The sequence below is a fragment of the Streptomyces sp. NPDC005393 genome, assembly GCF_040606675.1.
Taxonomy (GTDB): Bacteria; Actinomycetota; Actinomycetes; order Streptomycetales; family Streptomycetaceae; genus Streptomyces.
Window position 1 is genome coordinate 170,868 of the sequence record NZ_JBEXFG010000005.1, and the last position, 57,671, is coordinate 228,538.

The window sequence follows — 57,671 nt, forward strand, 5'->3', positions numbered from 1 at the left end:
GATCATGGGGAGGGTGACGCGCCGGAAGGCGGTGAAGCGCGAGGCCCCGAGGGTCGTGGCGGCCTCCTCGTAGCGCGGATCGGCGGCCCTTAGCGTCCCCTCGACACTGATCACCAGGAACGGCATCGCCACGAACGCCTCGGCCACCACCACCCCCGCCGTGGTGAACGGCAGCGTGATGCCGAAGGCGGAGTCCAGCCAGCGGCCGACGATTCCGTTACGGCCCAGCGCGAGCAGCAGCGCCACACCGCCCACCACGGGCGGCAGCACCAGCGGCAGGGTCACCAGGGCGCGCAGCAACCGGCGGCCGGGGAAGCGGGCGCGGGCCAGCAGCCAGGCCAGCGGCACGCCCAGCACCAGGGCGACGGCGGTGGCGGCGGTCGCGCTGATCAGCGAAAGCCGTAGCGCCTGCCACACCGCGACGCCGGTCAGCTGGTCCGGCAGGCTCCGCCACGGCGCCCGGACCAGCAGCGCCACCAGCGGCAGCACCAGGAAGACAAACCCGCCGAGGGCGGGCAGCAGCAGCGGCAGCGGGACCCCGGCGCGGGTCCGGCGGGTGCGGCGGGTGCGGCGGGTCCAGCGGGTGGGCCGGACCCGCGGCCCCGGCCCGCCGCCCCGTACCTCGGCGGCGCCGGTGGTTCCTGAGGACGTCACGGCTTGAGGAAGCCCGCCCGGCCGAGCGCCTTCTGGCCCCGCGCGGACTTCACCAGGTCGATGAAGGCCGTGGCCGCCTTGGCGTTCGGCGCTTTCTTCAGCAGGGCGATCGGGTAGTCGTTGATGGCCTTCCTCGACTCCGGGAACTCCACCCCGGCCACCTTGCCGCCCGCGGCCCTCACATCCGTCGTGTAGACCACGGAGGCGTCGGCCTCCTTCAACTCGACCTTGGTCAGCGCGCCCTTGACGTCCTGTTCGTAGCTGACCGGGGTGAGCTTCAGACGCTCCGCGTCCAGCGCCTTCCGCGCGGCGGCGCCGCACGGCACCTCCTTGGCGCACAGCGCGACCTTCAGCCCGGGCTCGGTGAGGTCCTTGAGGGTCGCGATCCTCTTGGGGTTGCCCGGGAGGGTCGCGATCTCCAGCTGGTTGCGGACGAAGGTGGCCGGGGTGCCCTCGGCGTCCTGGTGGTCGGTGACCGTCTTCATCGTCTTCGGGCTCGCGGCGGCGAAGACATCGGCGGGCGCGCCGGAGGTGATGCTGGCCGCGAGGGCGTCGCTGCCACCGAAGTTGAACATCACCTGGGTGCCGGGGTGCTCCTTCTCGAAGGTCTTGCCCAGCGAGGTGAAGCTCTCCTTCAGCGAGGCGGCGGCGAACACCGTCACCGTGCCCGAGAGCTTCCGCGAGGAAGAACCGGAATCCGAATCGGCCTTCTTGTCGGAGTCGTTGGAGGAGCAGGCGCTGAGCGCCAGCGCCGCCACGGCGAGACCGCCCACGACACGCAGGGTCCGGCGGGATCGGGATACGGAACGGATGGTCACAGGGCCTCTCCCTCTCTGCCACGCACGACGGCGCACGGCGTCGCGCGCGTTCACGGCTTTTCCACGACCACGTTGGTCGACTTGATCACGGCAACCGCGGGGACGCCCGGCTCCAGCTTCAGATCCTCCGCCGACTCCCGGCTGATCATGGACACCACCCGGAACGGCCCCGCCTGGATCTCCACCTGCGCGGACACATCGCCCAGGATCACCTCCGTGACGATGCCCTTGAAGCGGTTACGGGCCGAGGAGCCCGGGTTCTCCCGCTCCGCGCCATGGCTGACCTCACGGGCGAACGCGGCGAGCGCCGGGCCCGGGATGATCCGGCGCCCCTGCTCGTCCCGCTCCGCGGTCAGCCGACCGCTGTCGACCCAGCGCCGCAGGGTGTCGGCGCTGACGCCCATCAGGGCCGCGGCCTCACCGATCCGGTACATGTGCATCCGCCCATGATGAGGCGGCCGGGCGCGCATATGCAAGGCCCAGGCCATCACCTGGGTTGCACAAGTCCAACGGTGGGGGCACGAAAGCTCGCATCTGCATGTGAGCGAGGTCAGTACACATCGCGGGCGTACCGCTTCTCGGCGGCCAGCCGCTTGACGTACGCGTCGGCCGCGTCCTCGGCCAGCCCGCCGTGGGCGACCGCGATCCGGCGCAGTTCCCGGTCGACGTCCTTGGCCATCCGGCCCGCGTCGCCGCAGACGTAGAAGTGGGCGCCGTCCTGGAGCCAGGACCACAGCCGGGCGCCGTGCTCCCGCATCCGGTCCTGCACATAGACCTTGGCGCGCTGGTCGCGGGAGAAGGCGGTGTCCAGCCGGGTCAGGGTGGAGTCCCGGCGCAGCGCGGTCAGTTCGCGCTCGTAGTAGAAGTCGGTGGCACGGCGCTGCTCGCCGAAGAAGAGCCAGTTGGGCCCGGTGGCGCCGCGCGCCCGGCGCTCCTCCAGGAAGCCGAGGAAGGGAGCGATGCCCGTGCCGGGGCCGACCATCACCATCGGCGCCGCCGGATCGGCGGGCGGGCGGAAATGGGGGGAGCGCTGGACGAAGACGGGGACGGCGTGGTCCGGTGCCGTGTCGGCGAGATGGGTGGAGGCCACGCCCTTGCGCGCGACTCCGCGCCGGTTCTCGAACCGCACCACGGACACCGTGAGACGGACTTCGCCGGGGTGCGCGAGGGGGCTGGACGATATGGAGTAGAGACGGGGCTGGAGCCGTTTGAGGACGCCGGCCCACTCCCGCGCGGAGGCGCGGACGGGGTATTCACCGATGATGTCCACCGCCTGACGGCCCCAGGCCCACTGCGCCAGGCCGTCCTTGTTGTCGGGGCGCAGCAGCCGTTTGAGGTCGCGGTCATGGGTGCGGTCCGCGACGAAGCGCAGCAGATCGGGGGTGATCCTGGCGATCTCCAGACGGCGGTGGAGGGCTTGGGCGAGCGGCAGCGGGCCCGACCCCGGTATCTCCACCTCCTGGGCCGGGTCGAGTCCGGTGACGGCCAGCCATTCGGCGACCAGCCCGGGACAGTTCTCCGGACAGACGCCGAGCGCGTCCCCGGCTTCGTACGCCAGGGCGCCGTCCGCCGTGTCGAACGCGAACTGCCGCACCTCCTTCGTGGCCCCGGAGCGGCTCAGCAGCCGGTTTCCGGTCAGCCGGGCGGTGAAGGGCTCGGCTTTGGTGGGCCGGGCGGAACCGGGCGCCGCGCCGGCCGGCCTCTCGGCGGCGGGGGTGGCGGGGATCGTCTCGACGGGGGCGGCGGGCGTCGTCCCGGTGGCGGGGGCAGGGCCCGGGTGTGCCGTCTCCATGGCGGTGACGACCCCGTCGAGCCACTGCCGGGCGGGCTCGTGGTAGTCCGGTTCGCAGTCCGTACGGGGTGCCAGCCGCACCGCGCCCAGCTCGCCGAGGCGTTCGTCCAGTCGGCGGCCGTGGCCGCAGAAGTCGTCGTACGCGGAGTCGCCGAGGGCCAGGACGGCATAGCGGGTGCCGTCCAGACGCGGCGCGTCGGGTGCGGCCAGGGACTCCCAGAAGCCCGAGCCGTTGTCGGGGGCGTCGCCGTCGCCGAAGGTGCTGGTGATGACGAGCAGATCGGCGGGGCGTGGAAGGGCGGCGGGGGTGCAGTCGTCCATCCCCAGCAGCCGGGCGCTGCGGCCGGTATCGGCCAGCCGGCGGGCGGCGGCGCCGGCGAGGTCCTCGGCGTTGCCGGTCTGCGAGGCCCACAGCACGACCACCTCGCGGACGGCGGGCCCCGCTTCGGGAACGGCCACGGCCGGGGAAGTGTCCGGCGCGGTGGCGCGCGAGAACCTCCCCGCCAGCACGCCGTTGACCCACAGCGCGTGGTCCGGGGTGAAGGGCGCGTGCCGGGGCAGCACCGGTACGGCCGTGGCCGAGCCGCCCGGTGCCGTACCCGCACCGTCGAGCCCGGCCAGAAAGCCCCGCAGATACCGGCGTTCGTGCTCGGCGAGCGCGGGCGGCGCCACGTCGGCCACCCCGAACACGTCCGCGAGCGCCGGGGTGCCCGAAGCCGGGTGCTCCCCGGCGGGCGGCCGGGGCGCCGCCGCGACCCTGGCCAGCGACACCGCGCACACCTTGAACTCCGGCTGGAAGGACACCGGGTCGACCGCGTCGTTCGTGACCGCGTTGACGCTGAGGTACTCCCCGAACAGATCGTTCCAGTGGAACGGTGCGAAGCAGTTTCCCGGCCGCACCCGGTCCGTCACCACCGCCGGAAGGACCGCCCGGCCGCGCCGCGAGGCGACCTCCACCGCGTCGCCCTCGCCGATCCCCAGCGCCGCGGCGTCCTGTGGGTGAAGCTCCACGAACGGCCCGGGGTTGAGCTTGTTGAGCCCCGCGACCTTGCCGGTCTTGGTGAGGGTGTGCCACTGGTGCTGCAGCCGCCCGGTGTTCAGGACATACGGGAAGTCGTCGTCCGGCAGTTCGGCGGGGGGCAGATGCGGGCGCGCGTGGAACACGGCCCGGCCGCCGGCCGTGGGGAACGCCAGCCGGGGCCGGGTGCCGTCCGGCCGTACGACCGGGGCCTGGCTCACTCCGTCGTTGAGATAGCGGACCGGGTTGCGGTCCGGGCCGTCGGCGGTGGCCGCGGGCCACTGCACGGGCGTCGCACGGAGCCGCTCATAGGTCACGCCCCGCAGGTCGTAGCCGGTCTTCGGATTCCAGGCGCGCTTGATCTCCTCGAAGATCTCCTCCGCGCTCTCATAGCCGAACGCGTCCTGGAAGCCCATCTCGCAGGCGATCCGCGCGATGATCCGCCAGTCCGGCAGCGCCTCGCCGGGCGGGTCCGCCACCTGTTGGGCGAGGGTGAGAGTCCGCTCGGAGTTGATCATCACGCCGTCCGCCTCGGCCCACATCGCGGCGGGCAGCACCACATCCGCGTAGGCGTTGGTCTCGGTCTCGGCGAAGGCGTCCTGGGCGACGACGAACTCGGCCGCCTCAAGCCCCTCGATCACCGTCCGGCGGTTGGCGACCGAGGCGACGGGGTTGGTGCAGATGATCCAGCACGCCTTGATGTCGCCGTCCGCCATCCGCTGGAACATCTCGACCGTGCCCTGCCCGCCCCCGTCGTGGCGCAGCGTCCCCGGCGCCACGCCCCACAGCTCCTCCGTGAACGCGCGGTCCTCCGCGTCCAGCACCGACCGCTGCCCGGGGAGGCCCGGCCCCATGTAGCCCATCTCCCGCCCCCCCATCGCGTTGGGCTGGCCGGTCAGCGAGAAGGGGCCGCTGCCGGGGCGGCAGATCGCGCCGGTCGCCAGATGCAGATTGACCAGGGCGTTGGTGTTCCAGGTGCCGTGCGTGGACTGGTTGAGCCCCATCGTCCAGCAGCTCATCCACTCCCCGGCCGCCCCGATCCACCGCGCCGCCTCCCGGATGTCCGCCTCCGGAATGCCGGTGATCTCCGCGACCCGCGCGGGCGGATAGTCGGCGAGGAAGCCGGGCATGTCCACCCAGCCCTCGGTGTGCTCGTCGATGAACCCCTGGTCGATGTGGCCGCCCTCGACCAGCAGATACAGCAGCCCGTTGAGCAGCGCCAGATCCGTGCCCGGCCGGATCTGGAGGAAGAGCCCGGCCTTGTCGGCGGTCGCGGTACGCCGCGGATCGACCACGATCAGCTTCGCGCCCGCCCTCACTCGGTCCATGAGCCGGAGGAACAGGATCGGATGGCAGTCGGCCATGTTGGAGCCGATGACGAGGAAGACATCGGCGTGGTCGAAGTCCTGGTACGAACCGGGCGGGCCGTCCGCGCCCAGCGACAACTTGTAGCCACTGCCCGCGCTCGCCATGCACAGGCGTGAGTTGGACTCGATCCATGGGGTGCCGATGAACCCCTTGGCCAGCTTGTTCGCCAGATACTGCGCCTCCAGCGTCATCTGCCCGGACACATAGAAGGCCAGCGCGTCCGGCCCGTGCTCGTCCAGGATCGCCCGGAGCCGGCGCGCGGTCGCCGTGATCGCCCCGTCCACCCCGGCGCCCTCGGGCTCGGCCCCCCGGTCCGTCCGCAGCAGCGCCCCGCCCAGCCGCCCGGGGGCGGCGAGCATCTCGGCACTGGTCGCCCCCTTGGTGCACAGCCGCCCCGCATTGGCGGGGTGCGCCGGGTCCCCGGACGCCTTGATCACCGTACGGCGCCCGGTGGCGCCGTCCTGCCCGACGTCGAGCACGATCCCGCACCCGACCCCGCAGTACGAGCACACCGTACGTATCGACCGTGCCGACCGTGCCGATGCCGTCACGGAGCCCCCTTTTGTGATCACGGTGGGCGCGTCCCACTCCCGGCACCGTAGGAAGAGCGGGTTGCGCGCAGGTCACATTCGCGGATCACGAGGGGTTACGTCCACCACACAGCCGCCCGACGGACTGTGTGAGGGGCGGAAGGGCCGGTCGGCGGCGCCCTGTCGCGACGCCGCCGACCAGCCGGATCGCGCTCCGCGGGCTACGCCCGTCGAGCCGGGTGGCGCTCCAGATGGGCGACGACACCGGCGTGGAAGCGATCCACCGCCTCGTCGACACTGCGGATGAAGCCGGACTCGGCATTGCCGCGGGTGCTGCCCATGCCCTTGAACAGGGACAGCCGGAAGCCGGTGATCTGCGCGCCGTCCTTGGGGAGGAGGTCGCCCGGTTCGGGGCGCAGCCGCTCCAGCGTGCCGCGCGGGCCGCCGCTCGCGCCCTCGACGAGGGTTTCGACATGGAGGTCGGCCGGGGCCTCGGCGAGCTGTCGGACCAGGCGCTTGGCCCACGTGAGGGGGTAGCCCTGGTCGGGGGCGGGAATCTCGATGGCGGTGCGCAGCTTTCCGGTGCGCAGGTCGGCGACGATCGCCAGGATCCCGGTGGTGCCTTCGATGCGCAGCTCGGCGTAGAGGCGTCCGTCCTGGCACAGCTGGTCGGCGAGGGCCGCACGGCGGGAGCTCTGGTCGGTGCCGCGCGTGGCGCGCTGGACGGGCAGAACCTTCTGACCGAGTTCGCCGCCCAGCCGCAGACAGACCTGGCGGATGAGCCGCTCCCAGCTTTCGACCACGTGGACGGCGCGCTGGTCGCCCTGGCACAGGGTCTCGTCGTCGATGCCGTTGCGCACCGGCACCCAGGCCGGACCCATGTTCTGGAAGCCGTGACAGCCGGAGTTCTCGTGCTGCAGGTACTGCAGCAGTTCCTGGAGGAGCCAAGCGTGGGCGGTGTTGCCGACGCCTTCGTGACGGATCAGCATCTGGGCGTGGTGGGTCACCTCGGCCCAGGACAGATGCCACAGCCCGACCTTGTGCTTGCGCCGTCCGTCGATCCTGACGTCCACCAGCGGGCTGCCTTCCAGCGCCACGTCGTTGGACAGCGTGATCACGGCCTCGTAGCCGCGCCGGGCGGCGATGTCCATGTAGTCCTGGACCTGCTCGGCCTTGAGCGGATTGCCGTTGGTCTTCGTCTCCACCAGGGCGGTCCAGAGCTTTCCGGCCCGTTCGACACGGATGACGCCGTCGGGGCGCTTGGGGGCGTTGCCGCCGTGCGGCAGCGAGACCTCGGTGAAGGTCTCCATGCGGCCGGCCGGTGCGCCGAAGGCGGCGGTGAGCCGGCGCCCGAACTCCGGCACCTGCGAGATCACCGACAGCAGTACGGACGTGGCCCGCATCTCGCGTTCCCGGTCGCTCTTGAGCGAGGAGACCGGGAAGAGCCGGGCCCGCCGCCAGGAGTCGTTCTCGGCCAGCGACTTCTTGGCGACCTTGGGCAGCGTGACCTTCTTCTTGGCTGTACGGGGACGCCTGGACGGGGCCGGCGCCGCGTCCGGCGCCGGCGCCTCGTGCGCCGTCCGCGCGGGGACGCTGGGCGGCCCCTCGGGCGTCGGCACCCGCTCCACCGCCGCCTCGGCCTCCGGATCCGGCTCCTCCTCGGCCGCGTCGTCGATGTCGATGCCGAAGTCCGTGGCCAGACCGGCCAGACCGGACTCGTACCCCTGCCCGACGGCCCGGAACTTCCACTCCTCGCCGCGGCGGTAGAGCTCGCCGAAGATGAACGCGCTCTCCACACTCGCGTCGTCGATGGAGAAGCCCAGCAGCACCTCTCCGGCCTGGTCGGCGAGCGTCATCCGCAGGTCGCTCAGGTCGCCGAACCGGGCGCCGCCGTACCGGCTGGCCGCCACGACGATGCGCTCGACGTCCGGCGGGGTCGAGGTCAGATCGAGGCTGATGCGGTCCTCGTCCCCGTCGGCGGCCGGCGTCTTGCCCAGCAGCTGCACGCTTCCGTCAGCGGCGGCCGGGTGGTTGTAGAAGCAGAAGTCGGCGTCGCTGCGCACCTTGCCGTCGGCGTTCAGCAGCAGCACGGAGACGTCCGCGTCCCCGTCCCCGGTCGCGGTGCTCCAGCTCAGACTCAGGATCACGGACCCGGCGTCCTCGCTCAGGGCCGCCAGGCCGACGTTGCCGCCCTTGACCATCTCCCGCATGGTTGGTCCCCCCAATACGGCCACCCCGAGCCCCGCCCGGGCAGCCGTCCGCATGGTGATATGTGATGACTACACATTTCATGTGAGTGGAGTGAACCTTAGCGCCAGAACCTGGCGTTTCGCGGCGCGATGCGGCGATTGGGACCACCGGCCCGCCGCGAGGAACACCCGCCCCCACAGGGTCACCCCTCGCCCGGGCGCGAACCAACCCCCCGATGGCCGGAAATATTCATTGCCCAAGGCTACTGGTGGTCGATGCAACCACCTCGGCGTACGGTGGGAAATGACCCATTCCGCCGCGGGACGACAGCGAGAAGCGCACCCACGAAGGGCCAGAGCCGAGAGCCCCGGCGTGCCGGGGCGAGCCGACCGGAGGGAGCGATACCGCCCATGTGCGGCATCACCGGATGGATCTCGTACGACAAGGACCTGACCGCCGAGCGCGAGGTGCTCGACGCGATGAACCGGACCATGAGCTGCCGTGGGCCGGACGCGGACGGGCTGTGGCTGGACACGCACGCCGCGCTGGGGCACCGGCGGCTGGCCGTCATCGACATCGAGGGCGGCACGCAGCCGATGTCGGTCGAGCGCGACGGGCGCACGGTGCTGGTGACGACCTACAGCGGGGAGATATACAACTACCGGGAGCTGCGCGAGGAGTTGGGACGACGCGGTCACGCGTTCCGGACCAGCAGCGACACCGAGGTCGCGCTGCACGCCTGTCTGGAGTGGGGCGAGGGCTTCACCGAGCGGCTGAACGGGATGTACGCGTTCGCCCTGTGGGACCCCCGGGAGCAGCAGTTGCTGCTGGTCCGGGACCGGATGGGAATCAAGCCGCTCTACTACTACCCGACCCCGGACGGGGTGCTGTTCGGCTCGGAGCCCAAGGCGATCCTCGCCCACCCCTCCATCCGGCCGGCGGTGGACGCGGAGGGGCTCGCCGAGCTGCTGGCGATGGTGAAGACGCCGGGGCACGCGGTCTACAAGGGGATGCGCGAGGTGCGGCCCGGCCATGTCGTACGGGTGCGCCGCGAGGGGCTGACCGAGCGGCGCTACTGGGCGCTGGAGGCGCGGGAGCACACCGACGACCGGCAGACCACGGTGCGCCGGGTGCGGGAGCTGCTGGACGACATCGTGGACCGGCAGCTGATCGCGGACGTACCGCTGTGCACCCTGCTGTCCGGCGGCCTGGACTCCTCGGTGATCACCGCGCTGGCCGCGCGGCGGCTGGCCGCGTCGGGGCGCGGGCCGGTGCGGTCCTTCTCGGTGGACTTCGCCGGACAGACCGAGCACTTCACGGCGGACGCGCTGCGCGGGACCCCCGACGGCCCGTACGCCCATGCGCTCGCCGAGCACGCGGGCTCGGACCACCAGGACATCGTGCTCGACACCGCCGCCCTGACGGACCCCGACCACCGCGACGCCGTGCTGCGGGCGCGCGATCTGCCGTTCGGGCTCGGGGAGGGCGACACCTCGCTCTATCTGCTCTTCCAGGAGATCCGCAGGCGCTCCACGGTCGCGCTGTCCGGCGAGTCGGCCGACGAGGTCTTCGGCGGCTACCGCTGGTTCCATGACCAGGACGCCGTCCGGGCCGACACCTTCCCCTGGCTCACCGCCTTCCGCCACAGCGGTTTCACCGGTACCGACGCGGGCGGGCTCGAGGCGCTGATCAGCCGCGATCTGCTCGCCAAGGTGGACCTCGACGGCTACCGGGACGCCCGCTACCGCCAGGCGCTGGCCGAAGTGCCGCATATCGAGGGCGAGTCCGCGACGGAGCGGCGGATGCGGGAGATCAGCTATCTGCATCTGACCCGCTTCGTGCAGTTCCTGCTGGACCGCAAGGACCGCGCGAGCATGGCGGTCGGCCTTGAGGTGCGGGTGCCGTTCTGCGACCACCGGCTGGTGGAGTACGTGTTCAACACCCCCTGGTCGCTGAAGACCTTCGACGGCCGGGAGAAGTCCCTGCTGCGCGCCGCCACGCTGGATGTGCTGCCCGAGTCCGTGGCCCAGCGCGTCAAGAGCCCGTACCCCAGCACCCAGGACCCGCGCTACGCGGACGCCCTGCGCGACCGGATGCGGCGGCTGCTGGCCGACCCCGGCTCCCCGGCCCGGCCGCTGCTGGAGAAGGAGGCGGCCGAGCGGGCGGCGCGGGGCCAGGGCCATGAGTCCCGGCAGAGCATGGAGCTGGCGCTGGGCATCGACGCGTGGCTGCGGCGGTACGGAACGGAGCTGTTGATCTGATGCAACGGAAGTCTCCGGAAATTCACGGGAGTTCACAGCCCCTGACGGTGTGGCCCGGGCCTTTGCGGCCCGGGCCTTTGTCTTGCCGTTACCGGGAGTTCAACATCTGTTCACTCGAATTCCAGCGCCCGAATGGCCCCTGAGATGCGCCACAATCCCTCTCCACAACTCCTCATTCGTCTCTTGTCAGCCAGGTCACAGGCGTGAAAGGCTCGGCGCGCCCCGAAAGGGCAATCCCCAACTCCGAGGCAGAGCTGTGCTTTTGGCTGCCCACCCCGCGGCCCCATGTGAGAGGGTTGCCCCCGGTGGGGGCGCCGCGGTTCGTGAGTGAGGAATTGCCCCCATGTCCGACCACTCATCTCCCCGGGACGGCTCCCGCGTGCCACCCGGTCACGCCGACGCATCCGGCGAGAGAGCCGACGCCACCGCCTCGGCGACGGCCCTGCTGAATGCCCACTGGGACGCGGTCGCCGACTACGCGGATCTGTGCGCCGCCACCCCCGAGGACGGAATGCGGCTCGCCACCGAGGCGTTCCGCCGGGGCATCCGGGAGACCCGCAACCGGCGGACGCGAGGCTGGGGCCAGCGCCTGCCATGGCTTCCGCTGCTCCTGACCTCCGTACGGATGACCGCGGCCGACTGGCAGGCACACCGCAACGGCGACCGGCTCGACCCGGAGTTCCGTGTCTGGCTGTCCTCGGACCGCTCCGCCCGCTACGCCGCCCCGCCCCGCGACCAGCCGCTCGCCCTGCGCGGGCTGCGGGATCTGCCGGAGGCGGACGGGGAGCTGCTGTGGTCCGTCGAGGTGGAGTCGCGGTCCGCGGAGGCGGTGGCCCGGCAGCTCGGCTACGACACCGCGTACGCCACCGAGGAGATCACCCGGGTCCGCGCGGCCTTCCGGCAGCGCTGCCAGCGCAACCATGTCGACACCCTCACCGACGAGGAGTGCCGCAGCTACGCCAAGCTGCTGGACGCGGCCACCCGCACACCTGACGCCCCCTCACCCGCCGACCTCTGGCAGCACCTCGCCCGCTGTACGCACTGCAGAGAGGCCGCCGCCTGCCTCTATCTGCACGGCGGCGGACTGCCCGGCGCGCTCGCGGGCGGCGTCCTCGGCTGGGGCGGACATCCGTATCTGGAACGGCGCCGCCAAGCCGCCACCCAGGGCCCCGGCGCCGGCCGCGCCGTGGCGCCCGCGCGCGCCGTGCGCGCCCCGTTATGGGAGCGGCTGCGGGACAGAGTCCTGGACCGCGCCGGGGCGCCGTGGCTCAGCCGCGCCGGCCGGGTGAGAGGCGCCGACGGTACGAGACGTCCGCGGGGCATCGGGGCCACCGGTGGCACGGGCGCCACGGGGCGGGCCGCCGGCCGCGGCAGAGCCGGCCGCCGCACGTCACGCAGGGCCCGGACGGCCGTCATCCTGGCGGTCCTCGCCGTCGTCGCCCTGGCCGCGCTGGTCGCGCTGACCAGAACCGCCGCGGTCTCCGACAACAGAAGCGAGGGTCCCACCGGGCACCCGGGCACCGGCATCTCGCCGGGGAGCCCGGCCCCCGCCACCTCCTCGCCGGGCGGCCCGGCCCCCTCCGGGAGCAAGAGTGGCCCGGCCAAGAAGCCCGGCGCCTCGCGCTCCGGCTCGTCCTCCCCGCGGCCCTCCCCCTCGAAGGGCGGCTCCGACCCCGGATCCACCTCCGGCCACGGCTCCCGGCCCGGCCACGGCGCCGAGGATCCCTCCCCCCGGCCGCCCTCCGCCTCGGCCGACTGCACGGCCCGCTTCACGCTGGTCGACGAGTGGTCCGACGGCTTCCAGGCCGAGGTGTACCTCACCTCCCGCGAGGCGCTCGACAACTGGCGGGTCACCTGGACCTTCCACGACTCCCAGCACGTGACGCAGATGTGGGACGGCGCATTCACCCAGCACGGATCCCAGGTGACGGCCACGGCGCGCGACTACAACCAGAAGGTCGATGCGGGCGCCACCTTCTCCATGGGCTTCGTCGGCAGCCGGCACGACCGCAACTCCGCGCCCGGCGGATTCACCCTGAACGGCCGCCCCTGCTCCGGCTGACCGGCCGCCACCGGCCGGGGGGAACGGCCCGCACCCGCCAGACCCACCCGGATGGCCGTATCAGACCTCCGGCCCGGGGAGAACCTGTGGCGGAATGCGGAATAAGGCCTCTCCTGGCCCCATGGTGAGGTGAGCGATGAGCGACGGCCCGGCATGAGCAGCGTTCTGAGCGGCATCGTGTCCCTGCCCGCCGACGTGCCCGAGAAGCAGGCGGCGCGGGTAGTGGTGGAGGTGTGCAATGTGTCCCGCCCGGATACGCCCTCGTCCGTGGTGGGGGCGCAGGTCCTCATCGACGTGCCGCTGAGCCCGGGAGGCCATGTCCCGTTCAGCGTCACGGTCCCCGGCGATCTCGTCCCCACCGATGACTACGGACTGCGGGTCCATGTGGATGTGAGCGGCTCCGGCTTCCTGGAGCGCGGCGATCTGGTCAGCGCCCACGCCCACCCCGTACCGACCGGATCCACCGCCGGGCTGATCGCCCCGGTCAGCACCGTGTGAGGCGGCGGTACGACCGGGGCCGATCCCTTTATTGGTCGCCTGTGGCGTCGGACTCGGCCACCTTGGCCGCCGACTCGGCGTCGTCCAGCACCTTGTTCAACCTGCTGAGATCGGACGATGACGGTGCCGACGCGGCGCCGGACGGCTTCGCGGAGCCGCCCGCGCCGTCCGTGCCGTCCGTGCCGCCCGAGCCGCTCTCGCCGCCGCCGCAGCCGGTGGCCAGCGCGGCGCAGAGCACGGCCGCGGCAGCAAGCGCGATACGGCGCCTCATGCGGCGGATCCCTCACCGCGCGCGGTGCACCACTTCTGGACCTTCGTCAGGTCCTTCTGCCGCTGCTCCAGCGTGGGGATGAGGGACTTACGGAAGGTCAGCTTGTCGCCCAGGAACGTGGCGACCTCGGTGTGGCCCGCCTTCTTCGCCTTCTCGACCCGCTTGGTGAGCCGCGCGACGGACCCCCGGACGGTCGCCGGGCCCTTGAGCCGCTTCAGCGCCCGGTGGATCCGCTTGTCGATCTTCGGGGCCCGCTTGCACAGCGCCTTGGCGCCGTCCCCCGCCCCCTTCCCGTGGGTGGCGGCCGGGGCCGAGGCCGGAGCACTGCCGTCCGCCGCGGCGAGGCCCACCGGTCCGAGCAGGGCAGCGGTGGCCGCGAGCGCCACGACGACGGTCTTTCCGCGGTGCATGGTGTGTCTTCCTTCCGTCAGGGCCGCCAGGGCCCGGAGGGCCGGGCCGTGCCTGTCGGAAAGGACGCTAGGAGCGCTCTTTGTGGAAATCCTGTGGCCCGGGATCCCAGGGGGTCCCGGGCCCGGACAGCCAGTCCCGCCGCAGCAGCGGCAGCGTGGCCTCCCCACCGTCCATGACCGGCAGACGGATCTCGATCCGCGCGCCCGGCAGCCCGTCCGGCCGGTCCAGCACCGTGACCGTCCCGCGGTGCAGCGCGATCTGCTGCGCGATCAGCGTCAGCCCGAGGCCCGACCCCGGGCTGTCCGGCCGCCGCCGGAACCGCTGGAAGACCTCCCCGCGCAGCTCGGGCGCGATGCCGGGACCCCGGTCGTCCACGGTGAGCACCGCGCCCGGGCCCCCGTCCGGCGACCGCCCCGGGCCCAAGGTCACCTCGATACGGACCGGTTCGCCGTGCCGGGTGCCATGCACCCGGGCGTTGGTCAGCAGGTTGTCCACCACCGAGCGCAGCCCCTGCTCCCAGCCGTGCACCCGCAGCCCCGGGACGCCGCTCATCGGCACCTCGGCGTCCGGATGGCGGCGGCGCAGATCGGCCGCCGACGCGTCCACCACCTCCGCGAGGTCCACCGGCTCGAAGGCGTCCGCCTCCACCAGGTCGCCGCGCGCCAGCGCCCTGAGCATGACCAGCAGCCGCAGCAGCCGGGTCTGCTCATGGCCGAGGTCGGCGAGCACTTCCGTGCGGTCGGCAGGGGCCAGATCGGGGTGTTCGACAAGGATGTCCAGATTCGTCCGCATGCTCATGAGCGGGGTGCGCAGCTCGTGCGATGCCGCCGCCGCGAACGAGCGCGCGGTCTCCAGCGCCTCCGCGGTGCGCGCCGCCTGCTGGTCGTAGCGGTCCAGGACGGTCCGCAGGGTGCCCGCCAGATCGTCGATCTCGGCGATCCCGGTCGGGGTGTGGTCCAGGCGCGCCGCGCTCGTCCGGGGGTCGAGCCCGCTCGTACGGCGCTGGAGGCGGCGCAGCGGCCGCGCCGTACCCGCCGCCGCGGCCCAGGCCACGGCCCCGCCGAGCGGGGCGGCGAGCAGCGCCACGGTCACCACCCGGCGGCGTACGAGCTTCAGCTGGGCCTGACTCGTGGTGTCCGGCGAGAACAGCCACAGCGTGCCGCCGGCCGCCGACCGCCGTTTCGTCGCCGGAACCGTCACCCGTAGCGACAGGGCACGGTAGCTCGCGCCGTCCGCGCGCACGGTGACCGGCCGCCCGGCGGCCTCCGCCGGGAGCGGCACCGACGCGTCCGGCTGGGGCCCGGCGGAGACGGTGTCCTCGGGCCCGATCAGCCGGATGCCCACATCCAGCGCCGAGCTGAACAGCCGCCGTTCACGGGCCTGTTCCACCTGCGGCGGGCGGTTCGCCGCGGTGGCCCGCAGCAGCGACCGCGCGTCCGGGGCCACGGCCGCCACGCTGCGGCGCAGCCGCGCGTCCTGCTCCTCGTGCAGATCTGCCGAGACCAGCCGCAGCAGCAGCCAGCCCGAGGCGAGGACGAGTATGGGAACGGCCGCCCCGACGGCGAGCGCGATCCTGGTGGCCAGCCTCATCGCGCACCGCCGCCCGGCCCGGCCGGCTCGTCGGTCGCCCGCAGGACGAACCCCACCCCGCGTACCGTGTGCAGCATCCGCGGCCGTCCGCCCGCCTCCAGCTTGCGCCGCAGATAGCTGACGAAGGTGTCGACGGCATCCGTCCGTACGTCGAAGTCATAGCCCCAGACGCGGTCCAGCAACTGGTCCCGGGTGAGCACGATCCCGGCGTTGCGGGCCAGCACCTCCAGCAGCTCGAACTCACGCCGGGTGAGCCGCAGCGGCACCCCGTCCAGCCGCGCGTCGCGGGCCTGTGGGGCGATCATCAGCCCGCCGACCCGCACCCGGTCGGTGGCCGCGGGCGGGCGGCGGCGCAGCAGGGCGTGCAGCCGCAGCACCAGCTCCTGCAGCGCGAAGGGTTTGACGAGGTAGTCGTCGCCCCCGGCCTGCAGCCCGGTGACCCGGTCGGAGACCTCGTCGAGGGCCGAGAGCATCAGCACGGGTATGTCGTTGCCGTCCGCGCGCAGCGCGCGGCACACCTCGATCCCGCTCAGGTCGGGCATGGAGATGTCCAGGACCAGCACGTCGGGCGTCCGCTCGCGCACCGCGGCGAGGGCGGCGCGGCCGCCGTCCGCGAGGGTCACGGAGAAGCCGCTCAGCCGCAGCCCGCGCTCCAGCGAGCGCCGGATGGCCGCGTCGTCGTCGGTCACCAGCACGCGCCCGCCGCCTGTGCTCTCCACGCCGGCACCACCTCCGGCCGGGCATGGTACGTGTCCCGGCGTGTCCCGGGTGGACGCGGTGCCCTTCGGCCCATTCAGTCGCGACCGGCGCACTGGTTACGATCTGGCGCGATGGGAAGTCGGCGGGACGGGGACAGCCACATACGGAGGGCCACGGTGCGCGTGCGCGGCACCGCACGCTCCGGCCTGTGGCGTGCCGTGCTCCTGCTGGCGGCGGCTCTGTGGATGGCGCCCTCGTGCGTCCATCCCGCCGCGCACCCCGCGTCCTCCTCGACGGGGTGCCCGCACCGCCTGACCGGCACCGCGCCGGACACATCGCCCGACGCGTATCCGGCCCAGGCGGGCGAGCACCGCTCGGCTGACACGGGTGACAGCGGAAGCGACAACTGCGTCGCGGGCCCCCGTGGAGTGGTGCAGGCCCTGGTGCCCACCCCCGTACCCCCTCCCGCCCTCGCCGAGGTACTGCCGCCGGACGGCCCGCGCGATCCGGACTCCGTCCGGGCGCCGCCCGATCACCCCGTCCGCGCCCTCGGCCTCCATGAGCTCCAAGTGCTCCGCACCTAGGCCGGCCGCCGGTAACCGCGATCACCACTTCCTTCACATCAGTGCGCGTACTGCGAGGACAAGGACAGCCATGGGCTCCAAGGGACCGAAGACGAAGGGCGCGGCGGCCGACCGCCGCGCGAAGATAGAGGAGTTGCGCCGCGCGGAGAAGGCGCGCGAGCGCCGGTACCGGATTCTCACCATCACCTCCTGCACGGTGATCGTGGCCGGTCTGGCCGTCGGCGGCTACTTCCTGGTCGACACCGGCAACAAGGAGGAAAAGAAGAAGACCGAGGTCAGGTCCCAGGTCGTGAAGAGCGGCACGTTCAAGGGCATGACGACCTGGACGGGCCTGACCCAGACGCATGTCCGGGGCAAGGTCGCGTACAAGATGTCGCCGCCGGTCGGCGGGGACCACAACCAGGTCTGGCAGAACTGTGACGGCGATGTCTACACCAAGCCGCTGACGAAAGAGAACGCGGTGCACGCGCTGGAGCACGGCGCCGTGTGGGTGACGTACACGGACAAGGCGTCGGCGAAGGACATCGCGACGCTCAAGGCGCGGGTGGAGAAGACCCCGTACTCACTGATGAGCCCTTACCGGGACCAGGACGCGCCGATCGTCCTCAACGCCTGGGGCAACCAGCTGGACATCCAGAAGGCCTCGGACCCGCGCGTGGCCGCGTTCTTCAAGAAGTTCGTCCAGGGCAAGCAGACCCCCGAGCCGGGCGCCGCCTGCACCGGGGGGAAGCCTTCATGACCGGCGTCCGGGCCGGCCTCGGCCGCGCCTCCCGGCAGCCGCTGGTGGCGGGCATCGCCGCCGCCCTCGCCGTCCTGACGCTGGTGGCGGTGGGGTTGCTGTGGCTCATGACCGACCGCTCGGAGGGCACGACCGATACGGGCACCCCCACGGACACCTCCGCCGAGGCGGGTTTCGCGCGCGATATGTCCGTCCATCATCAGCAGGCGGTGGAGATGTCGTTCATCGTGCGCGACCGCACCGGGAACGAGGAGGTGCGGCGGCTCGCGTACGACATCATCAACACCCAGTCCACGCAGCGCGGGATGATGCTCGGCTGGCTGGATCTGTGGGGGCTCGACAAGACCTCGGACGACGCCCCGATGACATGGATGAAGCACGCCTCGACGGACGACCCGTCCATGAAGGGCATGGACCCCGGCTCGATGGAGGGCATGGGCGACGGCTCCACGTACACGCCCCACGACGGGTCGCTGATGCCGGGCATGGCCACCAACACCCAGTTGGACACGCTGCGTTCGGCTGACGGCAAGGCGGCCGAGGTGCTCTATCTGAAGCTGATGACCGCCCACCACAAGGGCGGTATCGCGATGGCCCGGGGAGCGGTCGAGCTGGCCAAGGACCCGACGGTCACGCGCCTGGCGCGGACCATGGTCCAGGGCCAGCAGTCGGAGATCACGCTGATGGCCGACCTGCTCAAGGAACGCGGCGCGAGCGCCTGACGTCTCCCGGTGGCGCCCCCGGCCCGGGGGCGCCACCCTCACCCCTCGTCGGAGCCGGTGCGGAACACCCCCGCCCGGGCCGCGTGGTACGCCGCTTCCGCGGCGATGTGCGCCAGGCGCGCGTCGACGGGGCCGCGCAGGATGAGCAGCCGGTAGTAGAACGGCGCGCTCAGCGCGGCGATGACCTCTTTCGCGTCGGTGTCCGGGGCCAGTTCGCCCCGCTCGATCGCGTGCTGGACGAGCTGCGTCACCTGCTCGGTCCGGGCGGTGAAGGCGGCACGGACGATCTCCTCGACCTGGGGCTCGTGGGCGGCCGCCGAGAGAAGCCCCTGGATGACGTTCCGGTTGCGCAGCGCTTGGTTGAAGGCGGCGATGGTCCGGGCGAGCTCATGCAGATCCCGCCGGAAGTCACCCGTGTCGGGGGTGGCGAGCGTCGAACTGTGCTCGGCCAGCAGATCGACGACGACCCCTTCGACCGTGCGCCAGCGCCGCCGGATGGTCGACACATGCACCCCGGACCGCTGGGCGAGCTTGTCGAGGGTGAGAGCGCTGAGCGCGTCGGCGTTGAGCTCATCGAACGCGGCAGCCAGCACGGCCGCCCGCGTGCGGGCCGTACGTCCGCCGGGGCGGGCCGAGCCGTGAGGTGGTCGCTCTGTCATGACGGGCCGACCTTACGTCCCGCCGGGTCCCGTGCGCACGGGATCTTCACTTCTCCCCGGCGGTGTAACGCCCGGTTACACATTGCATGGAGTGCTCACGTATCGCTAACGTGACGCCCCGTGCTTAATGCGCGACCGGGCGCATTAAGCGTCGGTGACCACGAGCCGTGCCGGACCTTCCTCGCGCGGGGAAGGAAGGTCCGGCACGCTCGGACTCCCGCACGCCGGGTCAGGTGACGGAGGCCGAGGTGAAGGTGACCGGCATGGCGGACACGCCCCGCATCATCAACGTGGACCGCCAGACGAGCTCTTCGGGGGCGACCGCCAGGGTCACGTCCGGAAGGCGGTCGATCAGGACCTCGATCGCGGTCGTGGCGATGACCTCGGCCAGCTCACGGGCGGCCGGGGGGCAGCCGTGCTGGCCATGGCTGAAGGCCATGTGGGCCTGGTTGCCGACCGCCCCGGCCTGGAAGTCCGGCCGTACGTCGGGGTCGGCGTTGGCCGCGGCGAGGCCCAGCATCAGGCAGTCGCCCTTCCTGATGTGCTGTCCGCCGAGCATGGTGTCCTCGGCGGCCCAGCGGCCGATCCAGTTCGGGGCCGGAGTGGCCTCCCACAGCACCTCGTTGAGCGCCTGGCCGACGCTGCGCCGCCCACCGGACAGGGTGACCGCGAACCGCTCGTCGGTGAGCATGAGCCGGAGCGCGTTGCCGATCAGGTCGGTGGTGGGCTGGTGGGCCGCGTAGACGCAGCCCACCAGATCGTTGATGATCTCCTCGTCGCTGAGACCCATCGGATGAGACGCCAGATGCGAGGCGATGTTCGCCACCTCGGGGTTGGCCCGGACGCGCTCCAGCAGCGTCACCATCCGGGCATGCATGTTCTGGTGCGCGGCCTGGGTTCCGTTCCCGGAGACCAGGTCGACGGTGTCCTGCTGGAGAGCGGCGGATTCGGCCTCGTCCAGACCGTAGAGACGGTTCACCACCCGCAGCGGCACCTGGCTGGCGTACTCGGCCATCAGATCGGCACGACCGCTGCCCGCGAAGGTGTCGATCAGCTCGTCCGCGGCGCGCTCGCACTGCGCACGCAGGTCGAACGGGTCCACGGACGCCAGGCTGCCGCAGACCGCCTCGGCCCGCCGCTCGTGGTCGGCGCCCTCGGTGAACAGCAGGGCCGGCCGGTAGCGGACGAACGTCATCAACTCCCAGTCGGGCGGGACCCGGTCCCAGGCGTGCCAGCGGCGTGAGTCACGGGCGAACAGATTGGGGTCGGAGGTGACCCGGACCACCTCCCGGTAGCCGAGCACCATCCAGACGGGGATTCCGCCGCCCAGCAGGACCGGCAGGACCGGGCCGTGGTCGCGGCGGAGCTGCCGGTAGAGCTCGTCCGGGTCCTCCCGGAACCGCTGGGCGTCCAGCGGCACGGCGTCCGGCTGCTCCGGCCAGGCCACGGGCGGTTCGGCGGGGGGAAGCGGGTCCCCGGGCGGGGGCGGGGGCTCGGGGGTCGTCACGCGAGGGTCTCCCGGGCGGCGTCGGCGGAGGACAGGGAGTAGAGATAGCGGGCGAGCGCGACCAGCGCGGCCTTGCTGGAGTCGCGCTTGCGGGCGTCGCAGTCGATCATCGGGACGTCGGGCGGCAGATCGAGGGCCTCCCGCACCTCCTCCAGTGTGTGCCGCGGCTCGGTGAAGTTGTTGCGGGCCACGATGAACGGGGTCCCGTGGTGTTCGAGACGGTCGAGCGCGTACCAGGAGTCGGCCAGCCGGTTGGTGTCCACCAGGACGACCGCACCGAGGGTTCCGGAGAAGAGCCGGTCCCACAGGAACCAGAACCGCTCCTGGCCCGGGGCGCCGAACAGATACAGCACCATCCGCTCGTCCAGGGTGATGCGGCCGAAGTCGAAGGCGACCGTGGTGGTGGTCTTGTGCTGGACGAAGGAGGCGTCGTCGATGCCGACGCCCGCCTGGGTCATCGTCTCCTCGGTGCTGAGCGGGCGGATCTCGCTGACGGACCTGACCATCGTCGTCTTTCCGACACCGAACCCGCCGACAATCACGATCTTGAGACCGTCGCTCGCGCTCGCCCGCAGCGGGGCGCGTATGTCGTCGCGGTCAGAGGTTCTGGAGTGCAACGAGCACCTTCTTCAGGGTTTCGGGGCCTGGCAGAGGCCCGCCGGGGCGGGCCGTATGCGGATGGCGCGCGGTGATCCGGCCGGTGTCGAGCAGATCGCACAGCAGGATCTTGATCACGCTGACGGGCAGTCCCAGGTACGAGGAGATCTCCACGACCGACAGGGGACGGCGGCACATCCGCAGGATCTTGACGTGTTCGGACTGCATGCCCGGGGCGGGGTCGCATTCGCTGACGATCAGCGTGACCATGTCGAACACGCTCTCGTCCGCGCGGCTGCGGCCCCCCGTGACGGTGTACAGCCGATCCGGCTCCTCGTTGTCGAGCGGCCCTCGGATCATGCCGTCGTCCCGCCGCCGGCAACCCGCGGGGCGGCCCGCAGATGGTCGCCGATCTGCTCGACCAGTTCGTTCATGTTGTGGCCGATGATGCCGACATCGGCCTCGTCATGGGCCACGACGGCCAGATGGGCGCCCTCCCCGGCCTCGACGATGAACAGGATTCCGCCGTGGAACTCCGTCATCGACTGCCGTACGCCGCCGCTGCCGTCGCCGAACTCGATGGACGCGCCATGGGCGAGGCTCTGGATGCCCGAGGCGATGGCCGCCAGCTGATCGGCCTGGTCGACGGACAACCCGGAGGACAGGCACAGCTTGAGGCCGTCCCTCGACAGCACCAGGGCGTGGCGCGACCCCGGGGTCTTCTCCAGCAGGTTCTCCAACAGCCAGTCCAAGCTGCGGTCGGTCGTGTTCATCGGCGTTCCTTCTGTCACGGCTTGTCGTTCTCGGCAGGCTCGGCGGGCTCGGTCTGATCTACGGACGCCGGGGCCTCGGCGTTATGGGGAGCGCCGGTGGCGGAACCACCGCGGGCCGCCTGGCGGAAGGCGCCGAAGCGGGCTCCGGCCTCCTCGGGGCGCGGACGGCTCGCCTTCACCGTGGCCTGTGGCACGGCGGGGGTGGACCGGGTGGCCGCGGCCAGCGTCTCGCCGCGGCGCCGCTTGGGCAGCCCGTTGACGGCGGGCGGGGGCTGGGGGGCGGCGGACTGGGGGGCGGCGGACTGGGGCTGCGGGGCGGGCTCCGGGGTGGTGGGCCGCGGGGTGGCTGCGGGTGCCGTGGCGGGCGCGGGGGCGGCCGGCTGCCGGGACGTCCCGGCGCGGGCGGGGGCGGGCGGTTCGAGGACGGAGTCCTGGTTGATGTGCGTGATCAGCTGCTGCGGTATCAGCACCACGACGCCGGTACCTCCTCGTGAGGACGGCCGGAAGGAGACGGTGAGTTCGTGCTTACGGGCCAGACAGCCGACGACCGCGAGACCCAGCCGGGTGCCGGACAGGGTCATCAGGTCCAGCGCCTCGGAGGAGACGGCCTTCTGGGCGCGGGCCAGGGCGGCGGGGCCCATGACGAGACCGCCGTCCTCGACGGTGACGACCACGCCGGTGTGCGTCTCCTCGACGTACACATGCACCTCCTCCGTGGGAGGCGAGAAGCTGGTGGCGTTGTCCATCAGCTCGGCGAGGGCGTGCATGACGCCCTCGGCGGCGTATCCGGCCACCGCGGCGTTGCTGGCCGAGTGGACCCGTACCCGCTGGAAGGCGCTGATCCGGCCGACCGCGCCGCGCAGGATGGACTCCATCACGATGGGCTTGGTCCAGCGGCGTCCGGAGCGCGCACCGGTCAGCACGGCGATGCTGTCCGCGATCCGGCCCGCCTGGGCGGTGGTGTGATCGAGCTTCAGCAGATCGCCCAGGACGCTCTCGTCGTGCCGGTTCTCCATGTCCCGCAGATCGGCGAGCATGCTGGTGGCCAGCGCCTGGACCCGGCCCGCGGCGTTGGCGCAGGCGGCCATCGCCGAGGCGCGCATCCGCTCACCGGCGCCGATCTCGCGCAGCAGGGTGCGCAGCACCTGCTGGTGGCCCGGGCTGGAGGGCCGCTCCATCCGGGGCACCAGGGTGTCCACCGAACCTCCGGCGCGCAGCCGCCTCACCGCAGCGGGAATCGTTTCCGCAGCGAGCCGGGCGGCCTCGATCTCCTGCGCCGCGGCCGCGGACTCCAACGCCGTGACGCGCTCCTGGAGACGGCGGATGGCGCGCGAGCGGTAGGCGGCGACCGCGAGGGCGACGCCCACGAGTACGGCGGCCACCGCGCTGAAGACGGCGACGAACGCGCGGTCGGCGGCGGGCACCCCGGCGGTCACCCACAGCCCCGCGCCACCGGCGACGACGGCGGCCAGCAGAGGGGCCGCCCATGTCTGCCGCGCTACCGAGGGCCCTTTGTGGGGATGGCTGGATATATGTGCTGACATCTATCAGGTCCTCATGGGCGCGTTCGTCGGGTTGAGGCTGGACCACGCGGACATCAAGCCGTGGGCGGCACATGCTAGTACTGCTCACGCGTTTTTGACTGACCCCGTTCCCCACACGGACCATGACGTTTCGTCACCGGGACGGGACACCGTCCGGGCGGTGGCCGGAATGAGGTACTGCCACCGCTGGACGGTCTAGCGTTGCCAGAATCTCTCCTTATGTCCTCCACCGAACCCCGCGAACGTGAACGCGCCCAACGCCATCAGCTGATCATTACGGCCGCGCGCGAGCTGGCCGAGGCCGAGGGGTGGGAGGCGGTGACGACCCGTCGGCGGCGGGCCCGGCTGGCCGAGACCTCGCCCGGGGAGGCGCTGCGCGCGGTGAGCCGCGCCTGTCCGGAGTTCGCGGTGGCCCGGCCGGCGCTCTACGAGGCCATGTTCGTCATGCCGATCGACGTCCCGTTCGCGAGCCAGGACACACCCCCCGCGCTGCGCGCCGCCTTTGACGAGCTGGTCGCCGTCATCGGCCCGGGGGGCGGCCGGGACGAGCTGTACGCGGAGGTCATCTGGAGCGCCCTGCACGGGCTCGCCGTCCTGGCCCACGGCCGGCGCATGCCGGCGGAACGTCAGCAGGAGCGGCTGGAGATCCTGGTCCAGCACTTCGCCCCCGACCCGGCAGACCTCCCTCAGGGAAGGGCCAGTTCGGCCCAGATGACCTTGCCCTGAGAGGTGTACCTGGTCCCCCAGCGCTCGGCGAACTGCGCCACCAGGAACAGCCCGCGGCCGCCCTCGTCCATCGTCGCCGCGTAGCGCAGATGCGGCGAGGTGCTGCTGGTGTCGGAGACCTCGCAGATCAGAGAGCGGTCGCGGAGCAGCTGGACCCGGATCGGGCCGGTGGCGTGGCGGATGGCGTTGGTGATCAGCTCGCTGAGGACCAGCTCGGTGGTGAACGCGACCTCGTCCAGCCCCCACTCCGCCAGCTGCCGCATGACCTCGGCGCGCACCCCGGCCACGGCGGCGGGGTCGGACGGGACGTCCATGGCCACGACCCGGTCGGCGCCCAGGGCCCGGGTTCGGGCGACGATCAGCGCGATGTCGTCGCTCGGGTTGGTGGGCAGCATCGCGTCGAGCACCTCGGTGCATATCTCATCGGGCGTCCGGTCGGGGTGGGCCAGGGCGTCGCGCAGCATGTCGAGACCGATGTCGATCTCCCGGCGGCGGTCCTCGATGAGCCCGTCCGTATAGAGGACAAGATGGCTTCCCTCGGCCAGCTCCAGCTCGGCCGTCTCGAACGGCAGCCCGCCCAGGCCCAGCGGCGGCCCGGCCGGCAGATCGGGGAACTCCACGCTGCCGTCGGGGCTGACCACCGCGGGCGGCGGATGGCCGGCCCGGGCCATGGTGCAGCGGCGGGTCACCGGGTCGTAGATCGCGTACAGACAGGTGGCCCCGGTGGCCCCGGTGATCGTCTCGCCGGGGACCTCGCCCGCCTCGACGCCCTCCGGGCTCACGGGGCTCTCGTCCTGGTCGATCCGGGCGATCAGATCGTCGAGGTGGAAGAGGATCTCGTCGGGCGGCAGATCGAGCGAGGAGAAGTTGTGCACCGCCGTACGCAGCCGCCCCATGGTCGCCGCCGCGTGCAGACCGTGCCCCACCACATCGCCCACCACCAGCGCCACCCGCGCACCCGGCAGCGGAATGACATCGAACCAGTCCCCGCCCACGCCCGACTCGGCGGGCAGATAGCGGAAGGCTACGTCGAGGGCGCTCTGTGGCGGCAGGGCGCGGGGCAGCAGGCTGTGCTGCAGGGTGACGGCCATGGCGTGCTCGCGGGTGTAGCGCCGGGCGTTGTCGATGCACACCGCCGCATGGGAGGCCAGCTCCTCGGCGAGCGAGATCTCCTCCTCCTCGAAGGGCTCTCGCTGCTTCAGCCGCCAGAAGTTGACCATGCCGAGGAGAACGCCGCGGGCCCGCAGCGGGACCGTGACGAGGGACCGGACACCGTAGTCGATGACCTTGCGGGTCTGGTCCGGGTCCTGCGCCTGCCAGCCGGTCGCCTCGGTGAGATCGGGCTCCACGACGGGCCGTCCGCTGCCGAAGCCCCACGCCTGGGGCGAGGAGGAGACGAACGAGAACCGCTGGCCGACCGGGTAGAAGGGGTGGTCGCGGCGCACGCCGTGCACGGCCGACCGGCACATCTCCAGGCCGCCGACCGCGAGCGGCTCCTCACCGCGCGGTACGGGCTCCGCCAGGTCGACCGTGACGTAGTCGGCGAACCGCGGAACGGCCACCTGCGCCAGCTCCTCCGCGGTCCGGCCCACATCCAGCGTGGTGCCGATCTCGACGCTGGCGTCGTACAGCAGCTTGAGCCGCTTCTGCGCCACATCGGCGCGGCCGGAGAGGGCGCGCAGCTCGGTGGAGTCGCGCAGCGTCGCGACGCTGCCGGGCGGGCCGCCGTCGCGGTCGGTGGGGCGGTTGTTCACGGCCAGCAGCCGGTCGCCGGCGACCATCACCTCGTCGGTGATGACGCGCCCGGAGGCCAGCACATCGGCGACATGCGGCTCCAGCCCGAGCTCGTCGACCCGCCGCCCTTCCGGTGCCGGCGGCAGATCGAGCAGCCGGGAGGCCTCGTCGTTGGCGAGCACCAGCCGGCCGTCGCCACCGACGATCAGCACCCCCTCGCGCACGGAGTGCAGCACCGCGTCGTGATGCTCGTACATCCGGGTCATCTCGACCGGGTCCAGGCCCCGGGTCTGACGCCGCAGCCGCCTGCTGACCAGCGCCGTACCGCCGGTGGCGAGGAGGAACGAGGCGGAGATGGCACCGATGAGCAGCGGCAGCTGGCGGTCGGCGAGCCCGCTCACCTTTCTGACCGTGATCCCGGCGCCGACCAGGCCGACGACCGTGTGGTGGCTGTCGAAGACGGGCACGACCGCCTGCACCGCCCGGCCGAGGGTCCCCGGGCTGGTCTCGGTGATCGGATGCCCGGCCAGCGGCGGCCCGATGGTGCCGATGAAGTGCTTGCCGATCCGGTTGGGCTTGGGGTGGGTGAACCGGATGCCCTTCTTGTTCGTGACGACCACGAAGTCGAGCCCGGACTTCTTCCGCGCGGCCTCGGCCTTCGGCTGGAGCACGGCCGTCGGGTTGCGGGAGTGCAGCGCCTGCACGATCCCCGGCGAGGCGGCGAAGGTCTGGGCGACGGCCAGTGACCGGCCGCGCGCCTCCTCGGTGGCGTCGCGCCGTACCTGGAGCACCAACGCGACGGTCGCGGCGGCGCCGAGCAAGAGCACGATGACCAGCTGGAGAACGAAGACCTGGCCCGCGACGCTGCGTACGCTCAGCCACGGTGGAAAGCGCCGTCCCGCCACCTGTGGGCGCTCACGCCGCGGACTCCGTGGGCGCCGACCGGGGAAGATGCAGGCAGCCCACGATCGACCCTTAAACCGGGCCATATATATACATCTACACTGGGAATTCCCGGAAGGCGAGCCCCTCAGCCCCACCTCGACCCCATGCAGCACATTCTGTTCACAGTCGATCACTTTCGGTGCGCACCGCCCGTTCACCACGCGGGGTGCCGAGCCCTGGGGTCTATGCCAGTCTGAAGTCACGGCAATTCACCACGTATGCCGTGAATCGGGGCCGTATGGTTGCCGATTGTGCCTGACGAAGGAGCCCGAAATGGCCAGTCACGCCGGTGGAGTTCAGACAGGAGCCGCCCCGGGCCACGCTTACGGGGCCGTGGGCGGATGGCTCGTCTTCGCGGCGGTCATGATGATCTTCGGTGGGCTGATGACCCTGTTCCAGGGCATCGCGGCCCTGCGCAACGACCAGGTGTTCGTGGTCACGGAGAGCTATGTCTTCCAGTTCGACCTCACCGGGTGGGGATGGATTCATCTGTTCCTCGGCATCGCCATCCTGCTCACCGGGTTCGCGGTGTTCACCGGTGCGATGTGGGCCCGCGTCATGGGGGTGGTGCTGGCCGGTCTCGGGCTGATCGCCAATTTCCTGTGGCTGCCGTACTTCCCGGTGTGGGCCATGGTGCTGCTCATCGTCGACGGCTTCGTCATCTGGGCGCTGTGCGCGGGCGGTGGGACGGCGGAGGAGAAGTCCTAGAGTCCGATCACCACCAGCGCGGTGTCGTCGGCGGCCGGGCCGCCCGTGACGCCGAGATCGGCCAGCAGCGCGTCCGCCATCGGCTCCGGGTGGAGCCCGCTGTGGCGGGACAGGCTGGCGATGAGCCGGTCCAGCCCGACGTCGATGTCCTCCTCGCGGCGCTCAATCAGCCCGTCGGTGTAGAGGACGAGGGTGGACCCCGTGGCGTAACCGATGCTGGCCTGCGGCCGCCGGACATGTTCGGGCCGGGCGCCCAGCGGCGGATCGGTGGCCTGGTCGAGCAGCTCGACGGTGCCCTGGAGCCGGAGCAGCATGGGCGGCGGATGGCCCGCGCAGCTGTACGCGACGGTGTGCGCGGCCGGGTCGATCACGACCTGCACGGCGGTCGCGGCCAGCGCCCCCTCGACGAAGCGGGCGTACAGACCGAGCACCTCCAGCGCCTGCGCGGGCCCCTCCGCGGCCCTGGTCGCGGCCGACAGCGCGCTGCGCAGCTGCCCCATCACACAGGCGGCCTCCAGCCCCTGGCCGACCACATCGCCCACCGCGACGGCGATCCGGCCGTCGGCCAGATCGGTCAGCTCGTACCAGTCGCCGCATACGTTCAGCGAGCCCACGGCGGGGCGGTAGCGCACGGCCGCGTACGGATGCTCCTCCAGCGGGCTCGCGGGCAGCATCGCCCGCTGCAGGGCCAGCGCGGTCTCGCGCTCCCGGGCGTGGGCCTGCCGCAGCCGTTCGTTGAGCTCCTGGAGCTCCCGGGCGCGGATGTAGAAGTCCGCGTCCGTTGCCCGGTCCTGAGGGCTCGGGGTCTCGCTCCGGCCGACGAACGCCGTCACGTCCTCGACCCGGTGGACGATCAGCTCGACCGTGCCGGCCCGGCCGCGCACGGGCATGTTGATCTGGCTCCAGTACCGCTCCTCGAACCCGCCCTCGGCGTCCGGCACCGGGATGTCGTACTTCTCCAGCCCTATGGCGTCCCGCTCCCCCGTGCGCAGCACGCGGCGCAGCGACGCCTCCAGATTGCGGGTGCTGGTGGTCTCCGGGCGGGCCGGGTTGTCGGGAAAGGCGTCGAAGACGTACCGGCCGAGCAGATCCTCGCGGGTACGCCGGGTGACCCGCAGATATGCCGCGTTGACCGCGACGATCATCAGGTCGGGGCTCAGCACCAGAATCGGGCTCGGGATGGCCTCGAAGAGAGCTTCGTAGTCGATGTGCTGTCCCGTGGCGCGCTCCCTGTGAGTACGGCCCTTCTGCGCCGGCCTCGCCCGCCCCCTTCCACCCGGTCCCTCTGTACGGACCCTCATGCCAATGTATGCCCGCCGCGCGGCCCCAGCCCGTCGGAACGCGTGTGGCGGCGGCCGGCGAGGGCACTCTGGATCTATGCTGCTGGCTGACGTCGCGCGGACCTCGCGGGAGGTCGCGGCCACCGCCGCCCGCTCGGAGAAGATCGCCGCCCTGGCCCGGCTGTTCCGCCGCACGGAGCCGGCCGAGGCGCCCGTGGTGATCACGTATCTCGCGGGCAAGCTGCCGCAGCGCCGGACCGGGGTGGGCTGGTCCACCCTGCGGCAGCGGCGCGAGCCCGCCGCCGAGCCGCGGCTCGCGGTCCTCGATGTGCACGAGACCCTGGGCCGGGTGGCGGCGGTCTCCGGCACCGGCGCGACGGCCGAGCGCACACGGCTGGTGGGCCGGCTGATGTCCGACGCGACCGAGGAGGAGCAGCGCTTTCTGCTCGGTCTGATCGGCGGCGAGCTGCGGCAGGGCGCACTGGAGGCGCTGGCCGTGGAGGGGCTCGCCCAGGCGGTGGGCGCCCCGGCCGCCGAGGTGCGGCGGGCGGTGATGCTCGGCGGTTCGCTGGGCGCGGTCGCCGAGGCGCTGCTGGCGCGCGGCCCGGACGCGCTGGCCGGCTTCCGGCTGGAGGTCGGGCGGCCGGTGCTGCCGATGCTGGCTCACAGCGCGAAGGATCTGGACGAGGCCATGGACCGGCTCGGCCCCTGTGTGGTCGAGGAGAAGCTCGACGGCATCCGGGTGCAGGTGCACCGGGACGGGGAGGACGTACGGATCTACACCCGCACCCTCGACGAGATCACCGAGCGGCTGCCGGAGGTGGTCACGGCGGCGCGGGAGCTGGAGGTGGAGCGGGCGATCCTCGACGGCGAGGTCATCTCGCTGGACGAGGAGGGGCGGCCGCGGCCGTTCCAGGAGATCTCCGGCCGGGTCGGCTCCCGGCTCGATGTGGCCGGGGCGTCGGCGGCGCTGCCGCTGTACCCCGTCTTCTTCGATCTGCTCGCGGTGGACGACCGCGATCTGCTCGCCCTCCCGGCCCGGGAGCGCCACGCCGAACTGGCCCGGATCGCCCCCGGACCCCGGCGGGTGCGGCGGCTGGTGGCGGAGGACCCGCGGGATCCGCGGACCCGGCGGGCGGCGCGGGAGTTCGCCGCGGACGTACTGGCCCAGGGGCACGAGGGAGTGGTGGCCAAGGCGCTGGAGGCGCCGTACGGCGCGGGCCGGCGCGGGGCGTCCTGGCTCAAGGTCAAACCGGTGCACACGCTGGATCTGGTGGTGCTGGCCGCCGAGTGGGGGCATGGCCGCCGGACCGGAAAGCTGTCCAACCTCCATCTGGGCGCGCGGCAGCCGGACGGCACGTTCGTGATGCTGGGCAAGACCTTCAAGGGGCTCACCGACGCGCTGCTGGCCTGGCAGACGGAGGCGCTGCTGGGGCTCGCGGTCAGCGACGACGGAGGGGTGGTGCGGGTGCGGCCCGAACTGGTGGTGGAGGTGGCCTTCGACGGTCTGCAGCGCTCGTCCCGCTATCCGGCGGGGGTGACCCTGCGCTTCGCGCGGGTGCTGCGCTACCGGGAGGACAAACCGGCGGATCAGGCGGACACCCTGGAGGCGGTGCTGGCGCTGCGCAGGAGTTGACCGCGCCGGGCCCTCAGCGGCCCAGCGCCTGCCTCGCCAGCCGGTAGGCCGCGAGGTCCGCCACCGAGATCATGGGCATCAGCCGGCTCGCGGCCAGCCGGCTGAGGTCGCCGTGGCATGCCACGCTCCAGTCCGCCGTGACCACTTCGCACATCGTGGTGACCCCGGACAGCCCCGCCAGCAGGGACAGATCGACGGCCGCCTCCGCCCTCTCCGCGCGCTCCAGCACCCCGCCCGGCACCGCGCGCACCGGGAAGACATGCCCGGGGCGCCCCAGCTGCTCGGGGGTGGTGTGCGGATCGGCGAGCGCCTGGATGGTGCGTGAGCGGTCGACGGCGCAGACTCCGGTGGTGGTGGGGCCGAGCAGATCCACGGAGACGGTGAAGGCGGTCTCGCGGAGCCCGGTGTTCTCCTCCACCATCTGCGGCAGAGCCAACCGGCCGGCGCGGTCGTGCGGCAGCGCCACACAGACCACGCCGGAGGTATGGTCCAGCATCTGTCGTAGCGCGTCTTCGTGCGTATGCTCCGCGGCGACCACGAGGTCGCCCTCGTTCTCGCGGGACTCCTCGCCGTGGATCACGACGAAGCCGCCCTCCGCGAACGCCTCGATCGCCTGCTCCACGGCGAGAAGACGCTCGGTCTCCACCGGCTGCTCGGTGACTGTCATGGCCTACGGCCCTCCTGCCCTGTTCCCTACGGATCGACGTCCGGGGGGAGACGGGCAAGGGCAACGCGGTGCGCGGTCCAGGCGACTCGGTTCGAATGCGAGCGCCACCGCGCGGCACAGGGTGCCGCCGCGTACCTCCTACCATCCGGACTTTCACCGTCGGTCCCGGAATCGCACCGGGTCGGCCGGCCGATGGATTCGGCCGGGTCGCGGACTGTCACCGCCGGTTCGGAGTTTCACCGACCCCGGAGCACGCGAAAAACGCTGTGGAGCATTTTGGCACAGGGCCGCATCGCTGACGAAGTGTCAAGCCTCACACCTCATCTGCTGACATGTCCCCAAGCGCTCATCCGTACTGGAGAGTTGGTCCACGCGGGGTCCTCCGCGTGGGTCAGGGTCTCCCAGCCCAGAAATCCTGGCGGCCGAGGCCGGGACGGTGAGGACGCCCCGCGAGCAGCGCGGCCAGCGCTGCGGCGAGGGCGAGATACCGGGGTTCGGGGCGCATGGGGGGGGCGGCTCTCCTGTCGGTGGGGGGTGCTCATACGGTTGTTCGTATGCATGAACAATGGATCTCGACATGAACTCCGGTGGGCCTCCGGGAAGTTAGCCGGACCCCATCGACGCGTCAAGGTCCATACCTTCGACCGCGGGAGAGAATGAGTGCCCCCACCCCGATCGAGAGGCCCACCGTTGGAGACGACAGTCGCGGAGGACCAAGCCGCCGGCTCCGGGCGGCCGCCGGCCGCCCGCCGCCTCGTCACGCTCCCCGCCGGCCGGGCACGGCGGCTGACGGCCTGGTCCGCGGTCCCGCCGCTGGCCCTGGTGAGCGTGGTGGCGGCCTGCCGGGCCGCGGACACCGACGGCATCACGCCCGTACCGCAGTTGCTCGCCTTCCTGCCCTGGCTGCTGATCCCGGCAGCGCTCGGGCTGCTCCTCAGCACGGCCGCGCGCTGGCCACTGGGGTGCGGCTGGGCGCTGATCGCCGCGTCGGTCACCGGGTGGTTCGTCCAGCCGTACGACAACGGATCGGCACCCGCCCCGCACGGGCCGGTCCTCGCCCATCTGCGGGTGCTGACCGCCAACCTGGAGTTCGGCGGGGCCACCGACGGGCTGCTGGCCGCACTGCGAAGGGAGCGGCCGGACATGGTGTCCGTCCAGGAGTGCGACGTACGGTGCGCGGCGGCGCTCGAATCCGCGGCCGTACGCGAGGCCTATCCGTACCGGAACATCGTCACCGGCCGCCCCGCCGAGGGCTCGGCCATCCTGAGCCGGTACCCGCTGACCAAGGAGGAGGGGGTGCGCGGCGAACTGGCGATGCCGGGGGCGGTCGCCCGGATCGCCGGGCAGCCGCTGCGGCTGCAGGTCGCGCATCCGATGCCGCCCATGCCGGGGCAGCTGGACCTATGGCGCACCGAGTTGGGGCGGCTGCGCGCCTACGCCGCCGACCGGGGCGGCGAACCCACCCTCATCGCGGGCGACTTCAACGCGACCCAGGACCACGCCGCCTTCCGGGCGCTGCTGGACACCGGAATGCGGGACAGCGCACGGGCCGCCGGGGTGTCACGGACGCCCAGCTGGCCGAGCGCCACGGCCCCGGCGCTGGGCGCGCAGATCGACCATGTCCTGGTCAGCGACGCGCTACGGCCCCGCACGGCCCGCTTTGTGGATCTGCGCGATACGGACCACCGGGCGCTGCTGGTGGAGCTGGACCTGTACGGACACCAGGGCCAGGGGTGAGGTGTGCGGGTCAGCTCTCGCCCGGATCGTACGAACTGCCCAGCTCGAACGGCTCCGGCTCCAGGCCGTCCGTGGGCCAGCGCTGCTCGCGCCGCCACCGCGCGTTCCCTTCCGCGAGCGCGTTCCACAGCAGATTGAGCGGGTGGGCGGCGTCGTAATGGGCGCGTTCGCCGCGCCGGGCGAAGGCGCCGAGCAGCACCTCCAGCCGCGGCCCCGTGTCATTGACCAGCTCGACGGCGCGCAGCCCGCGCCCGTACGCGACCCCGGGATCGCCCGCCGCGTCCGCGACACCCTTGGTGACCAGCATGCAGCCGCGCAGCACCCCGGAACGCAGCAGCTCAAGGCCGTAGTTGACGGTGTCGATCTCGGCGGCGATACGCAGCGTGTCGCGGTACTCGGCGCCGAACCAGGTGCGCAGCACCCCGGCCATCTGCCCGCCGGCCGAGACCACCAGCGGAAGCGTGCGCAGCTCACTGGTCGGGACGGTCGGGCCGGGCAGCTCGCTCGCGGGCAGATTGGTCAGCAGCGACACCCCGCTGCGGCGCCACTCCATCACCTCGAAGGCTTCGAGTTCCCGGTCGCCGTCCGGCCTGGTCACCACGGTGCCGCAGACCAGATCGACCTCCTGGGCGCGCAGCTTGGCCAGGACGTCACGGGTGCGCACATGCCCGACCTTGAGCTCGATGGCGCGCCGCCGGAACTCCTCGGCGACCCGCTCCCCGGCGGCCGCCAGATGGCCGAGGGTCAGGCGCGTGGCGCCCACCGCCAGGGTGGTGCCGAGGCGGCGCCGGGACTCATGGATTCCGTCCAGCCAGTCGCCGAGCGTTCCGCGCGCCAAGGCGACAAGGGCTTCTCCGGTGCCGGTGAACAGCACATCCTTGCCGCGTCCCTGTTTGAGGACGAGCGGTTCGCCGCACAGCTCGCGGAAGTTCCGGTTCATGGTGTCGAGCTGTTTTTGAACGCTGGACTGTTCACGGCCCAGAACCCGTGCGGCACGCAGCGCGGTACCGGCCTCATGGACCATGATCAGCGTGCGGAGCTGGTCCATTGTGGTGTCCATAAGCTCGAGCGGACTTTGCAGCATTCTGCTGCGCATCATTCCCCCACTTCCCCCTGCGGCCCTTTTTATGACTTCGGAGTTTAGTCATGGATCCGCACGGTTACCCGCGTCCGATATGACTGCGAAACGGACCGATGTACGGAAGGTCAGAGCCGGGCGCCGCACGCTGGAGATCAGCCGTCCGGAAAAAGTGCTCTTCCCCGATGACGGGATCACCAAATTCGATCTCGCCGAGTACTACCGCGCGGTCTCCCGGCGGATGATCCCCCACTTGCGGGACCGCCCCTTGATGATGGAACGCCATCCGGACGGCATCGGCGGAAAACCGCTCATGCAGAAGAACGCCCCCGACTACTTTCCGGACTGGGTGCGCCGGGCCGTTCTCCCGAAAGAAGGCGGCAAGGTCACCCATGTGGTGTGCGACGACACCGCGACCCTCGTCTACCTCGCCGGTCAGGCGTGCGTCACCCCGCACCCCTGGCTCTCCCGCGTCGACCGGCCCGACCACCCCGACCGGCTGGTCTTCGACCTCGACCCACCCGAGAAGCCCGGCGCCGACGGATCCGGATTCGAGGAGGTGCGGTGGGCGGCACGGCGGATGTGCGGGCTGCTCGGCGAGCTCGGGCTGCCCGGACTGCTGATGACCACCGGCTCCCGAGGGCTGCATGTCATCGTCCCGCTCGACCGCCGCGCGGACTTCGACTCCGTACGCGCCTTCGCCCGCGACGCCGCCGACGCGCTGGCCGCCCGCCACCCCGACCGGCTCACCACCGCGGCGCGCAAGGCCGCGCGGCGCGGCCGGCTCTACCTCGACACCCAGCGCAACGCCTACGCGCAGACGGCGGTGGCCCCGTACGCGGTGCGCGCCCGGCCCGGCGCCCCCGTCGCCACGCCGATCGATGGCGCGGAGCTGGACGATCCGGAGCTGACAGCCGACCGCTGGACCCTTCGGACCGTCGAGGAGCGGCTGAGCGACGACCCCTGGGCCCGTACGGGCACCAGGGGCCGTTCGCTGCGCACGCCCCGGAGGCGGCTGGAGCGGCTTACCGAGGGCGGGAGCGGCTAGGCCGGGCGGCTGCCGGCTGGGCCGGGCGGGGCTGCGGGCGGGAGCGGCCAGGCGCTTCCGCTAGGCGCCGATGCCGCCGCCGTCGCGCCGCCAGACGCTGATCACCGACGGGCGGGTCAGCTTGCCCGGTCCGTCCGGCCAGCTGGACGCGGGCTTCTCCACGCTCGCGCCGTCGACCTCGCCCGGGTGCTGCACCGCCACCAGCACCCGCCGGTCCTGGACGATCGGCCCGCAGGTCTCGGCACCGGTCGGCACGGTCAGGAACTGCCTGACCTCACCGCGGCGGTCGCCCGCGGTCGCGACGCCGAACAGCCCGTCGTGGTTGCCCAGCGCATTGCCGTCGGTGGAGATCCACAGATTGCCGTACGCGTCGAAGGTGAGGTTGTCCGGGCAGGAGATCGAGCTGACCTGGTCCTTCGGGAACCCGCCGAAGTAGGTGCTGGGGTCCTCGGGGTCGCCGCAGACCAGGAACAGCCGCCAGGTGAAGCGCCTGGACCCCGAGTTGTTCCAGCGCTCGGCCAACTCCAGGATCTGGCCGTGCTTGTTGGTGTCGCGCGGGTTCGCCTCGTCGGCCGGGGCCTTGCCGGCCTTGCCGCGGTCGCTGTTGTTGGTCAGCGCGATGTAGACGCGGCCGGTGCGCGGGCTCGGCTCGACGTCCTCGGGGCGGTCCATCTTCGTGGCGCCCACCTTGTCGGCGGCCATCCGCGTGAAGACGTACACCTCCTCGGCGGTCATGCCCTCGACGTACGAGGTGGTGCCGCTCGCCAGCGGAATCCACTCGCCCGCGCCGTCGAACGCGCCGTCCTTGGGCAGCTTGCCGCTGCCGTCGATCTCCGCGGCCGGGCTGTCGCCGGTGAACTTGGCGACGTACAGCGTGCCCTCGTCCAGCAGCGTGCGGTTGTGCTCGCGGGCGGTGCGGGTGCTGCCCCTCATCATGCGCTTGGCCGAGACGAACTTGTAGAAGTAGTCGAACTTCTCGTCGTCGCCCATGTAGAGCACCGGGCGGCCGTCGGTCGTCAGGCGGGGCTCGGCGGCCTCGTGCTTGAAGCGGCCCAGCGCGGTCAGCTTGCGCGGGGTGGACTCCGGGTCGTACGGGTCGATCTCGATGACCCAGCCGAAGCGGTTGGTCTCGTTCGGCTCCTTCGACACGTCGAAGCGGTCGTCGAAACGCTCCCACTTGCGCTCGGAGGCGGCGCCGGTGATGCCGTACCGCTTCAGGCGGGCGGCGGTCGTCGGGTCGGTGACCGAACCGCCGTTGGCGAAGTACTGGTTGAAGTTCTCCTCGCCCGACAGCACCGTGCCCCACGGGGTGATGCCGCCACCGCAGTTGTTCAGCGTGCCGAGGATGCGCTTGCCGGACGGGTCGGCGGAGGTGCGGAGCAGCTTGCTGCCCGCCGCCGGGCCCGTGACCTCGAACGGCGTCGTCGCGGTGATACGGCGGTTGAGGCGGTGGCGCGGCACGGCGGTCAGCTTGCCGAGCCGGCTGTCCTCCGCCGTCATGAGCACGGACAGACCGTGTGCGGCCCAGCCGATCTCGGCCTGCTCACGGGTGGGGTTCGCCGCGTCGTACCCGGCGAACATCAGCACCTCGTCGGTGTACTCGTGGTTCACCACGAGCAGCTGGTGGTCGCGCTCGCCCGGAACGTCGAGCACGGCCATGTAGTCGTTGTTGTAACCGAACTGGCCCGCCTGCGCCTTCGCCGACTGGTGATCCGGATCGAAGGCGGGCGCACCGCCCAGGATCGGGTCGCCCCAGCGGATGACGACATTCTGGTCATGCCCCTCGGCGACGACGACGGCATCGGTGGTGTTGGGCGCGACCGGCGAGAAGCGCAGGCCGCGGGCCGCCCTACCCTCCGCGGCGGCGGGGGCGGTCGTCGCGGCGGCGGCGGCCGCCTGCGGCCCCCGCCCCACGGTCGCGACTCCGGTCGCGGCCGCCACGGTGACCACCGCGCTCGCCCGCAGCAGGGAGCGGCGCGACGCGACGCCCGCGATGACATCACCCACATAGGTGTTGTCGCTGGTGTTCGGCGCCTCGTGGAGGCAGGCGTCGCCACAGCGGTACCGGCATGTCAGCGCGGAACGACCGCCCGGGTGCGAGCTGATGAGCGGCAGGAGCTTGCGCACGTCTTCCCCTCCGTAAGGGTGTCACGATGGCTTCGCAATGGGCCGTCCGCCGGCGCGACCCGCGCCGACATGACGTCGGAATCCTTTGGCGGCGAAGCTATGGGCGTAGAACCGCGTGGCGGCGACGGACCCCTGAACCCTGGGTGAACGACGCACGAGCGGAATCGGCGGCGGAAGGCCGTTGACCGGCCCGCTAGCCTTTCGGCACCACGGTCATGCACCGCCATGCACCGCACTCGACACGTGAGAGGTATCTCCCATGGGCATACGGGACCTACTGCGCAATGTTTTCGGACGCTCCCGAGCCACGAGGGTGGACGACACTGCTGCGCCGGAGGCGGCAGTTGTCCCGGACCCCCAGCCCGAGGCCCCGACGGAGTCCGAGACGGCGGCCCCCGAGCCGGTAGTCGAACCGGCTGCGGCTCCCACCCCGAAGACCCCGCCCCAGGCTGACGACGAGACACCGGGCGACCCGACCCTGTCCGAGCCGCTGAAGAGCCTCGACGAGATCCTCAAGTCCCCGGACCCGGAGCCGACCCGCCCCGCCGTCGCCCCGGAGACCTCGGCGCCCAAGACGGCGACGGACACCGCGCCCTCGGCCGACGCCGAGCCCGAGCCGAAGCCCGCCGCAGCCGAGGCAGCCCCGACGGCCGAGCCCGAGCCGGTGGCGGCAGTCGCCGAGCCGGAAGCCAAGCCCGCGCCGGCCATGGAGCCCCAGGCCGAGCCGGAGCCCGAGACCGTGGAGCCGGAGCCCGCCGAGACCGTAGCGCCCGAGACGGCAACTCAGACCACGGCGGAGGCCGAGCCCGAGGCGGAGGCTGACGCCCAGGCCGAGCCTGCGACCGAAGAAGCGACTGCAGCACCCGAGGCGGAGGCTGACGCCGAGCCCGCAGCCGACGCCGACGCCGAGCCCGAGCCCGAGCCGGCGGCGGCAGTCACCGAGCCGGAAGCCAAGCCCGCGCCGGCCACGGAGCCCCAGGCCGAGCCGGAGCCCGAGACCGTGGAGCCGGAGCCCGCCGAGACCGCAGCGCCCAAGACGGCAACTCAGACCACCGCGGAGGCCGAGCCCGAGGCGGAGGCTGACGCCCAGGCCGAGCCTGCGACCGAAGAAGCGACTGCCGCACCCGAGGCGGAGGCTGACGCCGAGCCCGCAGCCGACGCCGACGCCGAGCCCGAGCCCGAGCCGGCGGCGGCAGTCACCGAGCCGGAAGCCAAGCCCGCGCCGGCCACGGAGCCCCAGGCCGAGGGCGAGCCCGAGACCGTGGAGGCGGAGTCGGCCCCCGAGCCGACGGCCGAAACCGCGGCCGAGCCCGAGGCAGCGGCCGACGCCCCGGCCGAACCGGACGTCGCACCCACGGCTGACGCCGAGGACGACCGCGAACCCGCCGCAGCCGCAACCGAGGCAGCCCCGACCGCCGAGCCCGAGGCCGTAGCGGCATCCGCGGCCGAGGACGGGCGCGAGGCGAAGCCCGTCAACGCCGACGCCGCGCCCACGGCCGACGCCGAGGACGACCTGGCGCCCGCCACGGCCGGCGCACCCGCCATCGCGCCTGGGGACATCGAGACCCGCGCGCCGGGGCTCGTCGGGCTGTACACCCGCGCCGCCGAGGCCCTTGAGAAGCACAGCCTCAGCGGCGGCCGGGCCGTCGTGTATCTCGTGCTCGACCGGTCCGGGTCGATGCGGAGCTACTACAAGGACGGCACGGTCCAGCACCTCGCCGAGCAGGCGCTCGCGCTGTCCGCGCAGCTGAACACCACCGGCACCGTGCCCGTCGTGTTCTTCTCGACCGACATCGACGGCACCGCCGATATCGCGCTCGACAACTACGGCGGCCGGATCGAGGAGCTGCACGCCTCGCTCGGGCACATGGGGCGGACGAACTACCACTCGGCGGTCAACGCGGTGATCGACCACTACAAGGAGTCCGGCGCCACCGACCCCGCTCTCGTGATCTTCCAGACCGACGGCGCGCCCACCACCAAGACCGCCGCCGAGAAGGCGTTGTGCGAGGCGGCGGGGCTGCCGTTGTTCTGGCAGTTCATCGGGTTCGGGGATCCGGAGGCGAAGGGGTTCGACTTCCTCCGCAAGCTGGACGCCTCCCCCGCCCTCGCGGTCCCGGAGAAGCGGGCCGTCGACAACACGGGCTTCTTCCACGCCGGGCTCGACCCGCGGTCGGTCTCCGACGCCGACCTGTACGAAGAGCTCGTCCGGAAGTTCCCGGGATGGCTGGAGGAGGCCCGCGCCGCGGGCGTACAGGCCTGACGAACACCGACGACGACACCCACAGCGACACCGGGGGCCACCCGCGGCGGATAATTGCCGGGCGGGTGGCCCCCGCCGCTCGGATACGATATTGGCGGCTCGTAGAAGAGCGAAAAGTCACAGACGGTATCGACTTGGGAGCAGCCTGCAATGGCTCGACACCTCATCACCAGCGCCCTTCCCTACATCAACGGGATCAAGCACCTGGGCAACATGGTGGGGTCCATGCTCCCGGCCGATGTCTATGCCCGCTATATGCGCCAGCGCGGCCATGACGTGCTGTACATCTGCGCCACCGACGAGCACGGCACCCCGGCCGAGCTGGCCGCCAAGGAGGCGGGGCTGCCGGTGGACGCGTTCTGTGCGCAGCAGCATGACGCGCAGAAGGCGATCTACGACGGCTTCGATCTGGCCTTCGACTACTTCGGCCGCAGCTCCTCCGCGCAGAATGTGCAGATCACCCAGACCATCGCGCGTGAGCTCAAGGCGAACGGCTTCATCGAGGAGCGCTCGATCCGTCAGGTGTACTCCAACGCCGACGGCCGCTTCCTCCCCGACCGCTATATCGAGGGCACCTGCCCGCACTGCGGCTACGAGCGGGCGCGCGGCGACCAGTGCGAGAACTGCACCCGGGTGCTCGATCCGACGGACCTGATCGACGCGCGCTCCGCGATCAGCGGCAGCAGCGATCTGGAGGTCCGGGAGACCAAGCATCTCTTCCTCCTCCAGTCGAAGCTGGCCGAGGAGGTCGGGGCGTGGGTCGAGGAGCACGGCAAGCACTGGCCGACGCTGGCCTCGTCGATCGCCCGCAAGTGGCTGACCGAGGGGCTGCAGGACCGCGCGATCACGCGTGACCTGGACTGGGGCGTCCCGGTTCCGGCCGACACGTGGCCGGAGCTGGCGGCCGAGGGCAAGGTCTTCTACGTATGGTTCGACGCCCCGATCGAGTACATCGGCGCGACGAAGGAGTGGGCGGACCGGGACCCGGAGCACCGTGACTGGAAGTCGTGGTGGTACGAGGCGGACGACACGGTCCGCTACACGGAGTTCATGGCCAAGGACAACGTCCCGTTCCACACGGTGATGTTCCCGGCGACGCTCCTCGGCACCCGTGACGCCTGGAAGAAGGTCGACTTCGTCAAGGCGTTCAACTGGCTGACGTACTACGGCGGCAAGTTCTCCACCTCGCAGAAGCGCGGGGTGTTCACGGACGCGGCGCTGGAGCTGCTGCCCGCCGACTACTGGCGCTACTTCCTGATGGCGAACGCTCCCGAGTCCGATGACACGTCCTTCACCTGGGAGCACTTCGCCGCCACGGTCAACAAGGACCTGGCCGACACCCTCGGCAACTTCGTCAACCGGGTGCTGTCCTTCTCCCGCAAGCGGTTCGGCGACGAGGTCCCGGCCGGAGCGGCCGCGGGCGAGGCGGAGGCGCGGCTGGGCGAGGAGATCGCACGGCTGCTGGCGGAGTACGAGGAGCACATGGACACGCTCCAGTTCCGCAAGGCGGCGGCGACGCTGCGCGCCCTGTGGAGCACGGGCAACTCCTACCTTGAGGAGAAGGCCCCCTGGCTGGAGATCAAGACCGACCAGGAGGGGGCGGCCCTCACCCTGCGGACGGCGATGAACCTCATCCACCTCTACGCGATCGTCTCGGAGCCGTTCATTCCGGCCACCGCGCGGGCCATGCGGTCGGCGTTCGCGCTGGAGGGGGACACGGCGTCGTGGGTCGGCCAGGAGGAGGCCAAGGCGCTGGCGTCGGTCCCCGCGGGCACGGCCTTCACCGTGCCGCCGGTGCTCTTCGCGAAGATCACCGAGGAGGACCTGGAGTCCTACCGGCAGCAGTTCGGCGGCGCGGAGGAGAACGGCGCCGCGTAACCCGGGTGCGGGCCCGGCGCCTCGCGGCCCTCGCGTCGCGCACCGCGTTGACCGCCCGACAACCGTTCGTTCAGCCCTCTCGATGACCCTGTGAAGTCCAGTCCACGGGGAAGTCGAGGAACGCAGTGCCGGACGCACGTGTCACGGTGACGGTCCACGGCCCCGACCCGCTTTCGCGGGCCGGGGTCGTCCGTCATCTGCAGCACCAGCCCACCGTCGAGCTGATCGACCGGCCACGCCCGTTCAGCGACGAGCCCCGCTCCACCGTGGCCGTCATGCTCGCCGAGCGCCTGGACGCACGCGCCGGGGCCGAGCTGCGCCGGCTGGTGCGCGGCGGCCGGCAGCGGGTGGTGCTGATCGCTGGCGAGCTCCGTGAGACGGAGCTGATGGCGGTGATGGAGTACGGCGTACGAGCCGTCCTCTGGCAGCACCGGACCACGCCGAACCGGCTCCTGCGCGCGGTGCACCGGGCAGCGCGCGCGGACCGGAGCGAACCGTGCGGGGTGGACCGGAGGCTGTGACACCGGGCGTCAGAGGCCGGGAATCAGGCGCCGGGCATCAGCGTCCGGTGCCGTCGTGGGTCTCGTCCGGGTCGACCCCGAGGGTGAGGCTTCCGCTGACGCCCTTCCCGATCTTTCCCTTCCGGTACCTCAGGTTCAGCAGACCGCCCTCCGCGCCGTTGCCGGCGAAGATGTGGTCCTCGTCGAGCGTCGTACGCTCCGTGGTGCTGGTGCTGTACGGAGCCACCTCGGCCGAGGCGAGCACCGCCTCCTCGGCGAAGAAGAACTGGCCGGTGTGGCAGGTGTGGCCGCCCTCGTATCCCGAGTCCGTCAGCGCGCCGCCGACGTGCACCTTGGTGTGGATGTGCACGGAGCGGCCCTCGTACCAGCCGGGGAAGACGGTCGTGAACTCGACGAAGCCGTGTGTGTCGGTCAGCTGGGTGCCGCGCAGATACCGCTTGTCGTCGGTCGGCTCCAGGTGGCCGCCGCCCCCACCGCCGGGCGGAGTGCCGGTGGGGGCGCCGGTGGGCGGGGTTCCGGTGGGCGGGGTTCCGGTGGGCGGGGTTCCGGTGGGCGGGGTGCCGCCACCGCCGGTGCTCGCGCTCTCGTAGCCGGAGTAGATCCCCAGCGCGTCGCAGTGCCAGATGTCGACCGCCGCCTTCGCCAGCGGCTTACAGGTGTCGGAGTCGACGACCTTGAGCCGGAGGGTCAACGGGATGCCCTCCTTGCCCTCGGTGATGTCCTTTCTGATCTTGTCGGCGTCGATGTAGTACGGCCCCTCGGTCGTCTCCGAGGTGAGCCGGTAACACACCTCCTTCGAGGGGGAGGAGGCGGAGGCCGAGGGCGTCGCCGATGTGGAGGACGCGGAGGTCTCGCCCGCCGACGCGGTGGTGACGACGGCGGCTCCCAGGCCTGCCGCCGCGACCGCCGCGCCGCCCACGAGGATCCGACGTCGCGTCATGTCCCGCTGGGACTCGGGACCGTTCTTCTGCTGTTCGGTCATGGCAGGGGACGCTAGGGGCGCAACCTGGCAACGGCATGAGCGCAGGCTGTGAATGCCTGTGCGGGCTCACGTCATGAGTCGCGGTCGGCGCCGGTGACGACCACGACCTGCTCGGCGTCCTTCGGCACCTCGGCCCGGGTACGGGGGCCGAGCCCCGGCAGCTCCCGGGGGCTCGGCTGGGGCAGGCCGCCCCGCGGGGCGACCGGTGCCGGGGCGGTCCGCTCTCGCGGACCCGCGCGCCGCGCCGCCCCCGGACTAGTCTTCCGTGGACGCGCCGCCTCCGGACGCGCCGCATCCGGCGAGTGCCGCCATGACGAGGGCGACGGCCGCTATCGCGCCCGCGCCCCCTCCGGGCCGCCTGGTCCGTCCGGCCCGTCCGGCCCGTCCGGTCCTGGTCCCCATCCTCATCGTTACTCGGCGGGCTTCTCCGGCTGCCCGTCGGCCTTCTTCTCCGCCTTGTCCGCCTTCTCCGCCTGCTTGATCTGCGGCTTGCGCACCGACAGATGCAGCTCGCGCAGCCGGGCCTCGTCCACCTCGCTGGGCGCGCCCATCAGCAGGTCCTGCGCGTTGCCGTTGAGGGGGAAGGCGATGGTCTCGCGGATGTTGGGCTCGTCGGCCAGCAGCATCACGATGCGGTCGACGCCGGGGGCGATGCCGCCGTGCGGCGGGGCGCCGAAGTGGAACGCGCGCAGCATGCCGCCGAACTCGCGCTCGACCTCGTCCCGGGAGTAGCCCGCGATCTCGAACGCCTTGAACATCACATCCGGCTCATGGTTCCGGATGGCGCCCGACGACAGCTCCACACCGTTGCAGACGATGTCGTACTGCCAGGCGAGGATGTCGAGCGGGTCCTTGGTCTCCAGCGCCTCCAGGCCGCCCTGCGGCATGGAGAAGGGGTTGTGGGAGAACTCGATCTGCCCGGTGTCCTCGTTCCGCTCGAACATCGGGAAGTCCACGATCCAGGCGAAGCGGAAGACGTTCTCCTCGAAGTGGCCGGCCCGCTTCGCGGCCTCGACCCGCACCGCGCCCATGATCTTGGAGACCTCGTCGAAGTCGCCCGCGCCGAAGAAGACCGACGTGCCCGGCTTGCCCTCGACCTCGGCGATCAGCTTCTCGACGTCCTGATCGGTGAGGAACTTGGCGATCGGCCCGGTCAGCTTGGAGTCCTCGCCGATCCGGACCCAGGCGAGACCCTTGGCGCCCTGCTCGACCGCGAACTCGCCGAGCTGGTCGAAAAACTTCCGGGGCTGGTCGGCGGTGTCCGGCACGGCCAGCGCGCGGACGTGCTTGTCCGCGAACGCCTTGAAGCCGGCGCCCGCGAAGACATGGCTGACGTCCCGAAGCTCCAGCTTGGCCCGCAGGTCCGGCTTGTCGGAGCCGTACTTCAGCATGGCCTCGCGGAACGGGATCCGCGGGAACGGCGAGGTGACATGGCGGCCCCGGCCGAACTCCTCGAAGAGCTCGGTCATGACCTTCTCGATGACCTCGAAGACGTCCTCCTGCTCGACGAAGCTCATCTCGACGTCGAGCTGGTAGAACTCGCCCGGCGAGCGGTCGGCGCGGGCGTCCTCGTCGCGGAAGCAGGGCGCGATCTGGAAGTAGCGGTCGAAGCCCGCGATCATCAGCAGCTGCTTGAACTGCTGCGGCGCCTGCGGTAGCGCGTAGAACTTGCCCGCGTGCAGCCGGGAGGGGACCAGGAAGTCCCGCGCGCCCTCGGGCGAGGTGGCGGACAGGATCGGGGTCGCCATCTCGTTGAAGCCCTGCGCGGTCATCTTCTGCCGGATCGCGGAGATCACGGCGGAGCGCAGCATGATGTTGCGGTGCATCCGCTCGCGGCGCAGGTCCAGGAAGCGGTACTCCAGCCGCCGCTCCTCGTTGACGCCGTCCTCGGGGAAGACGGTGAAGGGCAGCGGGTCGGCGGCGCCGAGCACCTCGACGTCGGTGACCTCGACCTCGATCTCACCGGTCGGCAGGTCGGGGTTGACGTTGTCCGCACCGCGCGCGATCACCCGGCCGTCGACGCGCACGACGGTCTCCTTGGTGATCGAGCTCAGGGCCTCGTTGGCGGCGGTGTCGGGGCGTACGACAAGCTGGACCAGCCCGTAGTGATCGCGAAGATCGATGAAGAGGATGCCGCCCAGGTTCCGTCGATTGTGGAGCCAGCCGGAAAGCCGCACGTCGGTGTCGACGTCAGCGGCGCGGAGCTCGCCACAGGTGTGGGACCGGTACCGGTGCATCATTCATCCAAGTCGTCTGGTCGGGAGGCGTACGTACCCTCATGAAGCTTCCGGGCAAGCCTACCGGCGCCGCGCCCCTCACTGGTAAGCGCTCGCCAAATCCCCATAAGGTAGTGCAATGCGCACCGAGGACCTGCTGGCCGCCATAGCGACCGGCCTATGGCGTTGGGACAGTGTCTCGGGCGCCGTCAGTTACGACGCGGAAGCGGCCCGGCTGGTGGGCCTGCCCGCCGAGGCCGTCACCCTCCCCGAAGCCGCGGCACGGGCCTGCTTCCACCCCGTGGACTGGCTGGAGGTCAAGGCCATAGTGATGCTCGCGGTGGCCGAGGGCACCCTCGCCGAGGCGCGGCTGCGGATCGTGGACGAGAAGGGCACGGTGCAGCGCACCGTCCGCACCCGGTCCCGGCCGATCGCGCGCGGCGGCAGCGAGGACGGCTACTACCTGCTGGGCACCCTCCAGGAGGTCCCCGAGCCGCTCCCCGGCACCTCCGCGGCCGTCACCCCCGTCACCCCCGTCACCGGCGACTGGCGGCGCAACCGCGAGGCGTTCCTGCTGGACGCGGGGCGGGCGCTGGCGGAGGCGATGTCCACCGCCGAGGTGCTGCGGGTCGCGGCGGGCCTGTCGATGCCGGGCTTCTCACCGGACGGGCTCGCGGTCTTCGGCGTCCAGGGCGACCGGATCTCGGTGATCGGCCACCACGGGCCCCGGGCGGGCACCGAGCACCCCCTCGCCGCCATACCGCTGGACACCGACTATCCGGCGGCCGAGGTGATCCGCACCGGCCGGGCGGTCTATCTGCCCTCGCCGGAGGACTACCGCGGCCGGTTTCCGGCCGCCTGGGCGCAGGCCCGGTCCGTCAGGCGGCGGTCCTGGGCCTTTCTGCCGCTGATCGTCGCGGGCCGGACCATCGGCGCGTGGATGGCCGGTTTCGCCCATCCGGTGACCTTCTCGCCCGACGAGCGCTCGGTGCTCACCACGATCGCGCGGATGCTGGCCCAGGCGCTGTCCCGGGCGGCCCTCCAGGAGACCGAGCGCGAGCTGTCGGACGGGCTGCAGCGGTCGATGCTGCCCGCCCGCAAGCCCGATATCCCGGGGCTCACGGTGGCCGCGCGCTATGTGCCCACCGGTGGCGGGCTGCAGGTCGGCGGCGACTGGTACGACGTGATCGCGCTCCCCTCGGGGCGTACGGCGCTGGTGATCGGCGATGTCCAGGGGCACGATGTGCGCGCCGCCGGGATCATGGGCCAGCTGAGGATCGCCGTGCGCGCGTACGCCTCCGAGGGGCACCACCCGGACGCGGTGCTCTCACGTGCCTCCCGCTTTCTCGCCGGGCTGTGCGAGCCCGGCGGGCAGGACGGCGACTACGACCCGCGCTTCGCGACCTGCCTCTACATGGAGGTGGACCCGGTCGCGGGCACCCTGGACATCGCCCGCGCGGGCCACCCCGATCCGGCGGTCCGGCTCGCCGACGGCACGATGATGATCCGGCCCACCGCGGGCGGGCTGCCGCTGGGCATCAACCCGGACACCGACTACCCGACCACCCGGGTGGTGCTGGAGCCCGGCGAGACGCTGCTGATGTGCACCGACGGGCTGATCGAGACCGGCGGCCACGATCTGGAGACCGGCTGGGACCGGATCCGGGCCGTCTTCGAGCGGCCGGCCGCCGGGCCCGACGACGGCGACGGCGGCGATCTCGAAACGCTCGCCGAGTCCCTGGTGCAGGCCGTGCACGGACCGCCCTCCCACCACACCACCGGCCCTCTCGCCGACCGGCGCGAGGACGACATAGCGCTGCTGCTGATCCGGCGGGAAGCGGAGGTATGCCTGGTCGGACCCGGTTCGGCGCCGGTGCGGCGTACCGCGGTCACGGTCGCGCAGGCCGAACCGGAGCGGATAGCGGGCACCCGGCAGCAGCTGCGCGACATGCTGCACGACTGGGCGGACCCGGACCAGGTGGAGTCGGCGGTGCTGATGCTCTCCGAGATGGTCACCAATGTGCTGGTGCACACCGACGGGGACGCCCTGCTGGTCGCCGAGGTCAGCGGGCGGCGCGGGGCCAGACGGCTGCGGCTGGACGTCGCCGACAGCAGCGATGAGCTGCCGCACCGCCGCCGCCCCGGCGAGCTCGCCTCGTCGGGGCGCGGGCTGCTGCTGATGGAGCTGCTCGCCGACAACTGGGGGGTCGACCCCCGGGGCGACGGCAAATGCATCTGGTACGAGCTGTTCGAGGCCGCGCCGAAGGACGCGGCCTCGCCGGACGGCGGCTAGCGCTAGCCGTACGTCGGCCGGGAGTGTCCGGGGGCGGCCTGCCCGCATCGGTGGTAGCGCCGCCCAGCCACCCGGCTCGGGCTGCCCACCTCGAAGCGCCCAGCCCGAAGTGCCCAGCCCGAAAGACCCGCGTACCCCGCTTACCCGGCGTCGGCCGGAACCGTGCCCAGCTTCCCGGCGCGGAAGTCGTCGAACGCCTGGGCCAGCTCCGCGTGCGTGTTCATCACGAACGGCCCGTAGTGCATCATCGGCTCGCGGATCGGCTGCCCGCCGAGCAGCACCACCTCGAAGTTCGGGCTGCGCGACTCCTGCGTCGCGTCGGCGCGGACGGTCAGCGTGTCACCGCCGCCGAAGACGGCCGTCTGGCCGGTATGGAACGGCCGCCGCTCCGGGCCCGCGCTGCCGCGCCCGGCGAGGCCGTAGGCGAGGGCGTTGAAGTCGGAGCGCCAGGGGAGGGCCAGCTCGGCGCCGGGGTTCACCGAGACATGCAGCATGGTGATCGGCGTATGGGTGATGCCCGGGCCCTGGTGGCCGTCGATGTCGCCCGCGATCAGCCGCAGCAGCGCACCGCCGTCGGACGAGGTGAGCAGCTTGACCTTGTCGCCGCCGATGTCCTGGTAGCGCGGCGGCATCATCTTGTCCTTGCCCGGCAGGTTCACCCACAGCTGGAGCCCGTGGAAGAGGCCGCCGGACATGACGAGCGACTCCGGCGGGGCCTCTAGGTGCAGCAGCCCGGAGCCGGCGGTCATCCACTGGGTGTCGCCGTCGTTGATCGTGCCGCCGCCACCGTGCGAGTCCTGGTGGACGAAGGTGCCGTCGATCAGATACGTGACGGTCTCGAAGCCGCGGTGGGGGTGCCAGGGGGTGCCCTTGGGCTCGCCCGGCGCGTACTCCACCTCGCCCATCTGGTCCATCATGATGAACGGGTCGAGGTGCTGGTAGTCGATGCCCGCGAAGGCGCGCCGCACCGGGAAGCCCTCTCCCTCCAAGCCGCTGGGCGCGGTGGTGACGGTGAGCGCGGGCCGCTGCCGTGCCTCGGCGGGTGCGGCGACGCGGGGCAGGGTCAGCGGGTTGTCTACGGTCACTGCGGGCATAACGGCCTCCTCGGTCGTTCACCATTCAACTTAATTGAACACTGAACGACTCGCAAGAGGGCCATTCCGGCCCCAGTGGGGCCCGGAGCCAGGGCCGATAACGGGACCTATCCGTACATACGCCGCATCGCGAAGTCCACCATCTGCTCCACCGCCTTCGCGTCGAAGACCATCCGGTGCTCGCCCTCCATGTCGAGCACGAAGCCATAGCCGGTGGGCAGCAGGTCGATCACCTCGGCGCCGGTGATCACGAAGTACTTGGACTCCTTGCCCGCATAGCGCCGCAACTCCTTGAGTGAGGTGAACATCGGGATCACCGGCTGCTGGGTGTTGTGCAGCGCGAGAAAGCCCGGGTTGTCACCGCGCGGGCAGTAGACCTTCGAGGTAGCGAAGATCTGCTGGAAGTCCTCGGCCGACATCGAGCCGGTGGTGAAGGCACGCACCGCGTCGGCGAGCGACGGAGGCGAGGGCTCCGGGTAGAGCGGCTGCTCACCGTAGCCGGCACCCGGCTGCGGGTGATGTGACAGATGCGGCTGCTGTTGCGGCGGAGGCGGCGGAGCGGCGTAACCCTGCCCCGCGCTCGCGTTCTGGTCGTAGCCGTACATGGACCGAAGCGTACTGAGTCACAGTTACCCGGTTGAGGGTTGCCCTTTATTACCGACGGGTAGCATCATGACAATCACCGGATTGTTGATCGATACCGCGCTAACTCAGAGGTCCCTGCCTCCCGATCCTACGGAGCCGTCGCCATGGGGCACTACAAGTCGAATCTCCGCGACATCGAGTTCAACCTCTTCGAGGTACTCGGCCGCGACAAGCTGTACGGCACCGGCCCGTTCGCGGAGATGGACGTCGAGACCGCCAAGAGCGTGCTCGCCGAGATATCCCGGCTCTCCGAGAACGAGCTGGCCGACTCTTACGCCGACTCGGACCGCAACCCGCCGGTCTTCGACCCGAAGACCCACACGGCGCCGCTCCCCGAGTCCTTCAAGAAGAGCTACCGGGCGTACATGGACGCCGAGTGGTGGCGGCTCGGGGTCCCGGAGTCGCTCGGCGGCACCGCCTGCCCGCGCTCGCTGCTGTGGGCCTCGGCCGAGACGATCCTCGGCGCCAACACTCCGATCTGGATGTACGCCTCCGGCCCGGCCTTCGCGGGGGTGCTCCACGACGAGGGCACCGAGGAGCAGCTGAAGATCGCGCAGCTGATGGTGGACAAGCAGTGGGGCTCCACCATGGTGCTGACCGAGCCGGACGCGGGCTCGGACGTCGGCGCGGGGCGCACCAAGGCGATCCGGCAGGAGGACGGCACCTGGCACATCGAGGGTGTGAAGCGGTTCATCACCTCCGGTGAGCACGATGTCTCCGACAACATCATCCACTTTGTGCTGGCCCGCCCCGAGGGCGCGGGGCCCGGCACCAAGGGGCTGTCGCTGTTCGTCGTCCCCAAGTACGACTTCGACTGGGAGACCGGCGAGCTCGGCGAGCGCAACGGTGCGTACGCGACGAACGTCGAGCACAAGATGGGTCTGCGGGTGTCCAACACCTGTGAGCTGACCTTCGGCGCCGACCGCCCGGCCAAGGGCTGGCTGCTGGGCGAGAAGCACGACGGCATCCGCCAGATGTTCAAGATCATCGAGTTCGCGCGGATGATGGTCGGCACGAAGGCCATGGCCACCCTGTCCACCGGCTACCTCAACGCGCTGGAGTACGCGAAGGAGCGGGTGCAGGGCCCGGACCTGGCGGCCTTCACCGACAAGACCGCCCCGCGCGTCACCATCACCCACCACCCCGACGTGCGCCGCTCGCTGATGACGCAGAAGGCGTACGCGGAGGGCCTGCGCGCGCTCGTCCTCTACACCGCCTCCGTCCAGGACGAGATCCTGGTCCAGGAGGCCGCGGGCGAGGACACCTCCGCCGCGAACCGCCTCAACGACCTGCTGCTCCCGATCGTCAAGGGCTACGGCTCGGAGAAGGCGTACGAGCAGCTGGCGCAGTCCCTGCAGACCATCGGCGGCTCCGGCTACCTCCAGGAGTACCCGCTGGAGCAGTACATCCGGGACGCCAAGATCGACACCCTCTACGAGGGCACCACCGCCATCCAGGGCCAGGACTTCTTCTTCCGCAAGATCGTCCGGGACCAGGGCCAGGCGCTGACCGTCCTGTCCGAGGAGATCAAGAAGTTCCTGGCCGAGGCCGGCGGCGGCGAGGAGCTGGCCGCCGCCCGCGACCAGCTCGCCCAGGCGGCGGTGGACCTGGAGGGGATCGTCGGCGCGATGCTCACCGACCTCGCCGCCACCGAGCAGGACGTCACCTCCATCTACAAGGTCGGCCTGAACTCCACCCGGCTGCTGCTCGCCTCCGGCGATGTCATCCTCGGCTACCTCCTCCTGAGGGGTGCCGCGGTCGCCACCGAGAAGCTGGGCGCCGCCTCCGCGAAGGACACCGCCTTCTACGAGGGCAAGATCGCCGCCGCGAAGTTCTTCGTCCAGGAGGTGCTGCCGGGCGTCTCGGTGCAGCGCGCGCTGGCCGAGTCCGTCGACAAGGACCTGATGGACCTGGACGAGGCCGCGTTCTGAGGCCCGTCCCCGTCGGCCCAGGGGCCGATCGTCCCGTACTCACAGCGGGGCGATCGGCCCCTGTGCCGTTCGCCCCGGGTCCCTCACCGCTCCCTCACCGCTCCTCGTCCGGCGGATGCTCCCGTAGCGCCCGTTCGACCCCCTCGCGGGCCTGGCGCCGGATCTCCTCGCCCTGCGCCAGGATCTCCTCGACCGTCTCGGTCCCGCCGCCGGGCGGGCGCGGGCGGGCCCGCAGCCTGGCGAGCAGATCCCGGCACACCTCGTCCTCCGTGGCGAACCGGCTGATGTCCCGGTCCCTGGAGCGCTCCCGCAGCCCGGTCACCCAGCCGCCCTCCGGGGCGGGCCGCAGGAAGTAGTACACGTCCGGCTGGACCGGGATGTCATGCACTCCCGGGATGTCGTACGGCGCGCCGGGCACCTGATCGTCGTCAAGGGCTGGACGAGTTCCCGTCTGTCCACCGTCCCAGGATCCGCCCTCAGTTGAGCGGGCGGAGATTTCCGGCCGCGACGAGCTGAGGGATGGACGGACCCGTCAGATACCGGATGCCGTAGCCGGGTTGGCCGAACCAGGGCCGGATGGGACCCGCCTCCACCAGGAAGGGCTGCGTGACCTCATAGAGGTGGTAGCCGTGCGGGTACGCCGGATCGCAGGTGTCGAGATTACTCGGCGGCAGTGCGCGCTCCGCGTAGGGCGTGCCCGCCGGGGCGAGGAAGTGGCCGAAACCGCTGCCGAAGAGGTCGACCTTCTGACCGGCCTTCAGGCTGATGGTGGTGTGCAGCGGCACCCCGTTGAGAAGCGTCCAGCCGTCCGGGTACGGGTACCGCCAGCCGCCCGTCGCCTCGTCCCAGTAGCAGTTGAGGAAGGCGCCGGCCGAGGAGAAGTGGTCCAGCCGGTTATAGCCTTCGAGCATCTTGCCGATCGCGCCGCGGTGGGGGAGATATGCCGGGCCGAGCCGCCAGTCGCCCTTGTAGTACCGCTCGCGTGCCGGGTTCGGTGCGGTGTTGGTGCCCCCGATGCGGTCCGTCGCCGGACAGGGCGGATGGCCCTTGCCCCCGCTGTCCCCACCGCCAGCCGGACGCGGATCGGGTGTGGGCGCGGCCGCCGGCGCCGGGGCCGCCACGGGCGCGAGCCCGGCGGCGAGGAGGCCGGCGGCGGACTGCGCCACGGCCGGTCCGCTGCTGCACAGCAGAAGCAGCGACCCCAGGACGACTAGGACATGTCGAAGAACGCGCATCCGGTATCCCCTCGAGTGCGACTGAGCTCGACGTTGCTCGGTCACGGGGAATATCGGCGCATTCGCCGCTTTCTTAGCCTTAACTGACGTGCTTTCATCAGATCGGCTCAATGCGACCCCACGGATGGCTCCCGCACCCGGCGCACCGGGCAGATCCACCCCCGCACCGGCGTGATCCGGCCGCCCCGATCAATACCGGCCCGCCCACGGCCCCGCCGACGGATCCCACACGCCGGACCAGCATGATCCGGCCCCTCCCGAATCTATGCTGAGCACATGAGCGCACACGCCGGCATCGACCGAGGCCATACCGACGACCTCATGTCCTTCCTCCGCGCCGGCCCCTCGCCGTACCACGCGGTGGCAGGCGTCGCGGAGCGGCTGGAGAAGGCGGGCTTCCGGCAGGTCGAGGAGACCGCGCCGTGGGACGGCGGGACCGGCGGCAAGTATGTGCTGCGCGGCGGCGCGATCATCGCCTGGTACGTGCCGGAGGGGGCGAGCCCGTCCACTCCGTACCGAATTGCCGGTGCTCATACCGACTCTCCCAATTTGCGGGTCAAGCCGATTCCCGATACCGGAGCGCACGGCTGGCGGCAGATCGCGGTCGAGATCTACGGCGGCGCGCTGCTCAACACCTGGCTCGACCGCGACCTCGGGCTCTCCGGCCGCCTCACCCTCAGAGACGGCTCACACCACCTCGTCACCATCGACCGGCCGCTGCTGCGCGTGCCCCAGCTCGCCGTGCATCTCGACCGGTCCGTCAACACCGAGGGGCTCAAGCTCGACAAGCAGCAACATATGACGCCAATCTGGGGTCTGGGCAGCGTCGAGGAGGGCGGTCTGATCCGCTTCGTGGCCGAGGAGACCGGCGTCGCCGCCGAGGAGGTCGGCGGCTGGGACCTGATGGTGCACAGCGTCGAGCCGCCCGCCTACCTCGGCCGGGACCGGGAGCTGGTCGCCGGGCCCCGGATGGACAACCTGCTGTCCGTGCACGCCGGTACGGCAGCGCTCGCCGCCGTCGCCGCCCGCCCTCAGCTGCCGCACATCCCCGTGCTCGCCGCCTTCGACCACGAGGAGAACGGCAGCCAGTCCGACACCGGCGCCGACGGCCCGCTGCTCGGCAATGTGCTGGAGCGCTCGGTCTTCGCCCGCGGCGGTACGTACGAGGACAAGGCCCGCGCCTTCGCGGGCACGGTGTGCCTGTCCTCCGACACCGGGCACGCCGTCCACCCCAACTACGCCGAGCGCCATGAGCCGGGCCACCACCCCATGCCCAACGGCGGCCCGATCCTCAAGGTCAACGTCAACCAGCGGTACGCCACGGACGGCGCCGGGCGGGCCGTCTTCGCCGCCGCCTGCGAGCGCGCGGGCGTGCCCTGGCAGAGCTTCGTCTCGCACAACTCCATGCCGTGCGGCACCACGATCGGCCCGATCACCGCCGCCCGGCACGGCATCGCCACCGTCGACATCGGCGTCGCCATCCTGTCCATGCACTCGGCGCGCGAACTGTGCGGAGCGCAGGACCCGCGGCTGCTCGCCAAGGCACTGACCGCCTTTCTGGAGGGCTGAGTTGCATTTCTCTCTGCTGGGCCCGGTCACCGTGACCACAGGGCCCCCAGCAGCGCCCGTCGAGCTTCCGCTGGGGCCGGCCAAGCGGCGCAGCGTGCTCGCCATGCTGCTGCTGCGGCCCAACTCCACGGTCTCACTGGATCAGTTGATATCCAGTCTGTGGGAGGACGAACCGCCCGCCCACGCCCGTACCGTCATCCAGGGCCATGTCTCGCGGCTGCGTGCGGCCCTGGCCGAGGGTGGCGCCGACGACCACGGCGTCGAGCTCACCACCCACAGCTCGGCCTATCTGCTGCGGGTGCCCGAGACGCTCATCGACACCCAGCGCTTCGACCAACTGGTCGCGCACGCCCGTCCCGAGGCCGCCCCGGGCGACGCCGTACAGCTGCTCAGCCAGGCGCTCGGCCTGTGGCGCGGCCCGGCGCTCACCGGGACCGTGGCCAGCCCGCCGTTCGCGGCGGCCGCGCACGCCCTGGAGGAGCGGCGGCTGACGGCCGTGGAGGCGCTGGCGCGTGCGCACGAGGCGCTCGGCGAGTACGAGCGGGCGGCGGGCGTGCTGCACCCCTCGGCCCTCGCCAACCCGCTGCGCGAGGGGCTGATCGCCGCCCTGATGCTGGTGCTGTACCGGACCGGACGGCAGTCCGACGCGATCAGCTGGTTCCACCGCACCCGGCAGCTGCTCGCCGACGATCTGGGGGTCGACCCCGGGGAGCGGCTGACCTCCGCGTACCAGGAGATCCTGCGGGCGGCCCCGACGGCGGACGGACCGAGGGGCGGCGGCACCGAGGCCGCCGGACAGGGCGGCCATGGAGGCCATGGGGGCCATGCGGGCCATGCGGGCCATGGGGCGCAGCCGGTGCCCTCGACCCCCGCGCACCCCGTGTCCGTACCCGCGGCCGTGTCCGCGCCCGAGCTGCTCCCCCGGCCTCCGGCGGGCTTCCTCGGCCGTAATACGGAGCTGGCCGAGCTGACGCGGCTCGCGCTGCCCGACGCCGAGCCGCCGGGCAGCGCCCCGGGCGGCTATCCCCGGGAGGGCGGCATCACTCTGGTCAGCGGGCCCGCCGGGGTCGGCAAGACCGGGCTGGTCGTGCACTGGGGCCACGCCCGCGCGGCCGCCTTCCCCGACGGGCGGCTCTTCGCGGATCTGCGCGGGTTCAGCGGCGGTGAGGCGGCCGCGCCCGCCGAGGTGCTGCGCGAGTTCCTGTTCGCCATGGGCACCCCGCCCGAGCACATCCCCTCCTCTCCGGAGGCGGCCTCCGCCCTGTACCGGTCCCTCGTCGCGCGCCGCCGGCTGCTGGTGGTGCTGGACAACGCGGGCAGTTCCGCGCAGGTGCGTCCGCTGCTGCCCGGCGGCCCCCACTGCGCCACGCTGGTCACCAGCCGCAGCCGGCTCGACGGGCTGATCGCCACCGACTCGGCCCGCCCCGTACGGCTGCACGCGCTCGGCCCCGAGGACGGGGTGGCCCTGCTCGGCGCGCTGCTCGGACCGGGCCGGGTCGCCGAGGAACCCGACGCCGCGCACGAGTTGGTGGCCCTGTGCGACGGGCTGCCGCTGGCGCTGCGCGCCGCCTCCGCGCAGCTGATGGCCCGGCCGCGCTGGCGACTGGCCCGGCTGGCCACCGCGCTCCGCGACGAGCGGCGCAGGCTCGCCCTGCTGTCGGCGGAGGACGCCGGGGTGGCGGCCGCGCTGCGCAACTCGGTGGCGCGGCTCTCCGCGGACGACGCGGAACTGCTGCGGGCCCTGGGCACCGGTTTCGCCCGGGAGGTCAACACCGCGGAGGCGGCCGCGCTGTCCGGGGCGGACCCCGAGCTGATCCAGGACTCCCTGGACCGGCTCGCCGAGATGCATCTGCTGGACGAGGAGGCCACCAACCGCTACGTCATGAGTGACCTGGTGAAACTCTTCGCCCAGGGCGATGGGAGCGGACGCGGCGGGGCCCCGGCCGGGGCCCCGGAGGAGGACCCCGGCGGACGTCCGGAGGAGGCCGGTCCGCGGTGAGCGCGGGGGCGTTAGCCAGGCGTTAGCGGCGCGGCAGTCGTACGGCAGCCGAACGGCAGCGGGCCCGGACAGGCTTGAGCCGTACCGGAAAACGTCCGACACCCACCGGGGGGAACCACCGATGTCGCTCACCACCGCCTTCCTCGCCCACCGCGCCCGTACCCTGCGCTCCGTCGCCGCCGGACTGACCATCGTCGCCGCGGGGGTCACCCTCACCGCCTGTGGCAGCAACGGCGCCTCGGGGGTCAAGACCTCCGGCAAGGCGGAGAGTTCGGCGACCACGCCCGCGGCCCAGGGCTCCGGCGCCAAGGGCGGCGCACAGCAGGACACGGCGGCGGGCGGCGGCGCCGACGCCGGCGCCCAGGGCGGCGCCCAGGCGGGCGGCAGCTCGGGGGACGGCTCCGGCGGCACGACGGACAGCGGCACGTCCGGAACGTCCGCGGGCGGCGCCGGCGCCAAGAAGACCGGCGCACAGAAGACCGGTGCCCACAAGACCGGTGGCACCTCGGGCGGCTCCGAGGTCGAGATCGGCACCTGCGACCTCAACAAGATGGTGGTGAGCGTCGAGTCCGTCACCCGGCCCGTCAACCATCTGCTACTGAAGGTCACCAATGGGGCCGGAGTGAACTGCAACGTCCCGGGCTTCCCCTTGCTGCGGTTCGACGACGCCCAGGCGCCCACCGCGGCGGCCGAGGAGACCAAGCCGCAGGCCGTCGTGTCGCTCGCCCCCGGTGAGTCCGCCTACGCGGGCATCACCACCTCCGGCGCCGACGGCTCGGGCAGCGACGGCACGAAGGTCTCCAAGGTGACCGTGTTCCTCAGCGACGCGGACGGCTCCAGCACCGTCGACCTTCCCGGCGGCTCGGTGTACATCGACAGCAAGGCCGAGGTCACCTACTGGCAGAGCGACGCCTCCGACGCCCTGTCCTGGTAACGAGCCCGGTGAAAGCCCACCCGTGCCGAGACGGCCCCCGCTTCGGCGGGGGCCGTCTCACCGCGTCCGGCCCGGCTCAGGACGCCTCGGGCTCGTCCATCCCGGCCAGCACCAGCGGCAGCCGGGCCGCGCCGCCGGCGGTGACCCGGACCGGGACGCCCCAGTCCTGCTGGTGCACATGACAGGCCGGGTACTCGTTCGCAGGGTCGTCGTCGCAGGACGCGGCCATCGCCGAGACATGCAGCACACCCTCGGTCACGCCCTCCGCCAGGACGAGCTCGCGGCTCAGGTCCGTGCCCGCGCCGTCGCCCTCGGCCAGCAGCCCGGGCGGGGTGGAGCTGACCAGCAGCCGGGTGGAGGGCCCGTAGCGGGTGTCCAGCTTCTGTCCGGCGGGCGCCTGGAAGACCACGTCGAGGCGGAGCGTCCCCGGGGCGATGTCGGTCGCGGCGCGCTGGGTGCGATGGGCGACCGGGTCGACCCGTACGGCCTCCTCGGGCAGGCGCAGCCGGGTCAGCCGGTGCCGGGCGGACTCCACCACGACGATGTCCCGGTCCACCAGCACGGCGTCGGACGGCTCGCGCAGATCCGTGGCGAGCGTGGAGACCTCGCCGGTGGCCGGGTCGAAGCGGCGCAGCGCGTGGTTGTAGGTGTCGGCGACGGCCACCGAGCCGTCGGGCAGCGCGGTGACGCCCAGCGGATGCTGAAGCAGGGCCTGCTCGGAGGCGCCGTCCCGGTGCCCGAAGTCGAACAGTCCGGTGCCGACAGCGGTACGGACGACGAATCCGTCGCCGTCGCCGTCGCCCTCGCCGGCCCGTTCCACCCAGCGCACCGCGGAGGTCTCGGAGTCCGCGATCCACAGCCGGTCCCCGGCCGCCGCGAGCCCGGAGGGCTGGGCGAACCACGCCTGGTCGGCGGGGCCGTCCACGAGCCCCTCGTTGGTGGTCCCGGCGGCGGCCCGTACCGTCCCGTCCTCCGGGTCGTACGTCCACAGCTGGTGGACGCCCGCCATGGCGATCCACAGCCGGTCGGCGAACCAGGCCACATCCCACGGGGAGGACAGATCGACCTCCCGGGCGGGCCCCTCGGTGGGCGAGCCCTGCCACCACTGGCGGCCGGTCCCGGCGACCGTGGTGACCTC

General features: G+C 71.9%; 46 protein-coding genes and 1 riboswitch (2 of these 47 cut by a window edge). Of the genes, 19 read left to right on the top strand and 27 right to left on the bottom strand.

Annotated elements, in window-relative coordinates:
- The 5 genes from ABZS71_RS08045 to ABZS71_RS08065 all read right to left on the bottom strand — a co-directional run.
- Nucleotides 1–654: the 5' portion of an ABC transporter permease gene (locus ABZS71_RS08045; RefSeq protein ID WP_356208327.1), read on the bottom strand. It extends 234 nt beyond the left edge of the window; the window shows 654 of its 888 coding nt (coding positions 1–654); its start codon is at nt 652–654; its stop codon lies off the left edge, out of view.
- Complete coding sequence (gene modA, locus ABZS71_RS08050; protein WP_356208329.1) at nt 651–1,472, bottom strand: molybdate ABC transporter substrate-binding protein; 822 nt, start codon at nt 1,470–1,472, stop codon at nt 651–653. The genes ABZS71_RS08045 and modA overlap by 4 nt, the downstream gene beginning before the upstream one ends.
- A gap of 50 nt (nt 1,473–1,522) precedes the next feature.
- Nucleotides 1,523–1,912 carry a TOBE domain-containing protein gene (locus tag ABZS71_RS08055; RefSeq protein ID WP_355850349.1) on the bottom strand — a complete coding sequence of 130 codons (390 nt, stop codon included), beginning with the start codon at nt 1,910–1,912 and terminating at the stop codon, nt 1,523–1,525.
- Between the two features lie 110 nt (nt 1,913–2,022).
- Nucleotides 2,023–6,201 (bottom strand): bifunctional nitrate reductase/sulfite reductase flavoprotein subunit alpha, encoded by a 4,179-nt coding sequence (locus ABZS71_RS08060; RefSeq protein WP_356208330.1) that lies wholly within the window; start codon nt 6,199–6,201, stop codon nt 2,023–2,025.
- A 200-nt stretch (nt 6,202–6,401) separates the two neighbouring features.
- Complete coding sequence (locus tag ABZS71_RS08065; RefSeq protein ID WP_356208388.1) at nt 6,402–8,381, bottom strand: TerD family protein; 1,980 nt, start codon at nt 8,379–8,381, stop codon at nt 6,402–6,404.
- Nucleotides 8,382–8,780: 399 nt separating this feature from the next.
- Here ABZS71_RS08065 and asnB point away from each other — a divergent pair, with 399 nt between their 5' ends.
- The 3 genes from asnB to ABZS71_RS08080 all read left to right on the top strand — a co-directional run bounded on the left by asnB (nt 8,781) and on the right by ABZS71_RS08080 (nt 13,191).
- Nucleotides 8,781–10,631, top strand: coding sequence for an asparagine synthase (glutamine-hydrolyzing) (asnB, locus tag ABZS71_RS08070; RefSeq protein WP_356208332.1), 1,851 nt, complete (start codon nt 8,781–8,783; stop codon nt 10,629–10,631).
- A 343-nt stretch (nt 10,632–10,974) separates the two neighbouring features.
- Nucleotides 10,975–12,693, top strand: a complete 1,719-nt coding sequence (locus ABZS71_RS08075; protein ID WP_356208333.1) for a cellulose binding domain-containing protein — start codon at nt 10,975–10,977, stop codon at nt 12,691–12,693.
- A 153-nt stretch (nt 12,694–12,846) separates the two neighbouring features.
- A complete protein-coding gene (locus ABZS71_RS08080; protein ID WP_356208334.1) occupies nt 12,847–13,191 on the top strand; it encodes a hypothetical protein in 345 nt (114 codons plus the stop codon).
- 28 nt (nt 13,192–13,219) lie between these two features.
- On the opposite strand, the gene ABZS71_RS08085 is transcribed toward ABZS71_RS08080, so the two are convergent.
- The 4 genes from ABZS71_RS08085 to ABZS71_RS08100 all read right to left on the bottom strand — a co-directional run bounded on the left by ABZS71_RS08085 (nt 13,220) and on the right by ABZS71_RS08100 (nt 16,182).
- On the bottom strand, nt 13,220–13,462 hold the full coding sequence (locus ABZS71_RS08085) for a hypothetical protein (RefSeq protein ID WP_356208336.1): 243 nt from the start codon (nt 13,460–13,462) through the stop codon (nt 13,220–13,222).
- Nucleotides 13,459–13,872: a hypothetical protein gene (locus tag ABZS71_RS08090; protein WP_355850367.1), complete on the bottom strand. Its 414-nt coding sequence runs from the start codon at nt 13,870–13,872 to the stop codon at nt 13,459–13,461. Before ABZS71_RS08090 ends, ABZS71_RS08085 begins: the two co-directional genes overlap by 4 nt.
- 67 nt (nt 13,873–13,939) lie before the next feature.
- Nucleotides 13,940–15,463, bottom strand: coding sequence for a HAMP domain-containing sensor histidine kinase (locus ABZS71_RS08095; protein ID WP_356208338.1), 1,524 nt, complete (start codon nt 15,461–15,463; stop codon nt 13,940–13,942).
- Complete coding sequence (locus ABZS71_RS08100) at nt 15,460–16,182, bottom strand: response regulator transcription factor (protein WP_356208339.1); 723 nt, start codon at nt 16,180–16,182, stop codon at nt 15,460–15,462. The genes ABZS71_RS08095 and ABZS71_RS08100 overlap by 4 nt, the downstream gene beginning before the upstream one ends.
- A gap of 111 nt (nt 16,183–16,293) precedes the next feature.
- On the opposite strand from ABZS71_RS08100, the gene ABZS71_RS08105 reads away from it, so the two are divergent.
- The 3 genes from ABZS71_RS08105 (at nt 16,294) to ABZS71_RS08115 (ending at nt 18,207) form a co-directional block, all read left to right on the top strand.
- A complete protein-coding gene (locus tag ABZS71_RS08105; protein ID WP_356208341.1) occupies nt 16,294–16,746 on the top strand; it encodes a hypothetical protein in 453 nt (150 codons plus the stop codon).
- Nucleotides 16,747–16,816: 70 nt separating this feature from the next.
- Nucleotides 16,817–17,485 (top strand): DUF3105 domain-containing protein, encoded by a 669-nt coding sequence (locus tag ABZS71_RS08110; protein ID WP_355850379.1) that lies wholly within the window; start codon nt 16,817–16,819, stop codon nt 17,483–17,485.
- The gene (locus ABZS71_RS08115) at nt 17,482–18,207 is read left to right on the top strand and encodes a DUF305 domain-containing protein (RefSeq protein WP_356208343.1); all 726 of its coding nucleotides are present in this window, start codon (nt 17,482–17,484) and stop codon (nt 18,205–18,207) included. Before ABZS71_RS08110 ends, ABZS71_RS08115 begins: the two co-directional genes overlap by 4 nt.
- A gap of 38 nt (nt 18,208–18,245) precedes the next feature.
- Here ABZS71_RS08115 and ABZS71_RS08120 read toward each other — a convergent pair whose 3' ends face one another.
- The 6 genes from ABZS71_RS08120 to ABZS71_RS08145 all read right to left on the bottom strand — a co-directional run bounded on the left by ABZS71_RS08120 (nt 18,246) and on the right by ABZS71_RS08145 (nt 23,287).
- Nucleotides 18,246–18,866 (bottom strand): TetR-like C-terminal domain-containing protein, encoded by a 621-nt coding sequence (locus ABZS71_RS08120; RefSeq protein ID WP_356208344.1) that lies wholly within the window; start codon nt 18,864–18,866, stop codon nt 18,246–18,248.
- Nucleotides 18,867–19,095: 229 nt separating this feature from the next.
- Nucleotides 19,096–20,373, bottom strand: a complete 1,278-nt coding sequence (locus ABZS71_RS08125) for a cytochrome P450 (protein ID WP_356208345.1) — start codon at nt 20,371–20,373, stop codon at nt 19,096–19,098.
- Nucleotides 20,370–20,990, bottom strand: coding sequence for an ATP/GTP-binding protein (locus tag ABZS71_RS08130; RefSeq protein ID WP_355850391.1), 621 nt, complete (start codon nt 20,988–20,990; stop codon nt 20,370–20,372). The genes ABZS71_RS08125 and ABZS71_RS08130 overlap by 4 nt, the downstream gene beginning before the upstream one ends.
- Entirely contained in the window at nt 20,971–21,330 is a 360-nt protein-coding gene (locus tag ABZS71_RS08135; RefSeq protein WP_356208347.1) for a DUF742 domain-containing protein, read from the bottom strand. Before ABZS71_RS08135 ends, ABZS71_RS08130 begins: the two co-directional genes overlap by 20 nt.
- Entirely contained in the window at nt 21,327–21,743 is a 417-nt protein-coding gene (locus ABZS71_RS08140) for a roadblock/LC7 domain-containing protein (protein ID WP_355850397.1), read from the bottom strand. The genes ABZS71_RS08135 and ABZS71_RS08140 overlap by 4 nt, the downstream gene beginning before the upstream one ends.
- A 14-nt stretch (nt 21,744–21,757) precedes the next feature.
- Nucleotides 21,758–23,287 carry an ATP-binding protein gene (locus ABZS71_RS08145; protein WP_356208348.1) on the bottom strand — a complete coding sequence of 510 codons (1,530 nt, stop codon included), beginning with the start codon at nt 23,285–23,287 and terminating at the stop codon, nt 21,758–21,760.
- Between the two features lie 219 nt (nt 23,288–23,506).
- Between ABZS71_RS08145 and ABZS71_RS08150 the strand changes: the two genes are divergently transcribed.
- Nucleotides 23,507–24,013 (top strand): TetR-like C-terminal domain-containing protein, encoded by a 507-nt coding sequence (locus ABZS71_RS08150; RefSeq protein WP_356208350.1) that lies wholly within the window; start codon nt 23,507–23,509, stop codon nt 24,011–24,013.
- On the opposite strand, the gene ABZS71_RS08155 is transcribed toward ABZS71_RS08150, so the two are convergent.
- Entirely contained in the window at nt 23,974–26,652 is a 2,679-nt protein-coding gene (locus tag ABZS71_RS08155) for a SpoIIE family protein phosphatase (protein ID WP_355850406.1), read from the bottom strand. The two genes, ABZS71_RS08150 and ABZS71_RS08155, sit on opposite strands and share 40 nt — an antisense overlap.
- A 313-nt stretch (nt 26,653–26,965) precedes the next feature.
- On the opposite strand from ABZS71_RS08155, the gene ABZS71_RS08160 reads away from it, so the two are divergent.
- The gene (locus ABZS71_RS08160; RefSeq protein ID WP_356208352.1) at nt 26,966–27,400 is read left to right on the top strand and encodes a hypothetical protein; all 435 of its coding nucleotides are present in this window, start codon (nt 26,966–26,968) and stop codon (nt 27,398–27,400) included.
- Here the strand turns inward: ABZS71_RS08160 and ABZS71_RS08165 are convergent.
- Complete coding sequence (locus ABZS71_RS08165) at nt 27,397–28,701, bottom strand: SpoIIE family protein phosphatase (protein WP_356208353.1); 1,305 nt, start codon at nt 28,699–28,701, stop codon at nt 27,397–27,399. The genes ABZS71_RS08160 and ABZS71_RS08165 overlap by 4 nt on opposite strands.
- Nucleotides 28,702–28,777: 76 nt before the next feature.
- Between ABZS71_RS08165 and ABZS71_RS08170 the strand changes: the two genes are divergently transcribed.
- A complete protein-coding gene (locus ABZS71_RS08170; RefSeq protein WP_356208354.1) occupies nt 28,778–30,316 on the top strand; it encodes an ATP-dependent DNA ligase in 1,539 nt (512 codons plus the stop codon).
- A gap of 13 nt (nt 30,317–30,329) precedes the next feature.
- Here the strand turns inward: ABZS71_RS08170 and ribB are convergent, their stop codons facing one another.
- Nucleotides 30,330–30,983, bottom strand: a complete 654-nt coding sequence (gene ribB, locus ABZS71_RS08175; RefSeq protein WP_355850418.1) for a 3,4-dihydroxy-2-butanone-4-phosphate synthase — start codon at nt 30,981–30,983, stop codon at nt 30,330–30,332.
- A gap of 127 nt (nt 30,984–31,110) precedes the next feature.
- A riboswitch (FMN riboswitch) is annotated at nt 31,111–31,241 on the bottom strand.
- Between the two features lie 432 nt (nt 31,242–31,673).
- Between ribB and ABZS71_RS08180 the strand changes: the two genes are divergently transcribed.
- Nucleotides 31,674–32,720, top strand: a complete 1,047-nt coding sequence (locus ABZS71_RS08180; protein ID WP_356208355.1) for an endonuclease/exonuclease/phosphatase family protein — start codon at nt 31,674–31,676, stop codon at nt 32,718–32,720.
- A gap of 10 nt (nt 32,721–32,730) precedes the next feature.
- On the opposite strand, the gene ABZS71_RS08185 is transcribed toward ABZS71_RS08180, so the two are convergent.
- A complete protein-coding gene (locus tag ABZS71_RS08185) occupies nt 32,731–33,780 on the bottom strand; it encodes a LysR family transcriptional regulator (protein ID WP_356208356.1) in 1,050 nt (349 codons plus the stop codon).
- 115 nt (nt 33,781–33,895) lie between these two features.
- Between ABZS71_RS08185 and ligD the strand changes: the two genes are divergently transcribed.
- Nucleotides 33,896–34,846: a non-homologous end-joining DNA ligase gene (gene ligD / locus ABZS71_RS08190; RefSeq protein WP_356208358.1), complete on the top strand. Its 951-nt coding sequence runs from the start codon at nt 33,896–33,898 to the stop codon at nt 34,844–34,846.
- Between the two features lie 60 nt (nt 34,847–34,906).
- On the opposite strand, the gene ABZS71_RS08195 is transcribed toward ligD, so the two are convergent.
- The gene (locus ABZS71_RS08195) at nt 34,907–36,973 is read right to left on the bottom strand and encodes a PhoX family phosphatase (RefSeq protein WP_356208359.1); all 2,067 of its coding nucleotides are present in this window, start codon (nt 36,971–36,973) and stop codon (nt 34,907–34,909) included.
- Between the two features lie 313 nt (nt 36,974–37,286).
- Between ABZS71_RS08195 and ABZS71_RS08200 the strand changes: the two genes are divergently transcribed.
- The 3 genes from ABZS71_RS08200 to ABZS71_RS08210 all read left to right on the top strand — a co-directional run bounded on the left by ABZS71_RS08200 (nt 37,287) and on the right by ABZS71_RS08210 (nt 41,635).
- Nucleotides 37,287–39,236, top strand: a complete 1,950-nt coding sequence (locus ABZS71_RS08200) for a VWA domain-containing protein (RefSeq protein WP_356208360.1) — start codon at nt 37,287–37,289, stop codon at nt 39,234–39,236.
- Nucleotides 39,237–39,386: 150 nt separating this feature from the next.
- Nucleotides 39,387–41,114: a methionine--tRNA ligase gene (gene metG, locus ABZS71_RS08205; RefSeq protein WP_355850434.1), complete on the top strand. Its 1,728-nt coding sequence runs from the start codon at nt 39,387–39,389 to the stop codon at nt 41,112–41,114.
- A gap of 125 nt (nt 41,115–41,239) precedes the next feature.
- Nucleotides 41,240–41,635 carry a DNA-binding response regulator gene (locus ABZS71_RS08210; RefSeq protein WP_356208361.1) on the top strand — a complete coding sequence of 132 codons (396 nt, stop codon included), beginning with the start codon at nt 41,240–41,242 and terminating at the stop codon, nt 41,633–41,635.
- Nucleotides 41,636–41,672: 37 nt separating this feature from the next.
- Here the strand turns inward: ABZS71_RS08210 and ABZS71_RS08215 are convergent, their stop codons facing one another.
- Both ABZS71_RS08215 and aspS read right to left on the bottom strand, forming a co-directional pair.
- The gene (locus tag ABZS71_RS08215) at nt 41,673–42,617 is read right to left on the bottom strand and encodes an intradiol ring-cleavage dioxygenase (protein WP_356208363.1); all 945 of its coding nucleotides are present in this window, start codon (nt 42,615–42,617) and stop codon (nt 41,673–41,675) included.
- Between the two features lie 410 nt (nt 42,618–43,027).
- Nucleotides 43,028–44,854 (bottom strand): aspartate--tRNA ligase, encoded by a 1,827-nt coding sequence (aspS, locus tag ABZS71_RS08220; RefSeq protein WP_356208364.1) that lies wholly within the window; start codon nt 44,852–44,854, stop codon nt 43,028–43,030.
- A gap of 118 nt (nt 44,855–44,972) precedes the next feature.
- On the opposite strand from aspS, the gene ABZS71_RS08225 reads away from it, so the two are divergent.
- Nucleotides 44,973–47,126, top strand: coding sequence for a SpoIIE family protein phosphatase (locus ABZS71_RS08225; RefSeq protein ID WP_356208366.1), 2,154 nt, complete (start codon nt 44,973–44,975; stop codon nt 47,124–47,126).
- Nucleotides 47,127–47,266: 140 nt separating this feature from the next.
- Here the strand turns inward: ABZS71_RS08225 and ABZS71_RS08230 are convergent, their stop codons facing one another.
- Together ABZS71_RS08230 and ABZS71_RS08235 are read right to left on the bottom strand one after the other, a co-directional pair.
- Nucleotides 47,267–48,220: a pirin family protein gene (locus tag ABZS71_RS08230; RefSeq protein WP_355850450.1), complete on the bottom strand. Its 954-nt coding sequence runs from the start codon at nt 48,218–48,220 to the stop codon at nt 47,267–47,269.
- Between the two features lie 107 nt (nt 48,221–48,327).
- On the bottom strand, nt 48,328–48,825 hold the full coding sequence (locus ABZS71_RS08235) for an SseB family protein (RefSeq protein ID WP_355850453.1): 498 nt from the start codon (nt 48,823–48,825) through the stop codon (nt 48,328–48,330).
- 144 nt (nt 48,826–48,969) lie between these two features.
- On the opposite strand from ABZS71_RS08235, the gene ABZS71_RS08240 reads away from it, so the two are divergent.
- Entirely contained in the window at nt 48,970–50,796 is a 1,827-nt protein-coding gene (locus tag ABZS71_RS08240; protein WP_355850456.1) for an acyl-CoA dehydrogenase, read from the top strand.
- Nucleotides 50,797–50,890: 94 nt separating this feature from the next.
- Here the strand turns inward: ABZS71_RS08240 and ABZS71_RS08245 are convergent, their stop codons facing one another.
- Together ABZS71_RS08245 and ABZS71_RS08250 are read right to left on the bottom strand one after the other, a co-directional pair.
- Entirely contained in the window at nt 50,891–51,214 is a 324-nt protein-coding gene (locus ABZS71_RS08245; RefSeq protein WP_356208368.1) for a hypothetical protein, read from the bottom strand.
- 58 nt (nt 51,215–51,272) lie between these two features.
- Complete coding sequence (locus tag ABZS71_RS08250) at nt 51,273–52,031, bottom strand: TNT domain-containing protein (RefSeq protein WP_356208369.1); 759 nt, start codon at nt 52,029–52,031, stop codon at nt 51,273–51,275.
- Nucleotides 52,032–52,307: 276 nt separating this feature from the next.
- Here ABZS71_RS08250 and ABZS71_RS08255 point away from each other — a divergent pair, with 276 nt between their 5' ends.
- The 3 genes from ABZS71_RS08255 (at nt 52,308) to ABZS71_RS08265 (ending at nt 56,533) form a co-directional block, all read left to right on the top strand.
- A complete protein-coding gene (locus ABZS71_RS08255; RefSeq protein WP_356208370.1) occupies nt 52,308–53,600 on the top strand; it encodes a M18 family aminopeptidase in 1,293 nt (430 codons plus the stop codon).
- Nucleotide 53,601: 1 nt separating this feature from the next.
- Nucleotides 53,602–55,599, top strand: a complete 1,998-nt coding sequence (locus ABZS71_RS08260; protein WP_356208371.1) for a BTAD domain-containing putative transcriptional regulator — start codon at nt 53,602–53,604, stop codon at nt 55,597–55,599.
- 121 nt (nt 55,600–55,720) lie between these two features.
- Nucleotides 55,721–56,533: a DUF4232 domain-containing protein gene (locus ABZS71_RS08265; protein WP_356208372.1), complete on the top strand. Its 813-nt coding sequence runs from the start codon at nt 55,721–55,723 to the stop codon at nt 56,531–56,533.
- Between the two features lie 76 nt (nt 56,534–56,609).
- Here the strand turns inward: ABZS71_RS08265 and ABZS71_RS08270 are convergent, their stop codons facing one another.
- On the bottom strand, nt 56,610–57,671 hold the 3' portion of the coding sequence (locus ABZS71_RS08270) for an NHL domain-containing thioredoxin family protein (protein ID WP_356208390.1). 792 nt of this gene lie beyond the right edge of the window; 1,062 of the gene's 1,854 nt are visible here — the last part of the coding sequence; its start codon lies beyond the right edge, outside the window; its stop codon occupies nt 56,610–56,612.

Coding starts and splice junctions, on each gene's coding strand:
- ABZS71_RS08055 (WP_355850349.1), bottom strand. CDS start 1,912: ATGCACATGTACCGGATCGGTGAGGCCGCGGCCCTGATGGGCGTCAGC.
- ABZS71_RS08065 (WP_356208388.1), bottom strand. CDS start 8,381: ATGGTCAAGGGCGGCAACGTCGGCCTGGCGGCCCTGAGCGAGGACGCC.
- asnB (WP_356208332.1), top strand. CDS start 8,781: ATGTGCGGCATCACCGGATGGATCTCGTACGACAAGGACCTGACCGCC.
- ABZS71_RS08075 (WP_356208333.1), top strand. CDS start 10,975: ATGTCCGACCACTCATCTCCCCGGGACGGCTCCCGCGTGCCACCCGGT.
- ABZS71_RS08080 (WP_356208334.1), top strand. CDS start 12,847: ATGAGCAGCGTTCTGAGCGGCATCGTGTCCCTGCCCGCCGACGTGCCC.
- ABZS71_RS08085 (WP_356208336.1), bottom strand. CDS start 13,462: ATGAGGCGCCGTATCGCGCTTGCTGCCGCGGCCGTGCTCTGCGCCGCG.
- ABZS71_RS08090 (WP_355850367.1), bottom strand. CDS start 13,872: ATGCACCGCGGAAAGACCGTCGTCGTGGCGCTCGCGGCCACCGCTGCC.
- ABZS71_RS08095 (WP_356208338.1), bottom strand. CDS start 15,463: ATGAGGCTGGCCACCAGGATCGCGCTCGCCGTCGGGGCGGCCGTTCCC.
- ABZS71_RS08105 (WP_356208341.1), top strand. CDS start 16,294: ATGGGAAGTCGGCGGGACGGGGACAGCCACATACGGAGGGCCACGGTG.
- ABZS71_RS08110 (WP_355850379.1), top strand. CDS start 16,817: ATGGGCTCCAAGGGACCGAAGACGAAGGGCGCGGCGGCCGACCGCCGC.
- ABZS71_RS08115 (WP_356208343.1), top strand. CDS start 17,482: ATGACCGGCGTCCGGGCCGGCCTCGGCCGCGCCTCCCGGCAGCCGCTG.
- ABZS71_RS08120 (WP_356208344.1), bottom strand. CDS start 18,866: ATGACAGAGCGACCACCTCACGGCTCGGCCCGCCCCGGCGGACGTACG.
- ABZS71_RS08135 (WP_356208347.1), bottom strand. CDS start 21,330: ATGATCCGAGGGCCGCTCGACAACGAGGAGCCGGATCGGCTGTACACC.
- ABZS71_RS08140 (WP_355850397.1), bottom strand. CDS start 21,743: ATGAACACGACCGACCGCAGCTTGGACTGGCTGTTGGAGAACCTGCTG.
- ABZS71_RS08145 (WP_356208348.1), bottom strand. CDS start 23,287: ATGTCAGCACATATATCCAGCCATCCCCACAAAGGGCCCTCGGTAGCG.
- ABZS71_RS08150 (WP_356208350.1), top strand. CDS start 23,507: ATGTCCTCCACCGAACCCCGCGAACGTGAACGCGCCCAACGCCATCAG.
- ABZS71_RS08160 (WP_356208352.1), top strand. CDS start 26,966: ATGGCCAGTCACGCCGGTGGAGTTCAGACAGGAGCCGCCCCGGGCCAC.
- ABZS71_RS08165 (WP_356208353.1), bottom strand. CDS start 28,701: ATGAGGGTCCGTACAGAGGGACCGGGTGGAAGGGGGCGGGCGAGGCCG.
- ABZS71_RS08170 (WP_356208354.1), top strand. CDS start 28,778: ATGCTGCTGGCTGACGTCGCGCGGACCTCGCGGGAGGTCGCGGCCACC.
- ribB (WP_355850418.1), bottom strand. CDS start 30,983: ATGACAGTCACCGAGCAGCCGGTGGAGACCGAGCGTCTTCTCGCCGTG.
- ABZS71_RS08185 (WP_356208356.1), bottom strand. CDS start 33,780: ATGGACACCACAATGGACCAGCTCCGCACGCTGATCATGGTCCATGAG.
- ligD (WP_356208358.1), top strand. CDS start 33,896: ATGACTGCGAAACGGACCGATGTACGGAAGGTCAGAGCCGGGCGCCGC.
- metG (WP_355850434.1), top strand. CDS start 39,387: ATGGCTCGACACCTCATCACCAGCGCCCTTCCCTACATCAACGGGATC.
- ABZS71_RS08215 (WP_356208363.1), bottom strand. CDS start 42,617: ATGACCGAACAGCAGAAGAACGGTCCCGAGTCCCAGCGGGACATGACG.
- aspS (WP_356208364.1), bottom strand. CDS start 44,854: ATGCACCGGTACCGGTCCCACACCTGTGGCGAGCTCCGCGCCGCTGAC.
- ABZS71_RS08225 (WP_356208366.1), top strand. CDS start 44,973: ATGCGCACCGAGGACCTGCTGGCCGCCATAGCGACCGGCCTATGGCGT.
- ABZS71_RS08230 (WP_355850450.1), bottom strand. CDS start 48,220: ATGCCCGCAGTGACCGTAGACAACCCGCTGACCCTGCCCCGCGTCGCC.
- ABZS71_RS08235 (WP_355850453.1), bottom strand. CDS start 48,825: ATGTACGGCTACGACCAGAACGCGAGCGCGGGGCAGGGTTACGCCGCT.
- ABZS71_RS08240 (WP_355850456.1), top strand. CDS start 48,970: ATGGGGCACTACAAGTCGAATCTCCGCGACATCGAGTTCAACCTCTTC.
- ABZS71_RS08250 (WP_356208369.1), bottom strand. CDS start 52,031: ATGCGCGTTCTTCGACATGTCCTAGTCGTCCTGGGGTCGCTGCTTCTG.
- ABZS71_RS08255 (WP_356208370.1), top strand. CDS start 52,308: ATGAGCGCACACGCCGGCATCGACCGAGGCCATACCGACGACCTCATG.
- ABZS71_RS08265 (WP_356208372.1), top strand. CDS start 55,721: ATGTCGCTCACCACCGCCTTCCTCGCCCACCGCGCCCGTACCCTGCGC.